The following is a 56,327-nucleotide window of genomic DNA, read 5'->3' as shown; positions in this document are numbered from 1 at the left end:
CCCAGGATCAGGTTGCCGAGCTGCAGGAGCTTGCGAATGTTATGGGAGCGGATATTAAGACGCACACGTACGATGGGGATACGCCGCCCGCCGTGCGCCAGGCGATCCGCAACGCCGGACATATCGTAGTGACGAATCCGGATATGCTCCATTCCGCAATACTTCCTCACCATACCAAATGGGTGAAGCTGTTTGAAAATATCCGATTTATCGTGATTGACGAAGTTCACTCCTACCGGGGAGTATTCGGCAGCCATGTCGCCAATGTCATCCGGAGATTGAAGCGAATCTGCCGTTTTTATGGCTCCAATCCGCAGTTTATCTGCGCTTCCGCAACGGTCGATAACCCGAAGGAGCATGCGGAACGCCTGATTGGCGAACCAGTGGCGCTGGTGGATGACAATGGGGCGCCATCGGGAGAAAAGCACTTTGTGTTTTATAACCCGCCCGTCGTCAACGAGCAGCTGGGCATCCGCAAGAGCAGCGTGCTGGAGACGCGAAAGCTTGCCGGCCTGCTGCTGAAGCAGGGTATTCAGACGATTGTGTTTGCGCGCAGCCGCGTGCGGGTGGAGATCCTTCTTACATATCTGCAGGAGCTTGTCGCCCACGAGTTGGGCGCCAAATCGATACGCGGCTACCGCGGCGGCTATTTGCCCAAGCTGAGGCGCGAGATCGAGCGGGGGCTGCGCAGCGGGGAAATCCGCGGTGTTGTGAGCACGAACGCGCTCGAGCTCGGCATCGATATCGGGCAGCTTCAGGCGTGCGTATTAAACGGATATCCGGGAACGATTGCCAGCACATGGCAGCAGTCGGGCCGCGCCGGCCGCAGACAGGAGAGCTCGATTACGTTTCTTGTGGCGAGCAGCAATCCGCTGGATCAATACATGATCCAAAACCCCCAGTATTTCTTTGAACGCCCGCCGGAGCAGGCGCGGATCAGTCCGGACAACCTTATCATCCTGGTGGATCATGTGAAGTGCGCCGCATATGAGCTTCCCTTCGAGGAGAATGAGAAGTTCGGGGACGAATCGCTTAAGGACATTTTGGAGTTTTTGACGGAGGAGCGGATACTGCACCGGGTAAAGAACCGTTGGCATTGGATGGAGCAGTCGTTTCCGGCGCACGATATCAGCTTGCGCTCCGCCGCGCAGGAAAATTTTATTATCATCGATATGACCAACGGTGCGCGTGTTCTCGGCGAGGTAGACAGGTTCAGCGCGCCAACGCTGATCCATGAAGAAGCGATCTATATTCACGAGGGCGTGCAGTTTCAAGTGGAGAAGCTGGATTATGAAGAGAAGAAAGCGTATGTCCGCGAAGTGAACGTCGATTACTTTACGGACGCCAATCTGGCGGTTCAGTTGAAGGTGCTGCACGTTCATCGGGAAGCGGCCGAGAGGGGACTGCTGAGGCAGTATGGAGAAGTGACGGTAAACGCAAAAGCGACGATTTTCAAAAAAATCAAGCTGGGGACTCATGAAAACATTGGATCTGGACCGATTCATCTGCCTGAGGAAGAACTGCACACCAGCTCCTACTGGTTCACATTTGATGAAGAAGCGGCTTCCGGGATGACGGCGAACGATATGCAGTTTGCGCTTCTCGGGCTGTCCAACGTCCTGGTGCATATCGCTCCGCTGTATTTGATGTGCGACCCGCAGGATATCCGCGTCGTCCCGCAGGTAAAAGCCGTGCATAACAAGCAGCCGACGATCTTCTTCTATGATCGGTATCCGGGCGGTGTAGGTCTCAGTGAACGGCTCTACGAAGTGCATGGTAAGCTGCTTGCCGAAGCGCAGCGGCTTATTTCTTCATGCGGCTGCCTTAGCGGCTGCCCGGCTTGTGTCGGTCCGATCGAGGAAGTGGGGATGACCGGGAAGCAGTTGTCGCTTGGCTTGCTGCGTCGACTGGAGGGAGCGGGATGAGCTCGCTCAGGGAAAGGCTGTTGCGGCATAAGCGGCCTGAGGAGACGGCCGTGCCGGTCACTCCAAGCGAAAATCCTTCTACGGACGAGTGGAGTGCGGTTGGCGCGGTCATGGAACAAAGCGAATGGGGCGATTTCGTGCTGCGCCGGAATACCTATGAGGCCGAATACCGGCACGGCGGGAGCCGGCTGGGAGATTTGGCAAACAGCGGGGATGAGCTTTGGCGTTTGCTGGCTGCCAAAGAACCGGGGACCGGTTCTGCCGAAACGTCGGGCATGCCGCACGAACGCCTTCTTTTCATGGATACGGAAACGACCGGTCTGGGCCATGGCGCCGGCAATGTCCCTTTCATGATCGGGATCGGGTTCTATGAAGGGGACCGTTTCACGGTCGAGCAAATGCTGATCCGGCATCCCGGGGAAGAAGCGGCCATGCTTGGTTACCTTCAAAACAAGCTGAAAAGCCGTCCGGTGCTTATTTCTTATAACGGCAAATCGTTTGACTGGCCCATCGTCAAGAACCGGTACATTATGAACCGGATGCCGCTGCAGGCGGAGCCCGCAGGGCATATCGATTTTTTGTATCCGTCCCGAAGCTTATGGAAGCATACGCTGCCGTCCTGCCGATTAGGCCATATCGAGGAGGAGCGGCTGGGCGTGTACCGGGACAACGATGTCCCGGGATCGCTGGCGCCGGCGCTTTATTTTCAATATTTGGCAGAGCGGGACCCTGAGATTTTAAAGGGCGTATTTGTTCACAACGAGCTGGACGTTCTATCGTTGGCCGGGTTGGCCGTGCATTTTGCCGCCTTGCTGAGCGGAAAGCTGGATTGGATGCATGCCCGTGAATTCGGCAGGGAAGAGTGGTTCCGGCTCGGGCTGTGGCTGGATAAAATCGGGATGAGGGCGCAGGCCGACGAGGCTTTGAGCGCGTTAGCGGAGGAACTTCTATCAGACATTGCCCAAAGAGAAACAGGCGAAGTGGATGCTTGCCTGCTGCCTCTGGCTCAATTTTTCAAGCGGCGGCGTATGCTGTCTGAGGCATGCCTGCTTTGGAAGCATTATATCGCCTGCAAGGGCGGAAGCCGAACCGCATCCTTGGAGCCTTATATAGAGCTGTCTATGTATTACGAACATAAAGCCAAGGAGTGGAAGCCGGCTTTGGAGTACGCTCAGCTGGCACTCGATCTCGTATGGCGCCAAGGCGCGCTAAAGCGCAGCGGAAACCGGACGGGAGCCGTGAGACGGGAAGCTGGGTCGAAGGAGGCGGGGAACGAAGCGGCAGAACTGGAAAAAAGGATTGAACGGCTGAAAAGAAAGTCGGCTTCATCCACCACTTCCGTTTGGTCTCCTTCCGTGACGAAGCCATCAAGAAAACGGCAGCCCGCCCCCGGATTCGAGCAGTTGTCGATGCCTCTTTAAGGTATAATTTCCCTTCCTCTTGGAAATCTAGTGAAAGATCGAAAAGTTGAGGAAGGTGAAGTCGTTGCCGGAGCTGCCTGAAATGGAAAATTACCGCATCCTGCTGAACGGACGAATCGCAGGACGGACGATTACCGGCACGGAGATTGGACGCGAAAAGTCGATCAACGTATCTCCGCTGCGGTTTGAACGCGAACTGACAGGCCAAGCGGTCCGGACGGTGGATCGCAGAGCCAAGCATCTGCTGTTTCCTTTGACCTCAGGCAAAGTCCTGGTGCTCCATTTGATGCTGGGGGGCATGATATTTTATGGCACGATGGAAGAAGCGCCTGAGCGAACCGTTCAGGTGCGGATCGATTTTGGAGACCGGCATTTGTTTTGCATAGGACTCCGCCTGGGATATTTGCATCTTTATGAGGCCGAGGAAGCTTCCGCCCTTATGGAAAAGCTCGGGCCGGAACCGCTCGATCCCGGCTTTACCGCGGAGAGGTTTGAAGAACGGCTGCGAGTGAAGAGAGGCACACTCAAAAGCAATCTGGCGGATCAAAGCTTGTTGGCGGGTATCGGAAACTGCTACAGTGATGAAATTTGCTTTCATGCCGGACTGCTGCCTTCAAGACGTCCGTTCGATTTAACCTCTCTGGAGTTTGGCCGGCTGTACCGGTCCATGAGAGAAGTGCTGATCGAGGCGACGCATTATGGCGGGTATATGGAAATGCCGCTTTTTACGGGAGATACGTTATCTGGAGGCTTCGACAGCCGATGCCGCGTATATGACCGTGAGGGGGAGCCGTGCGTACGCTGCGGACGTCCTATCGTGAGGCAGGATGTCTCCTCTAAGAAATCCTTTTGCTGCCTGGGCTGCCAGCGGTAAGGGGGAGAGGACATGAGGTTCGGCTGCCATATCAGTATTCGGAAGGGTTACCTGGAAGCGGCCAGGACGGCGGTCCTGTTGGGCGCGCAGTCATTTCAATATTTCCCCAAAAACCCGCGCAGCCTGATGGTGAAGGCATACAATCGCAGTGACGCGGAGAGCTGCGAGCGGTACTGCCGCGAGCATGGCATTCTCACCATCGCTCATACGCCCTATCCAACCAACCTTGCAGTAGACGAGGGCGAGCTGCGGCAGGCGACGATCGCTTCTCTTCGCAACGATCTCGAAATTGCGGATGCATGCGGTTCGGTAGGCGTCGTTGTTCATTTTGGCAAATACAAAGGCAAGGACCCGTTACAAGGCTATAAAAATATTATAGAATGTATTAATGAGGTGCTTGCGGGATATCCGGGTCGCGCCTTGCTGCTGATCGAGAATCAAGCGGGGGAAGGTTCGTTGATGGGGACAACCCTGGAAGAGCTTGTACAGATTCGGGGATTATGCCGGAGGCCCGAGCTGATCGGTTTTTGCTTCGATACGTGCCATGCCTTTGCCTCCAAATTGTTCCCGGCGCTCCCGGCGGGTTGGCCGGAGTGGGAACGACATGCCGAGGCCGTTGGCTATTTGCCGCATCTTCGCGCCATCCATCTGAACGATTCCGTATATGCGCGCGGCGCATGCAAAGACAGGCATGCCATGATCGGCAAAGGCCAAATGGGTGAAGCGCTTTTTCTTCCGCTGCTGCGTTCCCAACGCCTCAAGAGCATGAATCTTCCGGTTGTCCTGGAAACGCCTTTGATGCGAGGGACGACGCATGCCGGGGAAATCCGTTATGTCAAGGAGCTGAGCGAAGGGTGATTCATGTTTATTTGGACGATTATCGGACTTGTCCGAAGGGATTCCTGCATGCACGCAGTGCGGAAGAATGCCTTCTTCTGTTGCAGGAATGCGAGGTGGATGTGCTTTCGTTCGATTACGACCTTGGATGGGGCAAGCCTAACGGGATGGATGTCGTCAGAGGCATCGTTGCTTCAAACCGTTACCCGAAACGCATTTATTTACACACATCCAGCGATTCGGGAAGGCAACATATGTTTCAAGCTTTATATGCGAGCAAGCCCGAGCATGTCCTTGTGGTGAATGGCCCCATGCCGCATGCGCTGCTTGAGGAGATTGCCCAAAACGTCAAAGAATAGGTTGTGGTCACTGGTGTCACAGGTCTTATCGTTACAGCAAATTCATTTTATCCGGGAAGACAGGCATATTTTATCGGGAGTTCAGCTGGAGATCCAAGCCGGAGAGCATTGGGTCATTCTCGGAAGGAACGGTTCGGGAAAAACGACGCTGCTGGAGATGATGAACGGATATGAATTTCCGAGCAGAGGCAAAGTACAGGTTCTCGGAAATACATATGGACAATGCGACGTGCGCGAGGTACGGAAACAAATCGGGTACATCAGCCAATCGCTTTATGAAAAGCTGAACCCTGCAGATTCCGTTTGGGAGGTGGTCGCCACCGGAGAATTCGGATTCCTGCGGTTCTATGAGGAAATACCTGTGCAGGCCAAAGAAAAGGCGCTCCACATGCTGAGTGACGTCAAGTTGCGCCACCTTGCGGATCAACCGCTGGGTACGCTTTCGCAGGGAGAGCGCAAAAAAGTGATGCTAGCCAGATCGCTGATGACACGGCCATCGATCCTCATTATGGATGAGCCTTGTTCCGGGCTTGATCTTTTTGAGCGTGAAAGGCTGCTGGAAAACATCAATGAGCTTGGTGAGCAGCAGATGACGGTCATTTACGTGACGCACCATATTGAGGAAATTGTTCCGATGTTCACTCATGTGGCGCTGATTGAGCAAGGGCAGCTGATTGCTTCCGGCTTAAAGCGAGAGGTGCTTACGGAAGACAATTTATATAAGGCGTTTCAGGTTCCGATCCGCATCGATTGGTCCGGGGACCGGCCCTGGATTCGGGTACTATGATGAACGCAGGCGTTTTTATCGGAACTGCCAACAGGGGATTTGCTCAGCAGGCGCAGGAAGAGCTGCGTCGGCTGCTGGGATCGGTAAAGTCCGAATGGATCGTTCCCGGGGAAGTCTTTCTGTTCGCAGCCGAAACGGATAGGGAAGAAGCGATTCGCAGGATCACGGGCAATGAACCGGTTTTTTTAAGGCATATGCAGCCTGTTGACGCACGAACGTCATGGAACGGTTCCATGGACTCGCTCATGGGCTTTGTTGTCGAACGGCTGTCTGCATCTCCTCCGTACACCGGCAGTAAGATTGCGGTGCAGGTCCGCAAAACGGAGGATGCCGCACCGGACATTTCCTCTTCCGTTGTCAAGACCGCAGTGGATGAGAGGCTTTCATCTGATTATACCGCGGAGCCCGTGGTCAAAGGAGCGGACTTCATTTTGTCGCTCTTTTTGACAAAAGATACCGTTTATTACGGCATGTCGCGTCCGGAAGAGAACTTATCGGATTGGTCCGGCGGAGCCGTTCGCTTCCGCAGGGAAGATGGGCAGGTATCCCGGGCCAAATTCAAGCTGCTGGAAGCGGAGCAGGCGTTTGGCCTTGATTTTACGCAGTACCGGTCCGCGCTTGATATCGGGGCGGCGCCGGGCGGGTGGACTTCCTTGCTGCTGGAGCGGGGGCTGAAGGTGACGGCGGTAGATCCGGCCAAGCTGGATGCCGGGCTTTTGAGTCATCCGAACCTTACGTATCATGCCAAAAAAGCGGATGAAGTGGTGTTTGCGGCAGACGCCTTCGATCTGCTGGTTTGCGATATGAGCTGGAGTCACCGGCAGATGGCCAAGCTGGTCCGCGGGTTGCTTTACGCTTTGAAGACGGGCGGAACGGCCATTATTACCGTGAAGCTGATGAACAAAAAAGCATTTCAATCGATCCGCGAGGTCATTCAAGATCTGTCTCCCGAGCTGGAGCTGCAAAAAGCGAAGCAGCTTTTTCATAACCGCGAAGAGCTTACCTTGTTTTTGGTGAAAACCCGCTGATGGTTCGCGGGATATTAGATTGATGATATATCAAATTCATTATTTAAGCGGAAGCACCGCTGTTTCAAGGTTCGAGGGAACCTTGGCGGCGTGTGCTTTTTTGAATTTCAGCTTAGCAGCCGACGGTCGGGGAGGGAATTGGGAGACGTGAGGATGAGCCCATTTCATAAACATGGCCAATAGCGATATTTTATCTCAATTTCCTCTTGCATTTTCCAAATATTAGGGATATAATACGATTAATTTCATGATATCAAGCGGAAGCACCGCTGTTTCAAGGTTGATGGGAACCTTGGCGGCGTGTGCTTTTTTTGTTGCCTTTTTTCGGCGCTAAACAGGAAAGGGAGTGATGCTGCTTGGCAAAAATGCTGCTGGTGCTGCTCGATGACGACGCGTATTTTGCCGATATGCTGTCGGCCTATATTCGTTCCTCGGAATATGCGGAACGCTTCAGCCTACGCGTATTTACCGCTGCGGAAGAGGGCTTTCGCTTTGTGGAAGAAACCAGAGAGCCGTTTATTATGATGGTCCATGAATCCTGGATGCCTTTGCCGGATTCGGCTTATCGCGTCAAAACGGGATGCATCGTCCTGATCAGCGATTCAATGAGAGCGGGCGGGCTGCTTGAATATCCGGTGCTGTTTAAATTTCAGCCGCTGAATCATCTGCTGTCGGGGGTTGCCGTTCATTATAACGAATATCGCAAGGACGCTCCGCTGCGCGGCAGAAGGGGCGCAAGGACCTTAGCGGTATACTCCGCTGTCGGCGGGAGCGGGAAGACCGTTACGGCTGTCCATCTGGCCCGTCAACTCGCCTTCCATGGGGAGAAGGTATTGTGCTTACCGCTGGAACGGCTTCCGTCCAAAGCCTGGTTTGCGGAAGATCGCGACGGGGAGTCGGAGACTTTCTCGCAGATGCTATATTATGCCAAAACGAATCCGGACATCCTCGCAGCCAAAATGGAGCAGTTAAAGCGCAGGCATCCGGAGTTGAAGTTCGACTATGTACCGCCATCATCACACCCTAAAGAAATGGTAGAGATGGAAAGCGCCGATCTGCAGCGCATTCTGCAAGGGGCGGCGGCATCGGGTATATACGACTGGATCATTTTGGATTTGGATTCCTTCCCCAGTCCAGTCACGCTCAAGGGCTTGCAAGAAGCGGATCATATTTTTTGGCTGGTGCTTGACGACTGCATTCATTTGCAAAAGACGGCGGAGCTTTTTGCAAGCTGGAAGGGGGAGGAGATTCATAAGGATATGCTCTCGATAGATAAAATCGCCTTCTGGCTCAATAAAAGTACCGGACATGCGCTCAATGATTTTTCAAAGTACGGAATAACCCTTCAGGGAGAGCTTCCTTATGTGCCGGAGTGGAAAGCGGTGGCTCATGTAGAGCGGATGGTTTCAGCCGCCTTCACAGCTTCTATGGTCCAGGAATTATTGCGCGAGAAAGGAGAAGCCGGGCCGGATGAACGCAGCGGAAAGGAAACAGAAATTACTCAAAAAAATTCAAGAGAGCATGGATTACGGAAACACATTATCGGATGAGCAGTTGGTTGAAACGATCGAACAGCATGTGTTTGCGGATTCAAAAGAATCGTTTCTGACCGCTGGGCAGAAACGGCAGGTCGTTTCGGAGCTGTTTTACTCTTTTCGGGGCTTGGATGTACTGCAGCCGCTGGTGGATGACAGAACCATATCGGAAATTATGGTCAATTCCCATGATCAAATCTTTATTGAAAAAGACGGGCAAGTGATCGCGACGGATATCCGTTTCGACAGCCGTGAGAAGCTGGAGGATACCATTCAGGCGATCGTCGGCCGGGTGAACCGGTTAGTGAACGAATCGAGCCCGATGGTAGATGCCCGGCTGCGGGACGGCTCCCGGGTCAATATTGTGCTTCCGCCGATTGCGCTTCAGGGCCCGGCCATGACGATCCGCAAATTTCCGGAGCGTCCGATGACGATCCGGGATTTAACCGCACGACAAGCGGTATCCCAGGAAGCTGCCGAGGACTTGATCCGGCTCGTGAAGGCTAAATATAACCTGTTTATCGGCGGCGGGACCGGGTCGGGAAAGACCACATTTTTGAATGCGCTGGCGCAGTTTATCCCGGCGGACGAACGGATCATCACCATTGAGGATTCGGCGGAGCTGCAGATTCTCGGTATACCGAATTTGGTCAGACTGGAAACGCGCAACGCCAATACGGACGGAAAAGGAGAGATTACCATCCGCGATTTGATCCGTACATCGCTGCGGATGAGGCCCAATCGCATCATTGTCGGAGAGGTGCGGGGAGCGGAGGCGCTGGATATGCTGCAGGCGATGAACACCGGTCATGATGGGAGCTTGTCTACCGGTCACGCCAACTCGGTCAAGGACATGCTCAGCAGGCTGGAGACGATGGTGCTTAGCGGGGCGAGCTTGCCCGTGGGCGTGGTACGAAAGCAAATCTCCTCGGCGATTGATGTGATGGTGCATTTGCAGAGGCTGCGGGACCGTTCCCGGCGGGTGACCGAAATCAGTGAAGTGGTGGGAATGGATGATGGGGAGGTGATGCTGAATCCATTGTACCTGTTCGAGGAAACAGGAGAAACGCCGGAGGGGATGGTGCTGGGTGAACTCAAGCCGACGGGAAATCCGCTGATGCGAACATGGAAGCTTCGGATGGCAGGCTTGGGTTAAAAAAAGATGAGCTTCAGAAAAGGAGAATCGATGGCCATGTTCAAGGCAACGCCAGGGCGTTCAAAGCTTCAAGTGCCGATTCCTTTTGTTCGGGGGCATCGGCCCCCGGCGAATTCAACACTTCAAGATTATGACGAATACGTTATGAGTCCAGGTCAGATAACGATCGCCGCCTTATGGGGGGCTGCGGTGATGGCAGCCATTGCTTACATTTTCTATAAGCATCCGGTCGCAGCCGCATTATTCGGAGCTGTCGGTCTGGGCTATCCGTCGATTCGCCGAAAGCAGTTGATCGTCAAAAGAAAAGCGCAGTTAAAGCTGCAGTTCAAACAAATGCTGGCGGCGCTCGCATCGGCATTAAGCGCAGGCCGGTCGGTGGAATCGGCATTGATGGAAGCGTTAAGCGACTTAAGGCTGCTTTATCCCGATTCCAAAGCCATGATCATCCAAGAGCTGGAGATCATGCAAAGGCGCATGGAAAACGGGGAAACGGTTGAAAGCTGCTTAACAGGGTTCAGCGGACGGGCCCATATTGAGGAAATCGACAGGTTTGCGGAAGTGTTCGTCACTTGTAAAAGAACCGGAGGAAGCTTGGTTCAAGTCGTTCGCCGCACATCCGTATTGATTCAGGAAAAGCTGGATATCGAACAGGATATTCAAGTCATGCTGGCACAAAAAAAATTCGAATCCAAAGTACTCTCCGTTGCTCCGGTGGCTATTATCGCAACGCTGGCCTGGACGACTCCGGATTATATGGAGCCGCTTTACCAGGGTGGAGGATTACTGATCATGAGCTGTGCGCTCGCGGTGCTTTTTGGCTGTTATGTGCTGGCGCAAAAAATAATGGACATAAAGGTGTGAGTTGAGGTGTGGATAGCTGTCCTGTTTGTGCTGGAGCTGACCGCTGCTTTCGCTGCGTTATATATGGCACGTCCGCAGTACAGTTCGTGGGTGTATGAGCATCGGGGGACGAAACCGTTGGATGCGCTCAGCCGAATCTTGCCCGCAGGTCTTTGGGTCATGGACCGGACAAGACTGGCAGACCGGTTAACCGAGCCGCTCGGGCAAGTGCATTTGATCATGATTCAATTGCACGGAGCCAAAAAGGCATTGATCGAAACCAAACGGTTTGCAGCTCAGGCCATCGTGTATTCCTATGGTGCGCTGTGCTTGAGTACACTCCTGGGATGGGCGGCAGGCGGCCAAGCCGAAATGCTTCTGTACGGTTTGCTGTTGGCCGCTTTTATTCCATTTGTAATGTACAAGCAAATTTCAAATCAATGTCAGAAGCGAAAGCGGCAGATGCTGATCGAACTGCCCGAGGTGCTCAACCGTATCTTGCTGCTGGTCAGTGCCGGTGAAACGGTGCCTCAAGCCTTAATCCGTTCGGTGGAAGGCAAGGAACACAGGGGAAGTCCACTGCTGACGGAACTTGCGGCGGCCGTCCAAGCTTTGAAAATGAACGGTTCTTTTTCCAAGGTGATGGAAGAGTTCAGCAAACGCTGCGCCATGCAGGAAACCTCCCTGTTTACGACTGCGCTGCTTATGAATCACAAGAGGGGCGGCGATGAACTTGTGATGTCGCTTCAAGAGCTGTCCATCACTTTATGGGATAAGCGGAAAGCGCTGGCCCGTACGCTGGGAGAGGAGGGTTCGTCGAAACTGGTATTTCCGATGGTGTTGATTTTCTTTGTCGTCATGGTCATTGTGGCGGCTCCGGCCATGCTGATGATGAACTGATAAATAACAAAACGTGTATAGACGAGAAGAGGAGGGTGAAGGATGAACAATTGGCCGATAGGTTGGAAACCATTGTGGGAAGAGGAGGACGGTCTCGGCACACTGGAAATTTTGTTGATTGTCGCCGTATTGATTATCATTGCGATTGCGTTTCGGAAGTGGATTATTGAATGGATCGATGGTTTATTTAAATCAGCAAACCAAGAAATTATCGATAACCAAAACAATTATGAATCGGATAAAGTCAGAATCAATCCTCCTGCTTCACAAAATTAGGTGCTCTGATGATGAAACGAATCCATCGCTTTCTCAGGGACCCGGCAGGTCAAATCATGTTGGAGGCGTCGCTTGCGCTGCCGGCCGTTTTCCTGGCCACGGTGCTGCTCTTATTTCTGGCGCTCTTTAGCTATCACCAGGCTTCGCTGCAGTATACGACAGCCATGGCATCCGAACGTGCGGCCTATATTTGGGATAACAGCAAAAAGGATCCGCTCACAGGCGCGGTGAAGGCGGGAGACAACGACGGTTTGTATTGGCGGCTTACGAACGATAACGTTTCTCATATGTTCAGTTTTTTGCTGCCGATGCCGTCGGCATCCGTCAAACTTCCTCTGACTCCAAACAACGCTTCCGCAGATAGCGGACCACAAGCGAAACTGGTAAGAGCAGCGAGTACCATTGCAGCTGATGAAGCTCAGGGAGAGCTGGGGTACGAAAATTTTGGCGTGCTGCGTTTTGTCCGGGCGGCGCTTCATAAGCCAATGCACCTTCCGGACTTTGCGCAAAGGCTGTGGGGCAGGGCTAACGTCAGCGGAGCCTCTAAATCCTATGTGGTCGATCCGGCGGAGACGATCCGCCTAACCGATCTGACACGAACGTTTATTGGAGAAATTCAAGGCAGAATCAAGCCTAAAGATGCGCTCGCGGCGATGGTTGAACCTAAAACCTCCGTTAAGGAAAAGCCCCTGATCGATAATGAAAAGAAGGCAGCTCAATATTTGCGTCTGCTCGTCAGCGGCACAGAAAAGGAGATAGAGGTTAATCCGGGAACCATGCGAAAGATTGACGCGTTGGATGCCGGAGGGGTGGCCCATCAAGCCTACTATACCTTTAATGAAAAAAATTTACGCGAGGTTCAAATGGTCAAAGATGCCGAGCTGCTCAAGAAAGGGACGGAAGTGAAGGGGGTCGTCTGGCATTTTTTTAAGCCATCCAAACAAGACAAGGTAAAATTATCGCCTGGCTTGCTGCGTGAACTGGAGCGAAACGGGATCGTCGTGGTCATTCATGAATAAAACGAATCGGGAGGTGGGTGAACTGAGAAGCCGGAACCGACTTTGGAAGGAGCAGAGCGGTGCCGTCTCGATCTATTTGATTGCGGTCCTTGTTCCCATATTTTTATTGTGCGGGCTGTTGATCGATGTGATGAGGTGGAAAAGCGCGGATAAAGAAGCGGAGAATGCGGTAAAGGCCGGAGTCCGCTCTACGCTCTCCGCATATTCCAAATCGCTGCAGACTTACGGGCTTTATTCGCTTCATTCCGGAGGCGATGGGGCAAACCGGATCTTTGAACGGACCGTTGCCGGCAATGTGTCCGAGGCAGCAGAGCCGGATCGCTTTCGGTTTATCGATCAGCGGTATGAAGCGGGTTCCGCCCGGATCACACCCATGTATGCTCTCTCCAACCACGGCATATTTAAACAGCAAATACTGGAGGAGATGAAATACCGGGCTCCGATGATATATGGGCTGGAGCTGGCCGACAAGTTCAAGAAAACCGGGGTGGCCGCCGGATTGGGCCAAGCCTCCCGATTCGGTGAGCATGCCGCTAGGGTGGAGAAGCTGTTGGAGGAACGGGACCTGCGTCTGGACGAGGCTTGGGAGGCCTTTCTCGATATCCGTCAAAAGGCGACGGAGATGCATCCGTTCTATCAAACGCACTTGCGTGATTTGAACGAACTCAGCGGGCGTATCGGAATTCATACGATCGAGAATGTCCGGTCTACGCTCCAAAACGCCAAAGCCCAGGTGGAGACCATTCAAGAGCAGATCCGAAGCTTGAATGCATCGATCGCTGCAATGGTCTCGGCCGGAGCTGTGACTGCCGAGGCTTTAGCCCAGCTGAATCAAGCCCGTGTGAATCTTGAGCGGCAATTGGATGAGGCCGTGCAAAAGGTCATGGAGTACGAACAGCTTCTGCAAGATCTTATCCGATATGCAGAAGTACTCGCTATGCTGAAACTGAAATCCACGGCAGATATGAAAGCATTAAGCTCATTGCATGAAGCTTACGGCCAAGCGATGAGTCTGGCCAAGAAGGCAAACGACGAGCTCAACGCCGAAATCTCCCGGCTTGCTTCTTCTCAAGCGGAGGACAGCGGTGCATTGGAAGCCGAAAAGGTCTTTGGACACGTGCATCTTGTCGACCGGCAGGATTTGGACGAACAGGAAGCCGGCGTTAGCGCCTCGGTCTCCAAATTTTACGGAGTTCATGCCCAAATCCAGGACGGGTTGATGTTCACGCAGCAAAAATATGCCGCCACCATGTCTTCTCTGGATGGTTTCCGTCAGAAGGCGGATGAAGTATTTTCCAGATACAATCCGGGGCATGAGGAGCGTCAACGGATAAGCGGCGCAAACCGGACGGCCAAGCGGGAACAGCGGTCAAAAACACAAGCTGTGCTGGATCAGATTCAGCGAGGCCTTGGAAGCTGCAGTCTGATCAGCGGAACGGATCCATATGAAGGATATTACAAGGAGCTGCAAGGAAATCCGGCCGAGCGCGAAAGATCGGGGTATGTTCAATCCTATTTGGAATGGAATCAAGCCGCGAACGCGGCCGCACCGGTTCCCGACGTCAATCTGCGAACACCCGATGAAGCCGGTTTGTCGGCTTTAAGGCTTGTCACTGAGCTTGAGCAGGCCCTTATGGAGATCAGGGATGACTTTTATATCAACGAATTTGCGGTAAGCAAATTCAGTTATCGTACATTAGGGCTTGAAAAAGATGCCTTCGGTCAAGTCAAAGCCTCCAAAGAGCTTTCGGCTCCTCAACAGCATCCGCTCACAAACCAGGAGGTGGAATACTTGCTTTATGGGGCGGGGTCATGCGCCGGTAATTATTCCATGGCATACGCGGAGATGTTTGCGTTCCGGCTGGCGGTTGGCGTACTGGAATCGCTTCTCGAACCGCAGAGCAAAGTATTAACCGCGGGCTCGCCGCTGCTGGTTTTGCTCGCAGCCATTGCAGAAGGAGCGCAGCAGGCGCAGCAGGACATGGCTAGGCTGATCCAGGGCGAACAGCTTCCCGTTTCCAGCAAACTCGGGAACCTTTTGACGATGGGATATAAAGATTATTTGCGTGTGTTTCTGCTTCTGCACAGCCGGGAAGAGACGCTGTTATCCCGTATGCAGGGACTTTTGCAGTTGAATACGGGCCTCGATTTGCGGGAAGCTTCGACCTATGTCACGGGCACGGCTTCGACCTCGTTTCAGCTTTGGTTTCTTCCGCGGGTAATGAAAGCGATAGGGAAATCGGAGTTTTCCGGCTGCGTCATCGAAGGGAACAGGTGCCGAATCACCAAGACGGCGGATTATACATATTAGGGGGGCGGAAGAGCTTGCGTATTATGAAAGAGCAGCAGGGAAGCATTGTGCTGGAAGCGGCGTTGACGCTGCCTTTCTTTATCGCCTTTGTTACGCTGCTCACTGCTTTCATACGGCTGTCTCTTACGGAGATGGCATTGCAGTCGGCCGTTTCGGAATCGGCTAAGGTCGTTGCTGCGAATATGTATCCAGTAGAACAATTGTACAGAGAAGCGAAATCCCGGTGGTCAAACAGCCGTGCGAGCGTATGGCTCGGCCATGCTGCGGCCCAGGCGGATGCGGCAAGACAGAAGGTGTTGGATGCCGAACAATTTGTGGAGCAATACGGGCGATGGATTCCGGAGCCGCTTGTCCGCTTGGCTCAATGGGAGAAAGAGCGGAGGGAGCAGCTTGAGGCATTAGGGGGCTCTGCTGCGGCGGAAGCCAAGCAGGAGCTCGAGCGTCGGCTGGCGGAAGCGGCAACGCCTATCATTGCATCATTGGCCGCGACGGACCGGCTGGAGAGGGAGAAGCTGCTGGTTACGAGGCTTTCGTTTCCCGATTTCGATCACCATGAGGAGGTCTATGTCACCATTGAGGCACAGTATGAATACACGTTTGCCGTTCCGTTTTTCAAGAAAACGATCATGCTGCGAAAAAAAGCGCTGGAGCGTGCATGGGTGGGAGGGGAATCATGATGGCGCTGTGGCTTTCGGGCTTGTTGCTTTCCATTGCTTTTGTAACGGACATTACGAAGCATAAAATTCCGAATTGGCTTACGGTTTCCGGAACCGGGGCGGGGGTGGTTTGCCATGCCGCTGCCGACGGTTGGAACGGTTTGTGGTTCGCTGGTCTTGGATTTCTATGCGGCTTTGTTCCGATGCTGGCCTTATATGCGATACGTGCAGTAGCTGCCGGTGATGTAAAGCTGTTTGCCGCATTGGGATCGCTTGTTGGCGCGACCCTTGTATTGTATGCTATGGCAGCTTCCCTTCTGGCGGCCGGATGTATCGCCGTAGTAATTTTGTTATGGCGCAGCGACGGAGTTCAAAGGCTGAAAGATACGGCTGTGTCACTGCTCCGCATCGTCATTTTCCGCGATCTGCACCCGTCTGAATGGGCAGGGGATCCGGGAAGCCGTCTGCGCTTTCCTTTTATGTGGGCTGTAGCGCCGGGGGCGGCGTACACCCTTATTTTAGGCTGAGAGGAGGACAACGGAGTGGATCAGCAGCTTTATGGTCTGCAAGTGAATTACGTAAGCGAGCATGGGCATTATATGGTTCTCACTTTTCCTCATGGAGAGCAGGAAGAGCTATCCTCCTTTCAGGTCAATATGCTCTCGGCCAACCGGATTCCCAGACTGCTTGAGCTGCAGGTAGAAGCGAAGGATGGCCAAATACGGCTTCACTACAACATCACTGGCAAGAGAATGCTTGCCTATTGGCTCCGCATGGAGCAGTTGACGCTTCGCAGTTATTATAGTTTGCTGCTAAGGATCGTTGAAATCCTCGATGACAGTAAAGTTTATATGCTGCAGCCCGGACGATATGTGCTTAAGGAAGAGTACATCTACTGCGGCAGCGGATTGCAGGACCTGTATTTGACTTACGTGCCCAAAAACAATTTGACAGGCAAACATCCGGTGTCCTCGGATATTCAGCAGTTGGCTTCCCGTTGGATCCACCGCGTTACCGAGCTTCATGGCAACGGCTTTCAGGAACTGATGCGCTATTTGCAGGAGGATTCCTTCAACTTGCCCGAGCTGAAGCAGCTGCTGCACAACCAGTTGAACCTTCTTGAGGAAACTCCCGCAGCAGTTCCGTCCGGGATTCCATCGTCCTTGGAGCTGCCGGAGAAACCGTCTGCCGTTGATCGAAAAATAATGGAAAAGCCGCAGGAGCGCCGAGAATTCGATGATATGCAGCACGCGCAGGCCGTTTCGCCAATCTTGTCGACAGATGAGGTATACGAAGCCCGAGGCAGGGAAGAGAACCGGCACAAGAAGAAGCAGCTCTGGATCGTACTCTTGACTGTGCTGATGTGGGGATTGATTTGGAAGCTTTATGCCGATCAGCCCCAAGAACTTATGCTGTATGTCTGTGCCGGACTGACTGTGCTGTTCGGTGCGGCCGCCCTTGTCTTCCTGCGCCGGATTCGTCATGCTGCAGGCACCGAAGCTGAGGATGAGCCGTCTGTAGAAGATTGGGCTCCTGATTACGGGGATGCCGGAGGCGACGGCGGATTTTTCTCGAGAATCGGCCTTGCGGAACCGGTGCAGCGGAAGGAGCCGTTAAAAGAGGAGATCCAACCGGTGGAACCGTTTCCTTCCTTAACCCCTGCGCCTGATCTGGCGATGCGAACGATGCTGCTCAGTCCTCCCGACGCCACCGTATTCCTTGGAAGGCCTGCCCGAAAGGAAAAGCGCGCTGCGCCTTTCCTGGAATTCTTCAGGGATGGCGTTCGGCAGCAGGCTTGCATTCAAAAGCCCGGCTTCGTTATAGGACGCGCTGCTGATGAAGCGGATTTGATCCATGCCGAAGAGGGGGTGTCCCGTCTTCATGCGGAAATCTTACAGGATCAGGAAGGATATGGAATTCGCGACCTGGGTTCGCTCAACGGTACGACCCTGAATGGGGAAGCTCTGGTACCATACCAGGTGCAGCCTTTGAAAGAAGGTGATATAGTAAAGATCGTAACGACCGAATTTACGTTTAAAATGGGGTCTTGACGGGTGAAAAAAACGATTGCCGTGCATTGGCGGTACGGAGCGGCCACGCACTCCGGGTGGTTTCGCACATGGAATGAAGACCGCTCGCTGCTCCGGATGGGGACGAGCCGGGAAGGAAAGCCTTATGCCGCCGCAGCCATTGCCGACGGGATGGGAGGGACGGCCGACGGCGGTTGGGCCAGCGAGCTTGCCGTACAAAGGGTAAAAGCATGGCTCGACAATCGCTTGCCCCAGCTTGTTTCGGCAGACGCTTTAACGGCGTTGGCGCAGGAGGGCGAAGCGCTTTTTCGTTCTATAAACAGGGAAATTCGTGATGCGGCGATCCAAAGAAACGATGCGCTCGGCACAACGCTCACGCTGCTCCTTCTTGTTGAACCTGTATATACCATTGTCCATGTGGGAGACTGCCGGATTTACCGCTTAAAGCCGAACGGCCAATGCGGCCGGTTGACCCGTGACCATTCATGGGCTGCCGAGCAGGTGCGCAGGGGACGGATGTCCGCGAAGCGCGCCCGCACGCATCCGAAGCGCCATGTCCTGCTGCAGTCGCTTGGCATGCGTAAGGATCCCGATATTTACATACGTTCCGGCTTGTATTCGGCTCATACGTTGTTTCTCGTAACAAGCGACGGATTTCATAATCTTTATTCCGATCCATCCGTTGCTTCCATGCTTCGCAAGCTGCGGCAAAGTGGAATGGACGCTCAGGAGATGTGCGATGAGCTGCTCTCCAGGGCTTTGAGTAAGAAATCGGAGGACAACATCAGTCTGCTGCTGCTGGAGCCGTCAGGAACGGCGCCTGTTTCTGTCAGGAGACGTGTGAACGTCCATTTTCAGCTAAGCATTCTTTTCCTGAAAAGAATGCTTGGCGTATTTTCTGTTATTCTCCGCAATTGGAAGTCAGGATTTCAGTAGATTACGGGACACTTTCAATGTTATAATGAATTCTTGATAAAGAAATTTTCTTTTATAGGCAGTAAAATCCAATGGCTGACGAATTGCGCCGCTAACTTCGGAAAAATTCTGCAAATGGCAGATTATCCATATACAGCAGCATATCGACGCTATGAGATGCAGCAAAAAAAGATATGGGATATAAAGGGGAGAGAATGAGATGATAACCCATGTAGTGATGTTTAAGCTGAAAGACCGGAGCCCGGAGTCCGTAAAGGCGACTTACGATGTGCTCAAAAATATGGAGGGGAAAATTCCGGTGCTTCGCCATATTGAAGTGGGTACCGACGTGCTTCATCTGGAACGTTCCTATGACATCGTGCTGATTACGAAGTTCGATTCGCTTGAAGACCTGCAGGTGTACGACAATCACCCGGTCCATCTTGAGGTGAAAGCGCACATGAAGCAAGTGCTCGACGGAACCAGCATTTGCGTCGATTTCGAGAGCTGATTCCGGTATGAGCAGCGGTTACCAAAGCTGAGGCTTCATCACCATCAGCCACAACATCAGGAAAAGAACGAATAAATAGATGTACAGCGCCCGTCCCAGCTTTCGGACCAGGGCGATGCGGTCATGAACCGGTTCGCGCAGCTTGCGGATGGTTGGAGAAAAGGCGCGCGCCAGGAAGAACAGCGAGGCGAACAGTACGATAAACGTGCCTGCGATCCATGACGTGGTCCAAGGCCAGTCGCCCAGCCACATAAGGAGCAGCCCGGAACCGACGAGGACATGTCCGGCATGCTTGGTCAGGCGAACGGTGAATTGGAACGAATCCAGATAGGAATCCGTCACGGCTCCCTCGGAGCTTTTCAGCTTCCGGAGCATAGGAATAAGCACGATGTAAGGTCCGATCGACACCATCGCGCTAAGGGAATGAATGAATACAAGCCAAGGATACATGAAATAAGGCCTCCATCGTTAGGGAGTACAAAAACAGTGTAGCAGGCGCCTGTTGACGGGCGGGGTGCGGAGAGACCGCACCTTGGGTTGCCGTCGAAAAGGCGGCTACACTGTTTTTGCATATCATACCGCGCGGAACTCGTGAACCCACACCTTCATGTGAGGCAGCCAAGGCATTCCGGCATGCATGGACAATATGTAATTTTTGTATGCTTCCACATTAGGGTATCCTTCGGTTTGAACGGCTTCGTCCGTTAACTCGCCCAAGGACTGCTGGTATACTTTCGTGATTTCGAATTTACGGCCTTTCAGCTCCATGATCTCGCCGACATCGGCGTAGCGTCCGTTTCGGCGAGTCGCCGTTTTTTCGCCGCTTAGCACCTTTTCTACGTCGTTTTCCTTGGTCACCAGTTGGTCGATGCTGCAAGTTTTGGGCGGCAATGCTGTTTCTGACATGTAAAATTAAACCTCCTTCATTGTGTCCAAACGTAGCTTACACGAAAATGAAAATAGAAGCAAGAAAGGGGCGAAGACCTTGAAATGGAACGTCAATCAAGACTATGTGCTTCAGGTGCTGGACATGCTGCTCAAAACGCCGAGTCCAAGCGGCTTCTGCGGGGAGATCATGGACAAGCTTGCCCGGGAAGCCGATAAACTTGGGTATGCGATGGACTTTACCCCCAAAGGCTGCGGCATTATCGAGGTGCAGGGACGCCGTGAGGACCCGGTCATCGGCCTGTCCGGGCACGTCGATACGCTCGGTGCCATGGTGCGATCGATCAAAGGGAACGGCGCTCTGCGTTTGACCTTGATCGGAGGATACATGATGGGGGCCATTGAGAATGAATACTGCCGGGTGCATACCCGTGACGGAAGGACCTACGATGGTACGATCCTGACCCATAAGCCGTCGGTTCACGTCTTTTCGGATGCCCGTGACCTGAAACGGGAAGAAGCCGTCATGGAAGTGCGTCTGGATGAACCTGTAAGCAGTGCGGACGAGGTAAAGGCGCTCGGCATCGCCCCCGGTGACTTTATTTCATTTGATCCGAGAACGCAGTTTAAAACCAACGGATTTATTAAATCGAGGCATCTCGACGATAAAGCGGGGGTGGCTGCGCTGTTCGGGCTGCTTGAGCTCATCAGGCGGGAGTCGGTCGTACCTGCACGCAAGCTGAAGATATTGATCAGCACCTATGAGGAAGTCGGACACGGGGCGGCCTGGATTCCGCAGGATATCGAAGAAATGATTGCCGTCGATATGGGGGCCATCGGCGACGACCTGACCTGTACGGAGTTCGATGTGTCGATCTGCGCCAAGGATTCCTCCGGTCCATACGATTACGCGATGACCACCAGACTGATCGAGTTGGCAAAACGCGATGGACTGAAGCATGCCGTAGACATCTATCCGCATTACGGATCGGACGCTTCCGCAGCGCTTCGAGCTGGCGGCAACATTCGGGCGGCGCTGATCGGACCGGGGGTGCACGCCTCCCACGCGATGGAACGGACGCACGTCGAAGCGATCGTACAGACAACGGCCCTGCTCGCCGCATACGTGACGGAGCCCGCAGAACCGTATTCTATTGCGAAGGAGCGAGGAGCCTCGTGAACATATTGACGGTTGAACATTTATCCAAAAGCTATGGTGAAAAAGTACTTTTTGACGATATGACATTCCAGATCAATGAAAAGGAGCGGATCGGTCTTGTCGGCGTGAACGGCACCGGCAAGTCAACGCTGCTCAAGGTGATGGCCGGACTGGAACCATTGGAGCAGGGCAAGCTGATTCATGCCAATCATTTCCATGTCGAGTATCTGCCGCAAAATCCTTCATTCGATCCGGATTCTACGGTGCTCGAACAAGTGTTTTTCGGTGACACTCCGATCATGCAGGCGCTCCGGGAATATGAACGGGCGCTTGCCGAGCTGCAGCTGGCTCCGGAGGATGAAAAGCGGCAGGCCAAGCTGTTTGCCGCGCAGCAGCGAATGGATGCCACAGGAGCATGGGATGCGTCTACAACGGCGAAGACCGTGCTGACCAAGCTCGGTATCCGCGACTTCGGCCAAAAGGTCGGTACGCTTTCCGGAGGACAGCGCAAGCGCGTGGCAATGGCGCGAGTGCTCATCCAACCGGCGGATTTACTTATTCTGGATGAGCCCACCAACCATATCGACCACGAAACGGTGGAATGGCTGGAGGATTTCCTGGCAAAATGGAAGGGAGCATTGCTGCTGGTTACGCATGACAGATATTTTCTGGATCGCGTGACGAACCGGATCTTTGAGCTCGACCGGGGCAAGCTTTACAGCTATGAAGGCAATTATGCATCGTTCCTGGAGAAGAAAGCGGACCGGCTTGAGCGGGAAGCGGCGGAAGAGGATAAGCGTCAAAATCTGCTGCGCCGCGAGTTGGCCTGGCTGCGCCGGGGAGCGAAGGCCAGAACGACGAAGCAAAAGGCGCGTGTGGATCGCGTTATCGAGCTGCGCGACCGCAAAACGGACGGACCGGCGGCGAACCTGGATATTTCGCTCGGCGCAAGCCGTCTCGGCAAAAAAATAATGGAGCTGGAGAACGTCACCAAATCAATCGGAAGCCGGACATTAATCAGGGATTTCAGCTATATCGTGCTTCCGGAAGACCGTATCGGCATTATCGGACCGAATGGCAGCGGGAAGTCGACGTTCTTGAATATGCTGGCCGGGCGTCTGAAACCTGATGAGGGCGCCATCGTCACAGGGACGACGGTGAAGCTGGCGTATTATACGCAGGAGAGCGTGGAAATGGATGAGAAGCAGCGCGCCATCGACTACATCAAGGAGGCGGCGGAGGTCGTACGCACGGCAAGCGGCGACACGGTGACCGCAGCGCAGATGCTTGAGCGCTTCCTGTTTACCCCTGCTCAGCAATGGACGCCGATCGGGAAGCTGTCGGGCGGAGAAAAGCGCAGGCTCTACCTGCTTCGCACATTGATGGGAGAGCCGAACGTGCTGCTGCTGGACGAACCGACCAATGATCTCGATATTCAGACGCTTACGATTCTTGAGGAGTACCTGGAGGATTTTCCCGGTGTTGTCATCACCGTATCCCATGACCGGTATTTTCTGGACCGGACGGCCGATCACTTGTTTGTGTTCGAAGGGGAAGGACGGGTTACCAGGTTTTACGGAAACTACACGGAGTACATGGAGTCCGTCCGGCTGACGAAGCAAGCTGAAGCGGAGAAACGGGAATCGAAGCCGGCCGAGGCTTCTGAAGCTGCCGCCAATGATAAGCGCGAGCCGAACCGTCCCCGGAAGCTTTCTTACAAGGAACAGAAAGAATGGGACGAAATCGAAGGCATTATCGCCGGGCTGGAGGAGCGTTTGGCGTACGTTAGACAGGAAATTGAAAAGGCCGGGAGCGATTACGGCAAGGTGCAGGAGCTGTACCGCGAGGAGCAGGAGCTTACCGTCAAGCTGGAGCAGACCATGGACCGCTGGGCGGAGCTGTCCGAGCTTGTAGAAACGATTGCACGGAACAAATAGACCGAAGCGTAAAAAAACTTACACGTATTGGGAACCGTATGCAACTTGTGCTATAATATAAATTTGGAAGCTGTCATCTTTTTTAAGGGATACTTCAGTCTATTTGGAAAGTAGGTTTTTTATCATATGATTACCGTTACGAACGTCACCTTGAGATACGGAAAACGAGCTTTATTCGAGGATGTCAACATCAAATTTACACCGGGAAACTGCTATGGCTTAATCGGCGCTAACGGTGCCGGTAAATCGACCTTTTTAAAAATTTTGTCCGGCGAGCTGGAGCCGAATAAAGGCGAAGTAAGCATTACTCCGGGCGAACGGCTGGCCGTGCTGAAGCAGAACCATTTTGAATATGAAGAAGTGGAAGTGCTCAAAACCGTCATTATGGGCCATGCGCGGTTGTTTCAGATTATGGAGGAAAAGGACGCTTTGTACGCCAAGCCCGATTTTTCCGAGGAGGACGGGATGCGCGCCGCGGAGCTGGAAGGCGAGTTTCAGGATCTGGACGGCTGGCAAGCGGAATCCGATGCGGCCGAGCTTTTGATCGGGCTCGGTATTCCCAAAGATCTGCATGATCTGAAAATGAAAGAGCTGGACGGCAATCAGAAAGTACGTGTTTTGCTGGCTCAAGCCCTGTTCGGAAATCCGAACATCCTGCTGCTTGACGAGCCGACGAACCATTTGGATATCGAATCCATCAATTGGCTGGAGAATTTCCTGGCCAAATTCGAAGGGACGGTCATTGTTGTATCCCATGATCGCCATTTTTTGAATCAGGTATGTACGCATATTGCCGACATCGATTTCGGTAAAATCCAGCTTTATGTCGGTAACTACGATTTCTGGTACGAATCGAGTCAGCTTGCCTTGAAGCTTGTCAGAGAGCAGAACAAGAAGACGGAAGAGAAGCGCAAGGAGCTGGAGGAGTTCATTCGTCGTTTTAGCGCAAACGCGTCCAAATCGAAGCAGGCGACCTCCCGTAAGAAAATGCTTGAGAAGCTGCAGCTCGAGGATATTAAACCGTCCACAAGGAAGTACCCGTTCATCAAATTCACGCCGGAGCGTGAAGCGGGCAAGCAACTGCTTACCGTTGATCGGATCAATAAAACGATCGACGGGCAGCAGGTGTTGAACAATATCAGCTTTACGGTCAATAAAGGCGATAAGATCGCTTTCGTTGGACCGAACGGCATTGCCAAGACCACGCTCTTCCAAATTCTGATGGGCGAAATTGAAGCGGATTCGGGCGAATTCAGCTGGGGCATAACGACTTCACAAGCGTATTTCCCGAAAGACAACTCCGCTTATTTCGATACGGACTTGAACCTGGTCGATTGGCTGCGCCAATACTCCAAGGAGCAGGATGAATCGTACATCCGCGGGTTCCTTGGACGCATGCTGTTCTCCGGCGAAGAAGCATTGAAGAAGGCGAGCGTGCTGTCCGGGGGCGAGAAGGTGCGCTGCATGCTTTCCAAAATGATGATGAGCGGCGGCAATGTGCTGATTCTGGATGAGCCGACAAACCACTTGGATCTGGAATCTATCACGGCGCTCAACAACGGATTAATCGACTTCGACGGAACGATTCTTTTCGTTTCTCATGACCATCAATTCGTGCAAACCATTGCCAACCGGATTATCGAAATTACTCCGAACGGTTTGATCGACAAGAGCATCACATATGATGAATACTTGGAGAATGAAGAGATCAAGAAGCAGCGTGAAGCGCTGTACGCATAACGGAAACAGGAAAAAGGATGAGCTGCCGCCGATCAAGCGGTGCTCATCCTTCTTTCCCATACGGCTGCGGAGCGCAAGACTAGCTCCCGCCGGTACGGCGCCTTTGGTTGTTTGGCTTTTTATTGTTCTGGCTGCGCATGACCGCATCGCTGCCTGCCCGCTGCTGGGCGTTTGCCCTGGCTTCGTGCTGCCCTTGTTTTTTCTGCGCGAGCTTGTTTTTAATGGCATCAGCCAAGCTGATCTTGCGCGGCTCGTTTATGTTCGTGGAGTCTGACATCTTTCACACCTGCCCTTGTCATATATAGCTACATTCTAATAGATTAGTACACAAGGAAGCAACATGTAAAAAAGATGGGGGAGCAGACGATGCTGCCGGAATGGACCGAGAAGCAACTGTTGAAACGATCGGGCGGTAAAGCGGCGAAGCAGGATATTCGCTTTATCTATTTTTATACGCCACTGTGCGGGACTTGCAAGGTAGGCATGCGCATGCTTGAAGTCATCGCGGCCATGCACCCGGACATTCCTGTCGGCCTCTGCAATATCAACTATGCCCCGGGACTGGCTCACGGTTGGCAAATTGAGAGTGTCCCTTGTCTCGTCCGGATCGAGGACGGAAATCCCGCCGCGCTTCTGTACCGCCTGGGAAGCGTACAAGAGCTTCGCCTGTGGATGCTGGACGAGAGCGGCAAAGTAACCGATCGGTCTTGAAGATTTGAAGATCAATCCAACCTATCATCCTTCAAAAGGAGACGATCCTAAAATATGGAATCATTCGCTTATGAACCGGGCACGCGGGTCAGAGCTTCCTACAAAACCGGCGAATATATCGGTGAAGTGGTGGAGCAGACCTCCAACGCCAAAGCTGCGGTGAAAATTTTAGCTGTAGTCAAACATCCGACACAGGGCGATTTGCACACGAATATGGACCCCGACGTGGCGTTCTTTCATCAGAGGCGTGCGCTTGCATATCAGGAAATCGCGCTGATGCCGTTAAATACGGTTCGGCCTTATAGCGGCCCGGTGCCGGATTACAAAGAGTCACTGCACAGTGCCCTGCAGCGGCAGGAGGAAGAACTGCGGCGGATGATTCGCTGGGCCGAGCGCTGCCTCCATGAATTGGAGCTTTTGAAAGGAGAATATAATTAGGACGGAAGTGTGTCAGCTATGCTGTTTGTAGTCATCGGACTATGGTCGATCGGCCTGCTCCTGATCGTAACCGACCCGAAGCGGCAGACGACACGGTGGATCAGCAGCATCGCATTTACCGGAGGGTCCGGCGGAATGGCCGCCGTCATCGGGGATCAGCTTATACCTTATTTGGCCGGCCGCGGCTGGATGACGGAACTGCTGGCGGAGTTGCTTCCCATCGTGGAGACGGCTTGTTCGCGTATTTGTTACTACGGTTTGCCCTACACGTTCCTGATGTTTGCCGTCGTTTATTATCCGGGTTACTCGTTGTGGACCAAAAGACGCTATATCCCCTGGCTGCTTCTTGTTCCGGTTCTGCTCTCTTTGGCTTTCGAGCCGAAGCCGAACGAGCCTATTCCTTATAGTTACGTGACCCTATGGGCAGCTCCGTATATTTTAACTGGCATTGGGCTGCTTGTGGCAGCCACGCTGAAGGAACGCAATTCATTTCTACGGCGCAGCCGGATGATGACGACGGCGGCAGCGGCGCCTGCATTGTTTTTTGCGCTGTTTACGCTTTATTTGCTGCCGCATTTCTTTGAAACGTACGAATGGTGGCGTTACAATGCCTGGGTCATTGCGTTTACTTTAGCCGTCATCATCGTCTCCAGCTTCCGTTACGGATTTATGGGACTTCAGATCTCTATCCAAAACCAAAAGCTCGATTATACGCTTCGTGCGATCACCTCGGGAACATCCATTCTGAACCATGCGATCAAAAATGATGTGGGCAAAATCAGGCTGTTTGGCGATAAGATCAAATCGGAAGCCGTGTCCGGGCAGGCGGATTCTTCTCGGATCATTCAGGATGTTGAAGTCATTTTACAGGCATCGCAGCATATTTATGACATGATATATCGCATACATGGACAGACCCAAGAAGTAGAGCTTAAGCTTGAGGAAGTTCGTCCGGCGGAACTCATGCGGCAGTGCCTGCGCATGCTGTCGCCGGAGCTTGCGGGCATTGAAGTGATTGAACAATATACGTATAACGGCACCATGTCGGCTGACCGGGTGCTGCTTGCAGAGGTTTGGACGAACGTGCTGACCAATGCGATGGAAGCGATGCCCGGCGGCGGACGGTTAACGGTCAGATTGACGGAAACAAAGCGAAAAATCGTCGCGGAAATCAAGGATACCGGACCAGGCATGGAAAAACATCAGCTAAAACGGGTGTTCGATCCGTTTTACTCTACCAAAAAAGGGAAAAACATGAACTTCGGATTAGGTCTGTCATACTGTTATAATATAGTTCAAAAGCACAAAGGAACGATTAGCATTCACAGCAAACCGGGTCAAGGAACCAGTGTGTTCATGCAGTTTCCGAAACGGAAACCGCTTGCGGCGGAAAGGGAGTTGGGTTAAATGGAGCAGAGCGGGATTCGCGTCGTGATCGTAGAGGACGATCCTGACTGGCTGCGCGGGCTGCAAAGCTACCTGCAAAAGGAACCGGATATCAGGCTGGTCGGTCACGCTTCTTCCGGGAAAGCGGCGGTGGAGCTGCTGGAGAAGACGGAAGCGGACGTTGTTTTAATGGACATTATGATGTCTGATAGCCCGGAAGGGATTTGGGCTGCTGCGGAAATCGTCAAGTGCAGCGGCGCGCGCGTCATTATGCTTTCTTCCATGGAGGATAAGGAATTGATTTTCGACGCGTTCAAAGCCGGGGCCGTGGATTACATGGTCAAATCCAATTTCACCGAAATCCCGCAGGCCATTCGCAGCGCTTATGCCAACCGAAGCGCTATTCACCCCAGCGTAGCCGCACAAATGCGCGAAGAATTCCGGCGCCTCAAGCAGTTGGAGAAGGAGATGCGGGCCAAAGAACTGAAAAATTTGCTTACACCGACTGAAATTCAGGTGCTCGATTTGATCGATAAAGGGCACACCCAGACGCAAATCGCCGACAAATTTGTGATCTCCATACGAACCGTTAAGGTTCATGTCGGCAATATTCTTAAAAAGCTCGGGGGCAAAAGCAGTAAAGAAGCGGCGCAAAAGGCCAAGGATATGGGCATTTTGTAGCCCGTCTCAAGGAAGCGGCTGACGAGGGGAAAAGAGCCCGGAGGAAGCCGTTTTTTTCAATTACCTTTTCCGCCCGGTATATGATATAGTAGGTACAGTTTGGATGCAACAACACGGCAAACGGAGGAAAACGCAAGTGATGAGTACAAATGATAAAATTCAAATCGGCATCATCGGTGCCGGAGGAATCGGAAATGTCCATCTTCAAGAATTCGGTAAAGTTTCCGAAGCGCAGATCGTCGCGGTCACGGACGCTTACCAGCCTATGGCGATCGAACGGGCCAAGCAATACAACATTCCGAAAATTTATAATACATATCAGGAACTGCTGCAGGATTCCAGCATCGATGCGGTAATTATCGCCGTACCGAATGAGTCTCATGCTCCGATAGCTATCGATGCCCTGCAAGCCGGCAAACATGTGCTGCTGGAGAAGCCTATGGCGATTAACGCCGCTTCGGCTAAAGAAATCATGAAGACGTACCTCAAGTCCGGGAAAGTGCTGATGATGTCCCATCAAATGCGTTGGGATTCGTTAAATATGCAGGTGAAAGAGCAAATTGACAAGGGCGCATTGGGAAACATCTACAATGTCAAAGCGGGCTGGATGCGCCGCAAAGGCATTCCAGGCTGGGGCACATGGTTTACCCGGATGCACAAAGCAGGCGGCGGACCGCTGATCGATTTGGGCGTTCATATGCTGGATCTGTCGCTCCATTTCATGGGCAGTCCGAAGCCGGTCTCCGTGTTCGGTACGACTTATGCGGAGTTTGGACCGAAGAAGAGAGGCATCGGCACCTGGGGCAAGCCGGACTGGGACGGCTTCTATGATGTGGAGGACTTGGCTACGGCCTTGATCAAGCTGGACAACGGCAGCACGCTGACACTGGACGTAAGCTGGGCGGCGCACACGACTTTCCAGGATAACGGCCCGTACATTTATTTAATGGGTTCGGAAGGCGGAGCCTCACTGCGCGGCGGCAAGGGCGTACTGCATAGCGAGCTCTTTGACCGTACCGCCGATGTCGAACTGACGGCGCCGCAGGATGACGAAGGTCCAAGAGTCAGGATGAGCCGTCATTTTATTGAATCCATCCGCAATAACCGCGAGCCGATCGCCTCAGCGATGTCGGGGTTAACGAACAGCCTGGTGCTGGAAGCCATCTATGAATCGTCGCGCACGGGCAATGTCATTACTTTGGACTGGAATCTGGATTAATGACTCATGAGTGAACTGATGGAGCTTCATTTACAACTATTCAGCCTGATCGGTACGATTGCGTTTGCCATTTCTGGCGCGGTAGTAGCCATGGAAGAGGAGTACGACATGCTTGGCGTATTCGTTTTGGCTTTTGTGACGGCTTTTGGCGGCGGCGTCGTCCGCAATGTGCTGATCGGAATTCCGGTTACGACGTTATGGAACCAGGGCTTCTTTTTAAAAATCGCGTTATTTGCCGCATTTCTCGTTTTTATCGTGCCTGTAAGCTGGATCCGGCGATGGAAAACCTGGGAGTCGCTTTTCGATGCCATCGGCTTGGCTGCGTTTTCCATTCAGGGCGCTTTGTATGCGACGCAGATGAATGTGCCTCTCAGCGCCGTCATTGTGGCTGCGATGCTGACCGGAATCGGAGGGGGCATCATTCGCGATGTGCTGGCCGGCCGGAAGCCGCTGGTGCTGCGCGATGAGATCTATGCCGTATGGGGCATGCTTGCCGGTCTTGTCATTGGTATGGGATGGTTTCAAGGCTCCTGGCCTTTGTTATTTTTGTTCGCGCTCATTGTCACCTTACGCATGCTTTCGGTGACTTTCAAATGGCGGCTGCCCCGGCGCTCGCTGCGGCTTTCGCCGGAACGATGGGATGATAAGATTTCATAAAGCGTAAAGGAGCTTGGATTCAATATGACATTGGGCGGATCTTGGACGGAGTGGAAACGTGTGCCTTCCCAAGTGCTTGGAGAGCGCTTGAAGACCGTTCGTTCCTTAAAAGAGCTTGAACATGAAATGTATGAAATTGCAAAAGATATAGAAACCGGAGAGCATTATTTGCACTATGCTTATCTGCACCGGAATTTCAAAGCCGTCGGGCCGGATTCGGGGCAGGAAGAAGTTTTTCATCAATTGATGCCTCTCACCAGCGATGATGTGCTCGGTCTGTTGTTTGGAGAGCAGCCGTACGATTATCCCAACCATTGGGATAAACCTTTTTTGAGGAATGGACCGGAGGGCGATTATGTTTGGTTTGATCCCTCTTATGCCGCGGAAGAAGAGGAGCATGAGGCGCTGGGACTGGAGATCGCGCAGCAGCTCGCCAAATTCAAGGCGGAGGGGGATCTTTCCGAGGACAGCGTGCGGAAGCTTCTGGACAAGCTGAATAAGGATGACGGAGAAAAAAAGGAATAATGCGCATATTTTCCGGACAGTGATTCATCCTAAGCGTGAGTCGATCAAGACAAGCAACAGGAGGGACGATCGAAGGATGAACATAAGCATAAACCGGAAGCGCCCGTTATTCCTTTTCTCCGCGGCAGTCTGTTTGCTGCTTCTCGGCGCGTGTGCAGGAAACAAGCCCGAGGCCAGCCGTCCTGGAGGAGGCATGGAGGATTACCGCCAGCAGGCGCTCTTCGACCGGGATTCGCGAAACAACGAGGACCCGTCCCTCGGTGTAAAGCAGCGCTGGGTGGATGAGCAGCAGAATCGTAAGGGTACGGAGTACAGCGGACGTGAGCAGCTCGATATGACCAACCCTCATTTGACGAATACGGCCGGTTTCGACCCGCAGTTGGCGGAGAGGGTGAAAAGCTTGCCCGGAATTCAGGAAGCGCAGGTGCTGCTTACCGAAGTGAACGGTTATGTAGCGGTCGTCATGGAAGGCCATAATCCGGATTCAGAAGCTTCGCCCGACATGATGAAATACCGGATTACACCTGCAGGCGGCGTAGGCATATTTGCTTCAGAGCGAGGTCCGAACCAGTATTCCTGGACGGAGAACGGCGGCTTATCGACAAGCTTGTCGGATGAAATCCGAAAGCTGGTGCTGCAGCATGCCCCGACAAATATTGATCAGGTATACGTGTCGGCCAATCCGAATTTCGTGCAGCGGATCCGCCTATACGCCAAGGAGGAGCAAGAGCGCGGCACGTTTACGGATTATATGAACGAGTTTAATACGATGGTTCAATATGTATTTCCAGACGATACGAATACAAGGAAATGACAAAAAACTCCTGTGTCGGGTAATCCAACCGGTACCAGGAGTTTTTAATATCCGAATGGCGATATGTGATTGGCATACATAAAAAACTTTTAATATCAACAGGATGGAAACGGGGTCACTTGACCCACGTTTCTCCCCACTTCTGCACGGCATCCATTACCGGCTCCAACGCTTTTCCCTTTTCCGTCAGCTGATATTCGATTCTTACCGGTGTCTCCGGATAAACATTTCGGCTGATCAGGCCGGCCGCCTCCAGCTCCTTGAACCGCTCTGCAAGCATCCGGTCGCTCATGCCGGGGATCATCTCGGAGATATCCTTGAAACGGCATGGTCCTTCGAGCAGAGCGCGGATAATCAGACCGCTCCAGCGCTTACCGAGTATTTCGAAAGCAGCTTCGAATTTAGGGCAAAGCTGCTGCCTGGCACATACAGGTTGCGAGTTTTCTGTCATCGTCTTCACCTCTTCTTGGTTCTATTTTAACATAATTAACTTGACAATTGTAAGGTTGTTAAAATATAATCTTAAGCTTTTATGTGCCGGCTTTCTAAAATTTTCTTGAAAAATCATTTCAAGTACAGTATAACTGCGTTAGGCATTAAAATGATAAGATTTTGGGAGGAACGTTTACATGTATGGTGCACCGCTATCTGGACAAGCCAAAAAAATGCTGCTGCTCGGTTCGGGCGAGCTGGGGAAAGAGGTAGTGATCGAAGCGCAGCGGCTTGGTGTAGAAACGATTGCCGTGGACCGGTATGCCAATGCTCCGGCGATGCAGGCGGCTCATCGGTCTTATGTTATAAACATGCTGGACGGCGAAGAGCTGCGGCGGGTCATCGAGCAGGAGAAGCCGGATCTGATCGTTCCAGAGATCGAGGCGATCGCGACCCCGACGCTGGTGGATTTGGAGCGGGAAGGATACAAGGTTGTGCCAACGGCAACGGCGGCCAGACTCACGATGGACCGCGAAGGAATCCGCAGACTTGCAGCGGAACAGCTTGGCCTGCCTACGGCCAAATTTGCCTTTGCCGACAGTTTGGAACAGCTGCGAGCCGCAGTCGCTCAAATTGGCACTCCATGCGTCATTAAACCGATCATGAGCTCCTCGGGGAAAGGACAAAGCATTTGCCGCACTCCGGATGATGTAGAAGCCTCATGGAATGCCGCGATGGAAGGGGGACGCGCCAAAAAAACGCGTGTCATCGTGGAGGAATTTATCCATTTTGATTCGGAGATTACCCTGCTCACGGTTCGTTCGGTGTCCGGTACGACGTACTGTGCGCCTATAGGGCACATTCAAAAGGACGGCGATTACATCGAATCCTGGCAGCCGCATGCCATGAGCGAAGCGCAGATCCGGGAAGCGCAGCATATAGCAAAATCGATTACCGATGCGCTGGGCGGGGCAGGGATTTATGGTGTCGAGCTGTTCCTGGCTCCGGATCGTGTCTATTTCAGTGAAGTTAGTCCGCGTCCTCACGATACAGGGATGGTTACCATGGTAACGCAGGATTTGTCTGAGTTTGCGCTGCACGTCCGGGCGATTCTCGGTTTTCCTGTTCCGACGATTCGTCTTCTGACGCCAGGAGCCTCCTATACTTTGAAGGCGGATAGGGAGACGGAAACATTCCGGATCGGAGGGCTTGAGGAAGCCCTGGCGGTTCCGAATTCGCAAGTGCGGATATTTGGGAAACCGGAGACAAAGAAAGGCCGCCGTATGGCCGTGGCGCTCAGTTCGGCCGATACCGTTGAACAGGCGCGGAAGCAGGCTAAGGAGTCGGCATCGAGCCTGAGGATCGAATACCAGTGAAGGGCCTTTTCATGTGAATGACAGGGCAGGTCGCTTGACGGAGAGTGTTAAAAAACGATATGATTCATATTGCAAACGGATTGCCGCTTTAATACATAAAGGAAAGAGGTGCTGAAGATGGCATATAATCCTCAAGTCGTTGATGCCAAAATCGTCAGTCACAATTCGAAGAACGGGTTATTCGAAATCGTAGCTCAACTCAAGGACCGGACGGTTTGCCGTCTTATTTACGAACAAGACGTTTCCGGAGGCGCGAAGGTTACTCATATTAACCGTCTGCTCAAAGAGCCTTGCCCGATTTGCCGTAAAGATTATTTGTGCAACTGCATGGGACGTTTTAAAGAGGATATTTCCTCGCAAGCGTTGAATTTGACAGGCATGCCATAAGTACTTCATGCCGTCCGCAGACCGTTTGCGGCAGCACCCGTACAAACCATTACCGGACTATATAAACCCATGAGCGCATAGGCTTATGGGTTTTAGTTGTCTGAGCCGCCTTGCGCATCAACGAGAAAGGCGGCTTTTCTCGTTGAGACGTCGGCAAAGAGCTTTTTCTTTTAAGAGCAATTATGGTAAAATAAAGGGATAAACAAATCAGGAAGGATGGGGTTCGATGCGAATCGGCGTCGTCTCGGACACACACATGTTCAGAAGGTCCCAATCACTGCCTCAAGATTTGGTAGAAGGTCTTCGGGGAGTGGACATGATCCTTCATACGGGCGACTGGATTGATGAAGAGGTGGTTGATCTCTTCGCCGACCTGGCTCCGATAGACGGCGTTGCCGGTAACAATGACGGACCCGCAATCGTCCGCAGATTCGGCCGCCGAAAGGTGCTGGAGCTGGCGGGTTACCGGATTGGCTTGATTCACGGCGATGGAGGTCGTTCAACCCCGGATACGGCTTTTCAAGCTTTTTGGGATTCGGATGGTAAGGGGACCGTTGATATTATTCTGTTCGGACATTCGCATACGCCCTATTTGGAAAGAAAAGACGGAATACTACTGTTCAATCCCGGTTCGCCAACCGATAAACGCCGGCAGCCCCGTTATTCCTTTGGCATTCTTCGCCTTGGCGCGGATGTGGAAGCCGAACATCATTATTACGATCATAAATAAAGAAATGAAAGGAAGCGGAACACATGGCACATTGGAAAGAGATTACGACGAACGAGGAATGGAACACCATTTTTGAAGGTACCACTTCGAAGCCGGTTGTGGTGCTGAAGCATAGCACGGCTTGTCCGGTCAGCGCCAACGCTTTGGAGGAATTTGAAGGCTATCTGAGCAAAAACCCGAATACCGATGTCGATTACATCCTTGTCAAAGTGATTGAATCCCGTCCGGTATCCAATCAAATCGCTGAGGATACGGGGATCAAGCATGCGTCTCCGCAAATTTTATATATCAAAAATAAAGAAACGGTCTGGAACACCTCCCATTGGTCTATCACCAAGCAGCATATGAGTGCCGTTCTGAATTAATGCGCACCGAAACAAGCAAAGGAGAGGGATCGAATGAGTGTGAAGCCGTTTTCGTTTTTTTCAGGCGCGTTGTACTCGAGAAAAGTTTGTCATGTCTACCTTCCTGCAAGCTACGAGCAGTCCGAGGAAACGCGGTATCCCGTTATTTATTTGCTTCATGGGCTGAATGGCGATGAAACCAGCTGGATCGTCAAGGGTAATGCGGAAGCTACGCTTGATGATATGATCTCCTCCGGAGCGCTCCGGGAAAGCATCGTAGTGATGATTAGCGACGGTGGATACGGGCACGGAACGTTCTATGTAAACTGGTATGACGGCAGCGGACGGTTCGAGGATTATGTACTGTACGACGTGATTCCCGCCATCGACCGGGAGTTTCGGACCATCGCTGACCGTACGCAAAGAGCGGTGTGCGGATTATCCATGGGCGGTTACGGCGCTTTCGTGCTCGCGCTGCGAAATCCGGACGTATTCGGTGCGGCAGCCAGCATATCCGGGGCGCTCATGTCTGCGAATTTGATGACCGAGCAAATGCTTCGTTCCGAGGTTGTCCGGATGACCGGTCCGGTGCATGGGTCCTACGTAAAGGAGCTTGACCTGCACGTGCTTGCATCGCGGCGCGTCCGGGAGAAAAATCGGCCGGCGCTGCATTTTAACTGCGGCTTTTCCGATTACTTATATCCTTTGAACTCCGCTTACAAGGCGCTGCTGGATCAGCTTGGATATGAGCATGAGTATATGGAGTTTGAGGGAGATCACAATTGGGACTATTTCGGAGGGCATTTGCCCGAAGCGCTGAGCTTCATCGAACGAAGCTTTCCTTCAACCCAAACCTGACCCTCAAACAGAAAGCCCGCTGCCTGGAACTCTGGCTGGTTCCCAGGCAAGCGGGCCTTTTTTTGTTTTTTTGAGCGAGGTGTGATTCCCGGACCGGGTAGGCCCCTTCGGGTTCTTCTTGATCCAGGGGATGAGATCCATCGGAGAACCGGCGGGATACCGCCCTGAGAAACTAACGCTTTTTTGGCGGGGAGGGCTTCGGATAAACGGTGCATAAACTCCAAGAACTGTTGTCTTTCAGCTTCGCTGAACTGCTCGAACGGTTCGGATAAGGTTTGCGCCCACAATGTTTCGGTTTGGCGAATCACACGTTTGCCTTCCTCCGTCAGCTTCACCCATCTCACACGGGCATCCGGCTCGCTGCTTTCCCGGTAGGCCAAACCCGCTTTTTCGAGACGGTCCACCATTTGCGACATCGTACTGGAGCGAACGTCCAGATGACCGGCCAACTGCCCGATCGTTTAGGCTCCGTTCCGGTAAAGATTTCGCATCAGCAGCCATTGTACACGGGTCAGGGAGGTTTCCTGCTGATCGAACGTTTGGGAGCGTAAATGGCGGTTTATGGTTTGCAAATACATGACAAAATGCTCGAGCGCTTCTTTGGATTCCATCTTTTCACCTTATCTGTATGATATGGCGAAACGAAATCATGCAGCAAGAACGATTCGTCTTGACTTTTCTTTGTTCGAGCTTACATTTTGATATATAATGAGTCTCATAGCAAATTTTACGATTGAGCGGAGGAAAAGCATGAAAGTGGCCATTGCAGGGGGAACAGGCTTTATAGGAAAACACCTGACCCAATATTTTTTAGATAAAAAGACAACCGTCTTACTCATCTCCAGGCAAAAGCACAAATCCGAGCATCCGCTAATCCGCAATATCACATGGGAAGAACTGGAAAAAAACGTAAAACCTCTCGAAGGGGTCGATGCGATCGTCAATTTGGCGGGTGAAACCATTAACCAACGGTGGACGCCAAAGGCCAAGGAGCGCATCCTGCAATCGCGGTTGGATTCCGTCGAGCGGGTACGAAGCATCATCGAACGTATGGAAAACAAACCGGTGCTGATCAATGCCTCGGCCGTAGGGATCTATGGCAGCTCGGAAAATGCCAGCTTTACGGAAGAAAGCGATCTTAACGTAAATGATTTCCTGTCCAATGTTGCGGATAAATGGGAAGCCGCGGCGGAGTTGATTCCGGATATTCGCGTTGTTCTTCTGCGGATCGGAGTGGTGCTCGCCAAGGACGGAGGGGCATTTCCGAAAATGAGCCTCCCTTTCAAGTTCGGCTTAGGCGGCCGTATCGGCAGCGGCAAGCAGCTGCTGTCCTGGATTCATATTCGTGATCTCGTCCGACTGATCGAATTCTGTATTGAAAAGGAAGACATCGAAGGACCGGTGAATGCCACGGCGCCGCAGCCTGTTACCAATGACGAGTTCGGAAGACAGCTGGCCAAATTCATGAATAAGCCGTATGGATTTCCGCTTCCTTCCTTCGTGTTGAAGCTCATGTTTGGAGAAATGTCGATGCTGCTGCTGGAAGGACAAAGGGTTATTCCGGATGTGGCGATTAACCAAGGGTTTCAATTTCATTTCCCGGTGCTTGAGATGGCGTTAAAGGATCTGTTGGATCCAGAGATCAAGGCGGTGAAGTAAAGGATTATGATTGCTTATGGGGGTACAGAGCTGAAAGAGCTGCGATTTGAGCGGATGGAAGCCCGCATCGAACCGAGAGATGAGCAATGGATCGATGTCGAGGTGCGCTTCCGGTTGGCCGACGGAGCAGTGCCGCCGGAAGGAATTGAAGAGCTCAGCGCATTGCTCGTTTGTACGCATGACGGCGAGATCTTTGATATCGTGCCGCAGGACGAAGGGCGGGATTGCGAGTTTCGCTTCACGGAATCGGAGAAGCAGCAGCTTAGGTCGTTCTATGAGCGGGAGGTAAGGCATCGGATCGGTTAAGCGGATCGGGGATGAAAACGTTTGGACCAAGTAAAAAGGGTTGTCATTGAGCTGACAACCCTTTTTTTCATCCTGCATTGGAGAGAAATTTGTGCTCCGCCGCTATTCCTGTTTTTTCTGCAGTGCGGCCCTGAACGCTTCTTCGAGGCTGGAGGTCAGCTCCACATTGTCACTATACTGCTTGGCTAACTGCGCTTGCTGGCGCTTCGCCGCGCGCCCGCCTTTGCTGCCCGATTCGCCAAGCATCTCTATAACGTTGCATGGACGGCACTGGGCATATTTGCCCGCTTTCCCCATATGAATTTCCATCTTTTTGCGGCATTGAGGGCAGCGTTTATTGGATAACGGCACCTCGGCTGCGCGCTTGTAAGAGCATTCCCGGCTGCTGCAAACCAGCATCTTTCCGCGTTTGCCCTTGATCTCCTGGAGCGGGTTGCCGCAATCAGGACAGCGGGAGCTCGTCAAATTGTGAGGCTTGTATTCCGCTGCGCTTGCTTTAACCTGATTCACGATGGCTTGCGTTTGTTTACGGATGCTTTCCATGAAGGCATCGGCGTCGCCTTTTCCTTTGGATATCCGCTCCAGTTCCTGCTCCCATGCGGCAGTAAGCTCATGGGAGCGAAGCTCGGGCACGACAAGCTCGATCAATTGAACGCCTTTGCCGGTAGGCTGCAGCGTGTTCATCCGCCGTTCGATCGTATCGGTCTGCAGAAGCTTCTCTATAATGTCCGCCCGTGTGGCCGGTGTCCCGAGGTTGTGCTTCTCCATGTGCGACAGCAAAGCTGCTTCCGTATAACGGCTTGGCGGTTTGGTCGTCTGCTTCTGTAAGCTCAGCCGGATCTCTTTCAGTTCCAGGCCTTCTTGAAGCGGTGGAAGCGATTGGCGGGAAGAAGTGTCATCCTCCGCAGCATCTTCCACTTCATCGTCAGCAGCCATTGAATCGGCTTCATACAGCGTTTTCCAGCCCGCTTCACGTGTAATCCGGCCCTTGGCATGAAAGCTTTCACCGCCGATATCAACGGTAACGGACGTTTCGTCATACCGGAAGGCAGGGTAAAACAGCGCGATAAACCGGCGTACGATCATGTCATAAAGCTTTCGCTCATCTGCGGTCAAGCTTTGCAGCTGCGGGCGCTCATCGGTAGGGATGATCGCATGGTGGTCGGATACTTTGCTGTCGTCTACTATGCGCTTCGTTACCGGCAGCGGCTTGTTCCCCAGCGGTTTGACCCAGGCAGCGTAAGGCGGTAGCTGCAGCGCCTTAAGCCGATCCGGCAGCGTGGATACCATATCCGATGAAAGGTACCGGGAATCGGTTCTCGGGTAGGTGACCAGCTTGTGCTGCTCGTACAACCGCTGAAGCACATTCGATGTCTGCTTGGCCGTAAATCCGAATCTCTTGTTCGCATCACGCTGCAGTTCCGTCAAATCGTAAGCGAGCGGATGGGGCTCGGTTTTCTCCGTTACCTTCAACCGGGATATTTTGGCGGAACGAACGGTGTTCAGACGATTCAGCAGCGCGTCGGCCGCCGATTTGTCGAACAGGCGCCCGTCCGGCTGCGATTGGCTTCGCCACACGGCTTGGAATGAGCCGAACTGTGCGCGCAGCATCCAATAATCTTTGGCCTGGAACGCTTTAATCTGCCGTTCGCGATCCATCAGAGCCGCCAGCGTAGGCGTTTGCACCCGTCCGGCGGCCAGCTGTGCGTTATGCTTGCAGGTTAATGCGCGCGTAATATTGAGTCCGATCAGCCAATCGGCTTCCGCGCGGCATACCGCAGAACGGTAGAGCGGATCGTAGGAGGGACCCGGCTTGAGCGAAGCGAATCCTTCGCGGATAGCCTTATCCGTCTGCGACGAGATCCAGAGCCGCTTGAACGGTTTTCTCCAGCGGATCATCTCCATGATCCATCGGGCCACCAATTCGCCCTCGCGTCCTGCGTCTGTAGCAATGATCAGCTCTTTCAGATCGCTGCGGCCGGCCAATTGGGCGATGGCTTTGAATTGAGGCGCCGTCTCCCGAATGACCTTCAGCTTCATGCGCTTCGGAAGCAGCGGAAGATCTTCAAGGTTCCAGCTTTTGTACTTTGGGTCGTATTCCTCCGGCTCGGCAAGCGTGACCAAATGTCCCAATGCCCAAGTGACTACATAGGAGGGACCTTCTATATAGTGCTTATGCTTCTGTGTACAGCCGAGCACACGGGCGATTTCTTTGGCCACGCTTGGCTTCTCCGCAAGAACTAATGATTTCATAAATGCTCCTTTCCGTTATCCGCTCACAAAAAACTGCCTTCCTCGAATCCTCAGTATACAACAGTTGTTCCCTCCGATAAAGCCTGCGGAATTTCGTCGGATCATGTCAAACTGTTCATGAACCATGGATGAAATAGCTGACGCTTGGATTTTCGGCCAGTTGTGGCGGTACTCCCTGGAAATGAGAGTTCACTTGAAAGACACATCGTAGTTTTCTGCCGCTGATGATGGTATAATGATCGAACAAACGCCACCATCTGGAAGTGAGTGAATCCGGCTGCATGAATGTGAAGGAACTATTCGGAAATATGGACATTCATTTGTTCGACCAGCTGCTCAAAGGCCGGATCGTCCCGGGCATGCGCATTCTTGATGCGGGCTGCGGAGAGGGACGCAATCTGGTCTATTTCCTGCAGGAAGACTATGACGTATTCGCCGTGGACCGGTCGGAGCAGGCGATTCGCAAGGTTCGCGAGCTGGCCCTGGAACTGAATAACGAGCTGCCGCCGGATCAGTTTCGTGTGGAATCGGTAGAGAAGCTGAGTTTCGCCAACGGTACGTTTGATGTCGTGATTTCCTGTGCCGTGCTGCATTTTGCGGAAGACGAACGTCACTTCCAGCGGATGGTCTCGGAGATGTGGCGTGTGCTCAAACCGGGCGGTTTATTTTTTGCGCGTCTGGCCTCCACGATCGGAATGGAGAATCAGGTCCGTCCGCTCGGTGGGAATCGCTTTGAGCTGCCCGACGGCAGCGAAAGGTATCTGGTAGACGCCGGAGCGCTTCACCGCATGGCGGAGAAATTGCACGGCCAGTTCGTGGATCCGATCAAGACCGTACAGGTGGAAGGGCAGCGATCCATGACCGTCTGGTGCATGAAAAAACCGCACATATTGTTTTTCGACCCGATTCAGGATATCCTTGAAGGAACAACAGAAGAGGAGCCCGGTTCAGACGGGTCCATAATGGACATAACGGAAAGGAGAACAACATGAAATTAAGAGTATCGGCAGTTCAATATCACCTGCATACCATTAACAGCTTTGAGGAGTTTGCCTCCCAAGTGACTCATTATGTCAAAACCGCAGAGGAATTCGAATCGGATTTCGTATTGTTCCCCGAGCTGTTCACAACGCAATTGATGTCGATCGGCAAAGACGGAAGCAAAAAGGCGCTTTCGATCGAAGAGCTGCCTTCATATACGGAGAAGTACATGGAATTGTTCAAGTCTTTAGCGGCGGAAACCGGGATGCATATCATCGGGGGAACGCATATCATCGAAGAGCAGGGCAAGCTGTTCAATACGGCGTTTCTATTTTATCCCGATGGCAAGGTAGGGGAGCAGCGGAAACTGCATATTACCCCTACAGAAGTGAAAGAATGGAATATGCAGGCCGGAGACGGAATTCACGTTTTTGATACCGATAAAGGCCGCATCGCGATGCTGATTTGCTATGATATGGAGTTCCCGGAAATTGTCCGGATGGCCAAAGCGCGCGGAGCGGACGTTCTGTTCTGTCCTTCCTGCACGGATGACCGGCACGGCTTTCACCGGGTGCGGTATACTTGTCATGCGCGTACGATTGAGAATCAGGTGTACGTTGTCACAACGGGTACTGTCGGGTCGCTGCCGACGGTTGATTTTATGCGCGGCAATTACGGACAGGCGGCGATCATTACGCCTAACGACGTTCCTTTTCCGCCGGGCGGCATCATGACGGCTGGTGAAATCAATGCCGATATGGTCATTACCGGAGATCTCGATCTGACATTATTGTACGAGGTTCGGGAGAAAGGTTCCGTCACGACGTGGAGAGACCGCCGGACGGACTTGTATACGGATTGGAGTTAAAGGCTAGGGAGGAGCGGTAAGATGGCTTTTTACCGTAAGGAACTTTACGTGTTTGAACAGGATCGTTCCGTCAAGGCAACGATCCGCTCCTATACGGAGAATGATTTTGAAGGCTTGATCCGGATTCAACAGGAAAGCTTCCCGCCGCCTTTTCCTTCGGAGCTGTGGTGGAACGAAGAACAGTTGAGCAACCACGTGAGGTTATTTCCCGAGGGTGCGCTTTGTGTGGAAATCGAGGGGGAATTGGCCGCTTCGATAACCGGGCTGCGGGTGAATTTCGATCCCGCTCACGCGGACCATACATGGGAGGAAATGACGGACGGCGGTTATATCCGCAATCATGATCCCAATGGAAACACATTGTATATCGTCGATATTTCGGCCCGGCCTGCATACAGGAAGCTGGGACTTGGCAAATGGTTGATGATGTCGATGTACGAGGTTGTCGTGCAGCTCAAGCTGGTACGGCTGCTTGGCGGCGGCCGTCTTCCCGGCTATCACAAGTATGCGGATTCGATGCCGGCAGAGGTGTATGTGCGCCATGTGCTTGACGGGAAGCTGAAGGACCCGGTGATGACATTTCTGCTGCGCTGCGGCCGTACGCCGGTCAAGCTGGTGGAAAACTATCTGGAAGACGAAGAGTCCCATAATTATGCGATGCTGATGGAATGGCGGAATCCGTTTATACAGCAGAGCGGATAATGAGGTTTAGAGCTCCCCAAATTGGTTACAATGATCAATTGTACAAGTAACCGTTAGGAGGGAGCTTTTTTGAATTTTAAAGCGTATATTGCTGCAGCGGCCATAGCATTGCTATTGATGCTGGTCGGCTGTCAAGCAGATCCTCGTGCATGGTTCGGCGCAGGCGGCGAACCAAAGGATCAACAACACGAAATGAATGACAGCGAGGCGGTCATGGCTCAAGAAACCAAGGATGAGGTCCATGTGCAGCTGATCGGTCTTGAAGGCAAACCGATTGGCCAAGCCAGGCTTACTCAGGTGAGCGAAGGGGTTCGTATTGAGCTGGAATCGGAGCATTTGACACCGGGCCAGCACGGCTTTCACGTTCATGAGAACGGCAAATGCGAGGCGCCGGATTTCAAATCGGCAGGAGGTCATTTCAACCCGCAAGGACACCAGCACGGTATGGGAAACGCTCAAGGCTCGCATGCCGGTGATCTTCCGAATCTGGAAGCGAATCCGGAAGGCAAGGTGAAATTCGAATATGTCGCAAAGCAGCTGACGCTGGTGCCGGATCAGCCGAACTCGCTGCTGAAATCCGGAGGGACTTCCTTGATCATTCATGAAAAGGCGGACGACAATAGGACTGAACCGGCTGGAAATGCAGGCGCCCGGATTGCTTGCGGCGTTATCCGATAGCGCCGGCAGAACAATCGGGGGCAATGACGAAGGCGGAGCGGGATCCGGACTAAGGTACGGGAAATCTTGGAGTAAACGGGTATACGGATTGAAAGGGGCTGCTCATAAAGCAGTCTTTTTTCGTGTGGATTAGACAAAAAACTGCTGCGGCAGGCTTTTTTATTGGATCTTCCCTCATCAGCGGAGTGTTGTAAAATTAAACTATTTCATTCATTTAATAGTATTTATTATTGATTTAGTAGTATAATCCGAATAGAAAGGCTCTCTTTCTTTCAATCGTTGAGTTTAAAATGGCACAAACCGGTGCGGGTGCATCGCTTGTGTGATGTCAATTTTCCCCATCGATTTGTAAGCGCGTTCATCAAACCCATTTATTTAAGCAGGTTATTTTTAACGGAGGGATCAATATGCAGATCAAAAAGACAATTGAAAAGGTACCCGGCGGACTGATGGTTGTCCCGCTGCTGTTCGGCGCTTTGTTAAATACCATTGATCAAATGCACATTCCATGGATTATGAATGCGCTTAAAGCACTGGGGGTGGCCCCCAATGCTAAAGGATACTACGAGTTTATGAGAATCGGGGGATTTTCGGAAGCGCTGTTCACGACTGGAGCTTTGACGCTTATTGCTTTGTTCTTATTTTGCGCAGGCAGCCAGATGAATCTGAAAGTGGGCGGGAGATCTCTTAAAAAAGGAATCATTCTAACGCTAACGAAGTACGCGGTCGGAGTCGCTGTCGGTTTTGCATTAGGCTCCATGTTTGATCCGATGTCCGGATTGCTGGGGCTTTCAACGGTAGCGATTATCGGGGCCATGACTAATGGAAACGGGGGCATGTATGTCGCTTTGACCGGGCAATACGGGAATCGTTCAGATGTCGGTGCGGTATCTGTTCTTTCCCTTAACGACGGTCCGTTCTTCACTTTGATGGCCCTGGGGTTAATGGGGGCGAACTTCCCTGTGATCGCTTTTATTGCGGTTTTGCTGCCGATTGCGATCGGTATGATTCTCGGTAATCTCGATCCGGACATCAGGGAATTCTTGAAGCCGGGTGAAACCCTCCCTGTTCCGTTTTTTGCTTTTGCGTTAGGGGCAGGAATGAATTTAGCGAACTTCTTTAATCCGGAAGTTGTTGGCGCGGGGCTGCTTTTGGGAATAATGACAACCGTGTTAACAGGTGCAGGAATGGTTCTGGCGTTGAAATTATTCCGGGAGAAAAGCACTATCTCCGGTTGGGCAGAAGCAAGTACGGCCGGTAATGCTGCAGGAACACCAGCCGCAATCGCAGCCGCAGCAGCCGTATCCGCATCCACGGGGGCGATGGCTCCGGAAATGGCTAAAGCCTATGCCGACCTTGTTCCCATTGCTACGGCTCAAATTTCAATAGCAACGCTGTCTACGGCTTTAATGTGTCCGCTTGCGGTCATTTTGTGGGATAAATATCAAAAAAGCAGGGGAATCGACGGACGTCTCGACGATATTTAATAGGCAGATCTACAGAGTCCCTTGGCGAACCAAGGGTTTCTTTATTCCATCCATCCCTGTTAAAATGAAATAGACAGATGTTCGAAAGCGAGGACGACTTGATGAAGACAACTCTTTTGTATGGGACGGAAGGCTTAACGATTGAGGTACCGGATCATTCGGTGATTGTAGAGCCTAAGCATTTAGATGGATTGAAGGATGAAAAGAAGGCCGTTCAGGACGCATTGAGGCATCCGATCGGAACACCTCCCCTTCGGGAAATGGTGAAAGAAACCGATACGGTAGCGATTGTCATCAGCGACATCACAAGACCTACACCGAATCACAAGCTGGTTCCGTGGCTGATAGAGGAGCTATCGCATGTCCCTCACCGAAATTTTGTCATTATTAACGGGACAGGTACGCATAGGGATCAGACGAGAGAAGAGTTTGTACAGATGTTAGGCGAGTGGGTCGTAGAAAATATCCGCATTGTGAACAATCGCTGTCATGATAAAGATGCCTTAGTGAATGTAGGAAGAAGCCAATTCGGGTGCGATGTATACCTGAACAAGGATTATGTAGATGCCGATTTTCGCATCGTGACGGGTTTTATCGAGCCCCACTTTTTCGCCGGTTTTTCGGGCGGGCCGAAAGGGATCATGCCGGGGATTGCCGGGATTGAAACGATTCAAACCTTTCACAATGCCCGAATGATCGGTGACCCGTTAGCCACATGGGGGAATATGAAGAATAACCCGCTGCAGGATATGACCAGAGAAGTGAACCGGTTGTGCAAGCCTCATTTTATGCTCAATGTTACCCTGAACGGAAAGAAAGAGATAACCAATGTCTTTGCTGGAGAACTTTTCGAGGCCCATGATCAGGGATGCGCTTTCGCTAAAGAACATGCGATGATTCGTTGTCATGAGCGATTTGATGTGGTCATCACTTCGAATTCGGGATATCCTCTGGATCAGAACTTATACCAGGCTGTCAAAGGGATGAGCGCGGCTCATAAAATCGTTAAAAAGGGCGGTACGATCATCTCTGCCGCCGAATGCCGGGACGGATTGCCAAACCACGGAAATTATGCGGCTATCCTGCAAATGCGTAAAACGCCGCAAGAAATTTTAGAGATGATTAACGATGACAGCTTCCAAATGTTCGACCAGTGGCAAGTCCAAAAACAGGCTGTAATCCAGGTATGGGCCGATGTATATGTGTATTCCACGCTGCCGGATGAAGATGTTCGAAAAGCGATGTTTAAACCGACCGCTGATATTGAGCAAACGCTTGAAGAGCTGAAGCAAAAATACGGGCCAAACATGACGGTGGCTGTCCTGCCTTTAGGTCCATTGACGATCCCTTATGTGGAGGAAGGATGAAAACTCTTCTCGTAACGGGGTACCGTGCGCATGAGCTCGGCATCTTCGACCAGAAGCATAAAGGGATCGTATTTATTAAAAAAGCGATTGAGGCCAGGATTGTCCCTCTTGTGGAAGAGGGATTGGAGTGGGTGCTTACTCCGGGGCAGTACGGCGTAGATTTGTGGGCATGCGAAGTCATCATCGGACTGAAAAAAAGGTATCCGCATTTAAAGCTTTCCATCGTATCGGCGTATCTTCATCCCGAGGAGAAGTGGAAAGAGGATAAACAAAATTACTACCGTGACATTCTAAAAGACGTTGATTACTATGGCGCGGTAAGTAAGCAGCCTTATCATGGCGTATGGCAGTTAAAGGCCAGAGACGACCTGCTGCTCAGAAAATCGGACGGTATTCTTCTTTTCTATGATGAAGACGCCGGAGAGGCAAGCCCGAAATACTTCAAACAAAAAGCGCTTAGAAAGCAGGAAGAAGAGGGGTATCGTTATTTGAGCATCACCGCCGAAGATGTTCAAAGTATCGCGGATGAAGAACAGCGGAGCCTGCTCGATACCTATTAAAGCCGGAATGGACGGCTGGTCATGTCCGATTCCTCCTTTTGCCGGGAATAAGGGGATCGGCTTGCTTAGGGACAAATTTTAACAGATGGGTCATACTCCTGTCATAATTTTTGTGTACAATGAGCAGCATATGACACTTAAAGGAGGCATCGACTGATGACAACCCTGCAGCAAGCGCATCCGCCGCGTCATTTTTCCATACAAGAGATTTTGAAGGTACCCGGACTGGATATTTATCAGCAGATGGTCTGTGTGGTATTAAGCACTTATGTCAATATGGCCGCCACGGGCATTCCTTCGGTTGAAGAGATTGCCGCTCAAGGGCGAATGAGCACCAAGGAGGCGACCACCGCTCTGCAGCAGTTAGCTGAGCAGAAGGTGCTGCCGCATAAAGTATTCCGGGACATCGTAGGGGATTTTGGCGACAATCGGTTGTCATGGGCGGCAAAAGGCTTGCTGCTCTACCTCCAGGATCACCCGCGGGCAACCCTGCAGGAGCTAATGGACATCTCCGCGAATGATAAAGAAGCGATCCGTCAAGAATTGGAGAACCTGAGACGGTACGGTTATATTGACGAAGAGAACGAGGCTTTGATAGCCGATTTAAAAGAGGCGATCTAACGGTAATCCATTCGCATACACGTAAAAACAATCAAGACGTCTGGCCACAGGCGTCTTATTTTGTTGCCGCGGGGAGAAAAAGGGTGAATTTTCGAAAAGAGGCATGATGTGGTATGATAGAGGCTATAACACTCCGGGAGAAAGTGAATGGTTAAAAAACTGGGCTTAGCGGTTCTCTATCTGGGGATTGCTTATCTGATTTATATTTACGGGGAAGTCATTCTAGCATGGTTTCAGCATTCTACGAATATCGCATTGATAATGCTCATCGCCACTATCATGGCTTTATTTCCCGTTATTCCGTATCCCATAGTCGGAGGAGTGATCGGTGCTGCTTTTGGCCCTGTTCTTGGAGGGGTCGTAACGTGGATAGGCTCTGTTTCCGCTTCTATTCTGATGTTCTTGTTTATCCGCTACGGATATCAGGAATGGGGGGAAAGGGTGCTGCATCGCCATAACAGCCTGGGCAAAATCACAGTGCTTTTTGAAAAAAATGCGTTTGTGACGATCCTGTTTACCCGGTTGATTCCTTTTATACCCTCGATCATTGTAAATGCCTATTCGGCTTTAAGCCGTGTATCGTTTGCCGCTTATGCTACAGCTTCGTCATTAGGCAAAATACCGTCCATGCTGTTATTTGCATGGATTGGAGACAGCTTGATGACGGAGCCCGAAAATATCGTAGTCACGATTGCGGTGTATAGTATTTTTCTTGCGGTTACTTTATCTGTCCATCAACGATGGAGAAAGAACAGGGCGCCGGAGATGCCTGATCAGGAAATGACATAGCTTCAAGAGCAGCAGTCCCAGAGAAAAAAACTGGGCTGCATTCAAAATTTTTGATACGATATGAACTGGACATGGCTGTTGATGTTCCATACATAACGCAAAACGAACTTAGGAGTGGCACTATGGAGAATGAAATTCAATTGGCTGTAGAAAAAATCGAGCAGCTTAATATTCGTAATCAAAGAGCGATGATGGAATTAATCAAACGAAGCTTGAAGATGAATGATGATGAGTTTAATAAAGAACTGCTGCTGGCCTACGCCCATCAAAATCCTGTTCATATTCTGGAAGTGGCGGTAGCTCTCCAATATGAAGAGATCATTAAAGCTCTGCCGGAAAAATTCAATTAACCAGACATGATCGATGATATGGACTACAAGAATGGATTAAGGATACTCCAAGCCGCCCGGCGGCAGTCGGATATCCTTATTTATTTTTCCGCGGAAGTGTCTTATCTTATATCTCATAGTGCTTGCTAAACAGTGATCACATTCTATAAACCGATGGGGAGAACTTGAATATGCACAATCTGCAGGGTGACAGCAAAGAAAGATTAAGGGAGGTAGATATTGTGCGCGGATTTGCCGTATTGGGCATCTGCGTGGTCAATATACCGGAGATGCTCGGCAATGGGGTCGCTTTTGAATCGGAGTATACCGGCTCCAATGCCTTATTCCGGCTCCTCTACGATATGTTTATCCAGACCAAGTTTTATACGCTATTTGCTTTTTTATTCGGGTTGAGCTTTTATTTGTTCATGCGCAGTGCAGAGCGGCGGGGCTTCGCTGCCAAGAAAATGATGACCAGGAGACTGCTGCTCCTTCTTATCGTCGGTATTGTCCATGGGGTCTTGATATGGTTCGGGGATGTGCTGCATGTCTACGCCATACTGGGGTTCATCCTTCTGCTTTTCTATAGAAGGAAGGAGAAGACCGTTCTGATCTGGAGCCTGAGTCTGCTTGTTCTCTCCGGGCTCATCACTGTCGCAACCACCTTGCTCGCCATTTTATTTGTTCCGGATGAGCTGAGCAAACCTATTTTTCAGACCGTTCCGGACCTGGCACAGCGCATCGGCTTTTTGCTTACCTACAGCACGTTGAATATATTCCTGAAAGGCCCTGAGATCGCAGGCTTGTTCCTGCTGGGTCTATATGCCGGCAAGAAGGGCTGGTTCGAGGGCAATGGGCTTTCGGCGGACAGGCTGAAATGGATGCAGTGGATCTCGCTCTCCTTATCGATCCTCTTCTTTATTCCGATGGTATATTACTATGTTTCAGGATCCATTTATAATCCGAACTATGTTTACCATTATACGTTCTTGTCCGGCAAATCCATGGCCGTATTTTATTTTTGTACGCTGATGCGTCTGATTCGTCATCCCGGCGAACAAAGATTCAAAGGGTTGGGCGCGGTCGGCCGAATGGCTTTCACGAATTACCTGACGCAGTCCGTTATAACGATGCTTATTCTTTATGTGTTTTTGAGGCAGGACAGTTCATGGCCTCTGTGGATTTGTTTTATTTACTCCGTACTTCTATTTTGGCTTCAAGCCTGGTGGAGCCGGGCCTGGCTTCGCCGCTACCGCATGGGGCCGCTGGAATGGGCATGGCGTGCAGGTACCTATGGGTATTTCCCGTCCCTTCGGGAGAAGCCGGCGGAGTTGAAGCAGGCCGAATAATTGTTTTATATCGGTTTTATAAGCGAATCAGAGGCGGCTCCTATGCTCATCGGGCCCAGGGACTGCCTTTGATTCTAAGATATCGTGTCAACAGCCTAATCGTACTTGGCATCTTCTATTCTGGTTTTATGGTCGACAATGAGTTCGGCTTCGGTCTCAAAATTTAAATGCAGCGGTGCGGGAAGCAGGTCGAGAATCTCCTGGATCATGGGCAGCTCCAAAAATTCCTCCAGCGTTTGCGGCTGTGGATCCAATTCATAAGTCCAGTCGCTTAAGGCATCGATAAAAAGATAAAAAGAAGATTCAAATTCATTGGCGGTTTCCTCGGCATCCTCATGCCTCGACCCCGACATGGCGTTCCAGTTTCTTAAAGTAACGTCTAACGCCTGTTTCACTTTTGCGTCCATCCCATACCTCCTGAAAAGACATAACCGTTCATCATTCTACATTATATAATACATAGCTCGTGTTACCAGTTTTTAATTATTCCAAGGAGCGGGTCCTTATGAAAGAGGACATCAATAAGGCGCTTCGACCGGACTTTGAGCCGGGGTTTATCCCTTCGGGGATGAGCCTCCCGATCCAACGCTTGGCAGCGGAGCCAGGCCGCTTCCTGCAGCGACACGGGCGACCCCTTCTTCGCAAACTCCGTAAGGCAGCCAAGGGCATGATGCGCATATGCGCGGGATGTCCCCGGGCATCATGCGCTTTTCCAGAAGCTGAAGGATATCCTGCCACGCGATCTCTACGCCCGGCGCTAATCCGAGCCGCTCTAACACCGTGTCATCCCGATCATGCACACTGGTCGTCTCACAGTGATTGGGATTGTCATCCGGATAGCAGCTGCAGAGATCGTCGCTGCCGCGCACGATTGTGACCATCGTTGCCGGTTCTGTTCGAAGCTTCTCGTAGATTTTCGTCATATTGCTTGTGAATTCTGGAGAATATCCCATTCCCCGAAATCCCAGCAAGCAAAGTAAATGATGGCCGCGTAATCGAAGAACCATTCGTCATCCTCCTTTTAACCTGACAAACGTATCCCTATGAGTATGAAGAAAAAGATCGTGCTGATGAGCACAGCCATCTTGTCCCATCGTCCTTCCGCTTTAACCGCCGGCACATGCTGTGGAGATCCGGTCATATATCCTTTCATCTCCATGGCCAGAATGAGTTCTTCTACGGCTTGAAATAACGAGATCAGCAGCGGAATAACGAACACCGGGATCTCTCTCATACCGATCGGTCCACGTCTGGAGGCCCGTTTGCCGCGCGCTTTGGCGATCATGGCAAACCGCTCCGTTTCTTCAATGATAAGAGGGATGAAGCGCAGCACAAGAGAAGCGGCCAATGCCAGCATTTCGGTGGGCGCCTTGATTCGTTTCAGCGGGCGCAGCGCGATCTCGAGCCCTTGCTTCATATGGGAAGTGCTGGTGGACAGCGTGAAAACAAGGCCGATTAAAGTAATTTCAAAAAAGGTGAACAATCTGCGCAAGGTTTCCCGGGCGGATTCAACGGAAAAACCGAGCCTGTCCGTCCAAGGAATTCCTTGTCCAAAACTGATCTGGATGCCTGAGGTCAAAACCGCTATGGCCATGAACCACAGTAGAGGCTTGGACATTCGCTTCAGCTTCCGGCGATCCTCCGGAAGGAGCAGCGACAGGCATAAGGCGGCGAACAGCAGGGCAACCCATAAGCCTTTCCACTGCTGCTGAAGTATGATCCCCACTGAGATCAGCATATAGATCATCCACTTTAACTTGGCATCCATGCTGTATATAAAGCTTTTGACCGGCCGGTCCGCTGCCTGGCTCCGAGGTTGGGCAGGCTGATAACCTGTCGGCGGGGTATTCTGTGTCGAACGCACCTGCGGCTGCTGCGGCATGCCGCATATCTCACGGGCAAGTGTGCCCGCTACTTGCTGCGGCGTTAAGGCACCGGACGGAATGGGAAGCCCTGCCTCGCGCAGCGATTCGGCAACCTTCATCGCGTCGGTAAGGCCGATACCGGTTTGAACCAGCAGCTGCGGGTTCGTATACAGCTCCTTGGGCGTCAGGTCTGCGACTACTTGTCCGTGCTCCATCAGGAGAACCCGGTCAGCGATCGGCAAAAATGCGTCCAAATCGTGAGTAGCGAGCACGATGCCCCTTCGCCGCTTCCACTGAGCAAGCTCCTCCTTCAGCCGGGCCAGCGAGCTTCCGTCCAAGCCTGCCGACGGCTCGTCCAGCAGCAGCCATGGGGTTTCGGGCGCCATGATGGTAGCGAGAGCCACCCGCCGTTTTTGTCCTCCGCTAAGAATAAAAGGGGAGAGGGACAGATATGAAGTGGGGAGCCGTTGTCCTTCCATGGCGGCGGCGGTGCGGCGAAGCTTTTCCGGCTTCGGGAGACGGTAAGCTCTTAAAGAGTAATCAAACTCGCCTTGAACGGTACGGGCGAACAGCTGATGCTCGGGAAACTGAAAAGCCAGGACGCTGCGAAGCAAAAGCTGACGATCAATCCGTCCTTGCTTCCATAAAGGGAGATCATCATAAAATACGTTGCCTTCGATGTTTTCCGTCAAGCCGGCCAGCGAGCGCAGCAAAGTCGATTTACCTGAACCCGCCTTGCCGATGACAAGCGTCATCGTCCGGTCTTGAACGGTACAATGAATGTTATTCAAAATAGTGCCGGTCCGCCCGTGATCCGTAAATACCGTAAGTCCGCTTACTTTTATCGGCATAAGCTCACCACGGCCTGACTTAATTGCTGGGGGAATAAGGGCCTGACAGGCAGCTCATGCCCGAGCCTGTGCAAAGCGCGGGCAACTTGCACAACATAAGGCGGCTCGAAGCCGAACCGCTCGCATGGGCTCGGTTCATCGGATAGGCCTTTCCCGTAAAAAAACTGTTCACATGTTCCATCAAAAGCGATGCGCCCCTGATCGAGCAGCAGCACCCTCTGCACAAAGCAAAGCTCCTCCATGCGATGGGTGACCCAAACGATCGTATGCCCTGACCTTTGGAGCTTGGCGGTTGCCTCCAGCACGGCCTCGCGGGAGTTGGGGTCCAGCATCGAGGTAGCCTCATCAAAAAGAATGACGTCTGCGCCGGCGGCCAGACAGCAGGCCATGTTCAAAAGCTGCTTTTGTCCGCCTGAGAGGGATTTGACCGGAGCGTCGGGCGGTAACGATAAACCGACCTCGTTCAGCAGACGGAGCATGTTCGATTCCCGTTCGGCAAGGGTGCGATCTTGGGTATCCCGCATACTTAAATGCATTTCTTCATCAATGGTTTCACCCAGGATTTGTGTTTCCGGATTTTGCAGCACCATATGTACCGAATGACCTTGCGCGACGATCAGCCGCCCTTCCGATATGGGGCTCAATCCGGCCATTACTTTGGAAAGCGTGCTTTTACCGCTTCCGTTGTTTCCAATGACGGCTGTCCATGAGCCTTTAGCCAGCTCCAGGGAAATCTGGTCCAGGGCCGGCCGTTCTGAAGCGCCGCCGAGATAATCGACGGTCACTCGCTCCAGTTGAATCACAGGTTGAGAAATTGCAGTCATCGGTCTATCCATTCCTTTATCAGCATGCTATAATGCGTATTGCATATTGTTAACCTAACCTATGTTGATGGGGTTGACAATCAAATTATCTAATACTTTATCATAATGAAGGGAAGTAACACAATTGGCAAAAACGTTAACTTTAAGAGGCGTTGCTTTCAGCGCCTTATTCGCAGCTCTAGTCGTTGTTTTCGGTTATGTCAGCATTCCGCTCGGGTTTACCCCGGTGCCGATCACGCTGCAAACATTGGCGGTTATGCTGGCCGGAGGATTACTTGGTGCACGCTACGGCTTTTTCAGCATGATGATCGTCGTTGTCCTGACCGCGCTCGGGTTTCCTTTGCTTCAAGGCAAAGGAGGCCTGCCGGCAATTCTCGGACCTACAGGAGGCTACGTGATCATGTGGCCGTTCGCTGCGCTTCTTATTGGGCTTTTGGTCAGTAAAGTACGCAGCAGCGGGTGGCCCGGATATGTGCTCGTCTTTCTGATTATGGAAGGCTTCGGCTCTTTGCTCTTGTATGTGACAGGGGTTCCATGGCTTGCCCATGCCGCAGGGTTTTCCATGAATAAAGCGATAGCGTTAGGATTTTATCCTTATCTTATCGGCGATGTAATTAAAGCCCTTGCCGCAACCGCAATCACCGTTTCCCTGCGGCAGGTATTCCCTCAGGCCCGCTTGACCGGCCATGGCCATGGTGCTGTCCGTCAAAGCCTGCCGAAATAAACACAAAGCTGCCCTTCTTGGGCAGCTTTTCCCGATTACGGAGAACCTGGCTGCAGGAATCGGAATGCTTGTTTCGTCAAATCAAAGCCTCTTACTGAAAAGACGGCTTGTTATCCTTAGCAGGTATCCTGTTGGATAACAAGCCGACCACGTAAACGCCAAAAGCGCTAAAAGCGGTTAAGATCAAGGAAAATAAGGTCTCTCTTCCTCCGATGATAAAAAGGCTCAACGGATATACTGAAGCATCGATGAAAAAAATGGATTTGCTAAGCGAGAACCCGTAACGCAGATTGAGCATCTTGCCAAGCAAAGATCCGCCTCCCAAGCTGGCGTTCAGCTTCGCGAGAATGCCCAGGGAAATTCCCATCCAAAAGCCGCCGACGATACTGCCGATCCAGATATTCTGGATTCCAAAAGGGATGATAAAATCCTGCAATAATCCGACGGCCAGGGAAAACACGATCATGCTTGCCACCGATTTGTAAAATAAATCACGGTATTTAAAAAAGGCGTAAATGAAAAGCGGTAAATTGAAAAGCAGTAGGCTTAAACCGATATTTGTATGAAAAATATAGTAGGATAATTGGCTTAAACCGGTGATTCCACCGTTCATAATGTAGTTAGGAACGGCAAAAAGCAGATTTCCTATGGCAAAAATGAGGATTGCCACGATTAATAGTACATTGCGCATAAATACACCATCCGGGATATGAAATAGGTTTTATGTGCTATTGTAGCATATTATGGTTCACATTTGTTGAAAAAGCTTAGCCGGAACACCGTTCCCCGGTCCGACTAAGCTTTTTTGCTGTTGAAGATCGAGCGAATGATCCGTGACGTTCTTTTTCCGCCAGGTATCCTTATCAGCAGCACGGAACGATGAGGCCGGCTTTTATGCGGTCTATCCATGAACTGTCCAAGCGTCATTGATTCTTTACTCATGTGATCACCCCGTAAATGGTTATTTAAAAGCATATGCCGGAGTGGCTTTGTCCTATGTATAAAAAATTCGGTAATTGAAGCGGTTCAAGAATTGCGCAGCCGGATCCGGCATATGGATATGGTAAGGTTCAGGCGGAGTCTTTCCGGCTGGCCCGCGTACGTTTAACCATTTTAAGCGAGAAGGGGTACACAGGATGAAAAAAATGATCACACTTGGTTTGGCTGCGGTTCTGGCTTTTACAATAGCCGCATGCAGTTCCTCCACGCAAACATCGGGCACGAATGGAGGAGCCTCGAATCATCCCGCCGATCACAAGCAGGCTAACGGCAATGCAAATGCCAATCCAACGGGGACGGCGGCTGCCTGGTCTCCCGCCAAATCGATTGAGGTTGTCGTGCCTGCCGGAGCAGGCGGAGGGTGGGATACGACCGCGCGTATGGCGGCGAAGGTGCTGGAGGAACAAAACATCATCGGGCAAAGCATGGGCGCTGTCAACAAGGCCGGCGGCGGCGGTGCGGTGGCCTGGGCCGGCGTGCATGCGAAAAAAGGAGATAATCATACGTTATTTGTTACATCCCCGCCGATTATTTTCGTGCATCTGAACGGTCAATCGCAATTTAGTTTTCGCGATTTCACTCCGATTGCCAACCTGATTACCGATTACGGTTCATTTGTCGCCAGAGCGGACGCCAAGTGGAACAATTTAAACGAATTGTTTGACGATATGAAGAAGGACCCCGCTAAAATTACCGTTGTCGGCGCATCGGCACCCGGCAGTATGGACCATATGCAGTTCATTAAGGTAGCGAAAGCAGCCGGTGTGGATATTAGAAAAATCAAGTATGTTTCGATACAAGACGGGGGTGCACTGCCTGCTCTCTTGAATGGAAGCGTTGACATTTACTCTACCGGCATTGCGGAATCGGTGGAGCAGGTACGGGCAGGAAAAGTAAAAGTGCTTGGAATTACATCGGAGAAAAGGCTTTCGGGTGATGGCATATCCGAATTTAAAACAGCGAAGGAGCAGGGAATCGATGCGACATTCGAAAATTGGCGCGGTTTTTTCGGTCCTCCCGGAATGGACCCCAATGCACTCGCATACTATGAAGCGAAATTCAAGGAATTAAACACGAACTCCGCCTGGGTGGAAATACGCCAGAAATACGGCTGGAACGAACTGTTCTTAACCGGCGAAGAGTATAAAGCATACCTGGAGAAGGAAGAAGCAGCACTTAAACAACTGCTGGATGAGCTTGGCCTGATAAAAAAATAAATTGGTGGAAGTCAATGTTCGGGTTACCTACCCTTACATTGACTTCGTTTTAAAAAGGGATGGTGAATGATTGTTGTTCAAGACAGCCAATCAAAAAATCGCTTCCGTTTTGCTGATCGTGTCCATTGTCTTTCTTTATTACAGCTTTAAATTGCCTAAATTCCCCTATGTCAACGTAGATTCTGGTAGTGTCAAGAAGTTTGTGTAACGTAGTAGATATATCCAGAAGTGGTTGCGTG

63 protein-coding genes (1 of these 63 running past the window's edge) are annotated in these 56,327 nt (G+C 51.9%); 50 read left to right on the top strand and 13 right to left on the bottom strand.

The window, feature by feature from the left end:
* From NR121_RS19955 to NR121_RS19865, 19 genes are all read left to right on the top strand, one after another.
* Positions 1-1,925 carry the 3' portion of a DEAD/DEAH box helicase gene (locus tag NR121_RS19955; protein ID WP_074726879.1) on the top strand. 361 nt of this gene lie to the left of the window's left edge, so only the last 1,925 of its 2,286 coding nucleotides appear in the window; its start codon lies beyond the left edge, outside the window; the stop codon is at positions 1,923-1,925.
* Positions 1,922-3,346 (top strand): ribonuclease H-like domain-containing protein, encoded by a 1,425-nt coding sequence (locus NR121_RS19950; RefSeq protein WP_137669713.1) that lies wholly within the window; start codon positions 1,922-1,924, stop codon positions 3,344-3,346. The genes NR121_RS19955 and NR121_RS19950 overlap by 4 nt, the downstream gene beginning before the upstream one ends.
* A gap of 64 nt (positions 3,347-3,410) precedes the next feature.
* Positions 3,411-4,220, top strand: coding sequence for an Fpg/Nei family DNA glycosylase (locus NR121_RS19945; protein WP_256831832.1), 810 nt, complete (start codon positions 3,411-3,413; stop codon positions 4,218-4,220).
* A gap of 12 nt (positions 4,221-4,232) precedes the next feature.
* Positions 4,233-5,078 (top strand): deoxyribonuclease IV, encoded by an 846-nt coding sequence (locus tag NR121_RS19940; protein WP_054818226.1) that lies wholly within the window; start codon positions 4,233-4,235, stop codon positions 5,076-5,078.
* The gene (locus NR121_RS19935; protein ID WP_054818227.1) at positions 5,075-5,416 is read left to right on the top strand and encodes a cyclic-phosphate processing receiver domain-containing protein; all 342 of its coding nucleotides are present in this window, start codon (positions 5,075-5,077) and stop codon (positions 5,414-5,416) included. The genes NR121_RS19940 and NR121_RS19935 overlap by 4 nt, the downstream gene beginning before the upstream one ends.
* A 13-nt stretch (positions 5,417-5,429) precedes the next feature.
* Entirely contained in the window at positions 5,430-6,203 is a 774-nt protein-coding gene (locus NR121_RS19930) for an ABC transporter ATP-binding protein (protein WP_062410938.1), read from the top strand.
* Entirely contained in the window at positions 6,200-7,231 is a 1,032-nt protein-coding gene (locus NR121_RS19925) for an SAM-dependent methyltransferase (RefSeq protein WP_062408724.1), read from the top strand. Before NR121_RS19930 ends, NR121_RS19925 begins: the two co-directional genes overlap by 4 nt.
* A gap of 356 nt (positions 7,232-7,587) precedes the next feature.
* Complete coding sequence (locus NR121_RS19920; protein WP_256831831.1) at positions 7,588-8,781, top strand: P-loop NTPase family protein; 1,194 nt, start codon at positions 7,588-7,590, stop codon at positions 8,779-8,781.
* Positions 8,702-9,922: a TadA family conjugal transfer-associated ATPase gene (locus NR121_RS19915; RefSeq protein WP_054818230.1), complete on the top strand. Its 1,221-nt coding sequence runs from the start codon at positions 8,702-8,704 to the stop codon at positions 9,920-9,922. Before NR121_RS19920 ends, NR121_RS19915 begins: the two co-directional genes overlap by 80 nt.
* A gap of 6 nt (positions 9,923-9,928) precedes the next feature.
* Complete coding sequence (locus NR121_RS19910) at positions 9,929-10,783, top strand: type II secretion system F family protein (RefSeq protein ID WP_256831830.1); 855 nt, start codon at positions 9,929-9,931, stop codon at positions 10,781-10,783.
* Between the two features lie 6 nt (positions 10,784-10,789).
* Positions 10,790-11,662, top strand: coding sequence for a type II secretion system F family protein (locus NR121_RS19905; RefSeq protein WP_256831829.1), 873 nt, complete (start codon positions 10,790-10,792; stop codon positions 11,660-11,662).
* Positions 11,663-11,704: 42 nt separating this feature from the next.
* Positions 11,705-11,938, top strand: a complete 234-nt coding sequence (locus NR121_RS19900; RefSeq protein WP_054818232.1) for a Flp1 family type IVb pilin — start codon at positions 11,705-11,707, stop codon at positions 11,936-11,938.
* Positions 11,939-11,946: 8 nt separating this feature from the next.
* Positions 11,947-12,957: a TadE/TadG family type IV pilus assembly protein gene (locus NR121_RS19895; RefSeq protein ID WP_074726885.1), complete on the top strand. Its 1,011-nt coding sequence runs from the start codon at positions 11,947-11,949 to the stop codon at positions 12,955-12,957.
* A complete protein-coding gene (locus NR121_RS19890) occupies positions 12,950-15,268 on the top strand; it encodes a hypothetical protein (protein WP_254777498.1) in 2,319 nt (772 codons plus the stop codon). The genes NR121_RS19895 and NR121_RS19890 overlap by 8 nt, the downstream gene beginning before the upstream one ends.
* A 23-nt stretch (positions 15,269-15,291) precedes the next feature.
* Positions 15,292-15,945 carry a TadE/TadG family type IV pilus assembly protein gene (locus NR121_RS19885; RefSeq protein WP_074726948.1) on the top strand — a complete coding sequence of 218 codons (654 nt, stop codon included), beginning with the start codon at positions 15,292-15,294 and terminating at the stop codon, positions 15,943-15,945.
* Positions 15,942-16,451: an A24 family peptidase gene (locus NR121_RS19880; RefSeq protein WP_235594297.1), complete on the top strand. Its 510-nt coding sequence runs from the start codon at positions 15,942-15,944 to the stop codon at positions 16,449-16,451. Before NR121_RS19885 ends, NR121_RS19880 begins: the two co-directional genes overlap by 4 nt.
* Positions 16,452-16,466: 15 nt before the next feature.
* Complete coding sequence (locus NR121_RS19875; protein ID WP_054818236.1) at positions 16,467-17,975, top strand: DUF6382 domain-containing protein; 1,509 nt, start codon at positions 16,467-16,469, stop codon at positions 17,973-17,975.
* 3 nt (positions 17,976-17,978) lie between these two features.
* Entirely contained in the window at positions 17,979-18,890 is a 912-nt protein-coding gene (locus tag NR121_RS19870) for a PP2C family protein-serine/threonine phosphatase (protein WP_074726886.1), read from the top strand.
* A 199-nt stretch (positions 18,891-19,089) separates the two neighbouring features.
* A complete protein-coding gene (locus NR121_RS19865; RefSeq protein ID WP_054818238.1) occupies positions 19,090-19,380 on the top strand; it encodes a Dabb family protein in 291 nt (96 codons plus the stop codon).
* Positions 19,381-19,398: 18 nt separating this feature from the next.
* Here NR121_RS19865 and NR121_RS19860 read toward each other — a convergent pair whose 3' ends face one another.
* Together NR121_RS19860 and NR121_RS19855 are read right to left on the bottom strand one after the other, a co-directional pair.
* Positions 19,399-19,830, bottom strand: coding sequence for a DUF2269 family protein (locus NR121_RS19860; RefSeq protein ID WP_054818239.1), 432 nt, complete (start codon positions 19,828-19,830; stop codon positions 19,399-19,401).
* Between the two features lie 123 nt (positions 19,831-19,953).
* Positions 19,954-20,286, bottom strand: coding sequence for an ASCH domain-containing protein (locus NR121_RS19855; RefSeq protein ID WP_062408716.1), 333 nt, complete (start codon positions 20,284-20,286; stop codon positions 19,954-19,956).
* Between the two features lie 124 nt (positions 20,287-20,410).
* On the opposite strand from NR121_RS19855, the gene NR121_RS19850 reads away from it, so the two are divergent.
* The 3 genes from NR121_RS19850 to NR121_RS19840 all read left to right on the top strand — a co-directional run bounded on the left by NR121_RS19850 (position 20,411) and on the right by NR121_RS19840 (position 25,101).
* Positions 20,411-21,445, top strand: coding sequence for a M42 family metallopeptidase (locus NR121_RS19850; protein ID WP_062410934.1), 1,035 nt, complete (start codon positions 20,411-20,413; stop codon positions 21,443-21,445).
* Positions 21,442-23,361 (top strand): ABC-F family ATP-binding cassette domain-containing protein, encoded by a 1,920-nt coding sequence (locus NR121_RS19845; RefSeq protein WP_074726887.1) that lies wholly within the window; start codon positions 21,442-21,444, stop codon positions 23,359-23,361. The genes NR121_RS19850 and NR121_RS19845 overlap by 4 nt, the downstream gene beginning before the upstream one ends.
* A gap of 126 nt (positions 23,362-23,487) precedes the next feature.
* Positions 23,488-25,101 carry an ABC-F family ATP-binding cassette domain-containing protein gene (locus NR121_RS19840; protein ID WP_062408714.1) on the top strand — a complete coding sequence of 538 codons (1,614 nt, stop codon included), beginning with the start codon at positions 23,488-23,490 and terminating at the stop codon, positions 25,099-25,101.
* A gap of 79 nt (positions 25,102-25,180) precedes the next feature.
* Here NR121_RS19840 and NR121_RS19835 read toward each other — a convergent pair whose 3' ends face one another.
* The gene (locus NR121_RS19835) at positions 25,181-25,378 is read right to left on the bottom strand and encodes a hypothetical protein (RefSeq protein ID WP_074726888.1); all 198 of its coding nucleotides are present in this window, start codon (positions 25,376-25,378) and stop codon (positions 25,181-25,183) included.
* Between the two features lie 89 nt (positions 25,379-25,467).
* Here NR121_RS19835 and NR121_RS19830 point away from each other — a divergent pair, with 89 nt between their 5' ends.
* The 8 genes from NR121_RS19830 to NR121_RS19795 all read left to right on the top strand — a co-directional run bounded on the left by NR121_RS19830 (position 25,468) and on the right by NR121_RS19795 (position 31,532).
* Positions 25,468-25,812 carry a thioredoxin family protein gene (locus NR121_RS19830; protein WP_254611212.1) on the top strand — a complete coding sequence of 115 codons (345 nt, stop codon included), beginning with the start codon at positions 25,468-25,470 and terminating at the stop codon, positions 25,810-25,812.
* A gap of 54 nt (positions 25,813-25,866) precedes the next feature.
* A complete protein-coding gene (kapB, locus tag NR121_RS19825; protein WP_074726889.1) occupies positions 25,867-26,250 on the top strand; it encodes a kinase-associated lipoprotein KapB in 384 nt (127 codons plus the stop codon).
* Positions 26,251-26,268: 18 nt separating this feature from the next.
* On the top strand, positions 26,269-27,657 hold the full coding sequence (locus NR121_RS19820) for a sensor histidine kinase (protein WP_074726890.1): 1,389 nt from the start codon (positions 26,269-26,271) through the stop codon (positions 27,655-27,657).
* Positions 27,658-28,317: a response regulator gene (locus NR121_RS19815; protein WP_062408710.1), complete on the top strand. Its 660-nt coding sequence runs from the start codon at positions 27,658-27,660 to the stop codon at positions 28,315-28,317.
* A 139-nt stretch (positions 28,318-28,456) separates the two neighbouring features.
* Positions 28,457-29,536: a Gfo/Idh/MocA family protein gene (locus tag NR121_RS19810; protein WP_054818243.1), complete on the top strand. Its 1,080-nt coding sequence runs from the start codon at positions 28,457-28,459 to the stop codon at positions 29,534-29,536.
* Positions 29,537-29,542: 6 nt separating this feature from the next.
* Positions 29,543-30,193, top strand: a complete 651-nt coding sequence (locus tag NR121_RS19805) for a trimeric intracellular cation channel family protein (protein ID WP_062408708.1) — start codon at positions 29,543-29,545, stop codon at positions 30,191-30,193.
* Positions 30,194-30,217: 24 nt separating this feature from the next.
* Positions 30,218-30,718: a hypothetical protein gene (locus NR121_RS19800; RefSeq protein WP_062408707.1), complete on the top strand. Its 501-nt coding sequence runs from the start codon at positions 30,218-30,220 to the stop codon at positions 30,716-30,718.
* A 76-nt stretch (positions 30,719-30,794) separates the two neighbouring features.
* Positions 30,795-31,532, top strand: a complete 738-nt coding sequence (locus tag NR121_RS19795; RefSeq protein WP_054818246.1) for a YhcN/YlaJ family sporulation lipoprotein — start codon at positions 30,795-30,797, stop codon at positions 31,530-31,532.
* A gap of 115 nt (positions 31,533-31,647) precedes the next feature.
* On the opposite strand, the gene NR121_RS19790 is transcribed toward NR121_RS19795, so the two are convergent.
* Complete coding sequence (locus NR121_RS19790; RefSeq protein ID WP_054818247.1) at positions 31,648-31,983, bottom strand: winged helix-turn-helix transcriptional regulator; 336 nt, start codon at positions 31,981-31,983, stop codon at positions 31,648-31,650.
* A 178-nt stretch (positions 31,984-32,161) separates the two neighbouring features.
* Between NR121_RS19790 and purT the strand changes: the two genes are divergently transcribed.
* The 5 genes from purT to NR121_RS19765 all read left to right on the top strand — a co-directional run bounded on the left by purT (position 32,162) and on the right by NR121_RS19765 (position 35,659).
* On the top strand, positions 32,162-33,340 hold the full coding sequence (gene purT, locus NR121_RS19785; protein WP_074726891.1) for a formate-dependent phosphoribosylglycinamide formyltransferase: 1,179 nt from the start codon (positions 32,162-32,164) through the stop codon (positions 33,338-33,340).
* Positions 33,341-33,457: 117 nt separating this feature from the next.
* A complete protein-coding gene (locus NR121_RS19780; protein WP_054818248.1) occupies positions 33,458-33,727 on the top strand; it encodes a hypothetical protein in 270 nt (89 codons plus the stop codon).
* Between the two features lie 226 nt (positions 33,728-33,953).
* A complete protein-coding gene (locus NR121_RS19775; RefSeq protein ID WP_062408705.1) occupies positions 33,954-34,457 on the top strand; it encodes a metallophosphoesterase family protein in 504 nt (167 codons plus the stop codon).
* 23 nt (positions 34,458-34,480) lie between these two features.
* Positions 34,481-34,822: a bacillithiol system redox-active protein YtxJ gene (gene ytxJ, locus NR121_RS19770; protein WP_074726892.1), complete on the top strand. Its 342-nt coding sequence runs from the start codon at positions 34,481-34,483 to the stop codon at positions 34,820-34,822.
* Positions 34,823-34,855: 33 nt separating this feature from the next.
* Positions 34,856-35,659: an alpha/beta hydrolase gene (locus NR121_RS19765; RefSeq protein WP_054818249.1), complete on the top strand. Its 804-nt coding sequence runs from the start codon at positions 34,856-34,858 to the stop codon at positions 35,657-35,659.
* On the opposite strand, the gene NR121_RS19760 is transcribed toward NR121_RS19765, so the two are convergent.
* Both NR121_RS19760 and NR121_RS19755 read right to left on the bottom strand, forming a co-directional pair.
* Entirely contained in the window at positions 35,590-36,108 is a 519-nt protein-coding gene (locus NR121_RS19760) for a MarR family winged helix-turn-helix transcriptional regulator (protein ID WP_074726893.1), read from the bottom strand. The genes NR121_RS19765 and NR121_RS19760 overlap by 70 nt on opposite strands.
* A gap of 12 nt (positions 36,109-36,120) precedes the next feature.
* Positions 36,121-36,270 (bottom strand): hypothetical protein, encoded by a 150-nt coding sequence (locus tag NR121_RS19755; RefSeq protein ID WP_249929437.1) that lies wholly within the window; start codon positions 36,268-36,270, stop codon positions 36,121-36,123.
* Positions 36,271-36,409: 139 nt separating this feature from the next.
* On the opposite strand from NR121_RS19755, the gene NR121_RS19750 reads away from it, so the two are divergent.
* On the top strand, positions 36,410-37,318 hold the full coding sequence (locus NR121_RS19750) for a TIGR01777 family oxidoreductase (RefSeq protein WP_074726894.1): 909 nt from the start codon (positions 36,410-36,412) through the stop codon (positions 37,316-37,318).
* Between the two features lie 6 nt (positions 37,319-37,324).
* Entirely contained in the window at positions 37,325-37,624 is a 300-nt protein-coding gene (locus NR121_RS19745) for a hypothetical protein (protein ID WP_054818251.1), read from the top strand.
* A 102-nt stretch (positions 37,625-37,726) separates the two neighbouring features.
* Here NR121_RS19745 and NR121_RS19740 read toward each other — a convergent pair whose 3' ends face one another.
* A complete protein-coding gene (locus NR121_RS19740; protein WP_062408701.1) occupies positions 37,727-39,877 on the bottom strand; it encodes a DNA topoisomerase III in 2,151 nt (716 codons plus the stop codon).
* A gap of 281 nt (positions 39,878-40,158) precedes the next feature.
* Here NR121_RS19740 and NR121_RS19735 point away from each other — a divergent pair, with 281 nt between their 5' ends.
* The 11 genes from NR121_RS19735 (at position 40,159) to NR121_RS19685 (ending at position 49,608) form a co-directional block, all read left to right on the top strand.
* Positions 40,159-40,869: a class I SAM-dependent methyltransferase gene (locus NR121_RS19735; RefSeq protein WP_074726895.1), complete on the top strand. Its 711-nt coding sequence runs from the start codon at positions 40,159-40,161 to the stop codon at positions 40,867-40,869.
* Complete coding sequence (locus NR121_RS19730; protein WP_062408699.1) at positions 40,866-41,726, top strand: carbon-nitrogen hydrolase family protein; 861 nt, start codon at positions 40,866-40,868, stop codon at positions 41,724-41,726. The genes NR121_RS19735 and NR121_RS19730 overlap by 4 nt, the downstream gene beginning before the upstream one ends.
* A 21-nt stretch (positions 41,727-41,747) precedes the next feature.
* Entirely contained in the window at positions 41,748-42,428 is a 681-nt protein-coding gene (locus tag NR121_RS19725) for a GNAT family N-acetyltransferase (RefSeq protein ID WP_054818252.1), read from the top strand.
* 69 nt (positions 42,429-42,497) lie between these two features.
* On the top strand, positions 42,498-43,106 hold the full coding sequence (locus tag NR121_RS19720; protein WP_254611211.1) for a superoxide dismutase family protein: 609 nt from the start codon (positions 42,498-42,500) through the stop codon (positions 43,104-43,106).
* Between the two features lie 407 nt (positions 43,107-43,513).
* On the top strand, positions 43,514-44,593 hold the full coding sequence (locus NR121_RS19715; protein WP_062408697.1) for a 2-keto-3-deoxygluconate permease: 1,080 nt from the start codon (positions 43,514-43,516) through the stop codon (positions 44,591-44,593).
* Between the two features lie 101 nt (positions 44,594-44,694).
* A complete protein-coding gene (gene larA / locus NR121_RS19710; protein ID WP_054818262.1) occupies positions 44,695-45,960 on the top strand; it encodes a nickel-dependent lactate racemase in 1,266 nt (421 codons plus the stop codon).
* Positions 45,957-46,520, top strand: a complete 564-nt coding sequence (locus tag NR121_RS19705; protein WP_074726896.1) for an SLOG family protein — start codon at positions 45,957-45,959, stop codon at positions 46,518-46,520. Before larA ends, NR121_RS19705 begins: the two co-directional genes overlap by 4 nt.
* Positions 46,521-46,676: 156 nt before the next feature.
* Complete coding sequence (locus NR121_RS19700; protein WP_054818254.1) at positions 46,677-47,141, top strand: hypothetical protein; 465 nt, start codon at positions 46,677-46,679, stop codon at positions 47,139-47,141.
* Between the two features lie 147 nt (positions 47,142-47,288).
* Positions 47,289-47,930 (top strand): TVP38/TMEM64 family protein, encoded by a 642-nt coding sequence (locus tag NR121_RS19695; RefSeq protein WP_062408694.1) that lies wholly within the window; start codon positions 47,289-47,291, stop codon positions 47,928-47,930.
* Positions 47,931-48,052: 122 nt separating this feature from the next.
* A complete protein-coding gene (locus tag NR121_RS19690; RefSeq protein WP_062408693.1) occupies positions 48,053-48,280 on the top strand; it encodes a hypothetical protein in 228 nt (75 codons plus the stop codon).
* 170 nt (positions 48,281-48,450) lie between these two features.
* Entirely contained in the window at positions 48,451-49,608 is a 1,158-nt protein-coding gene (locus NR121_RS19685; RefSeq protein ID WP_256831828.1) for a DUF418 domain-containing protein, read from the top strand.
* A gap of 95 nt (positions 49,609-49,703) precedes the next feature.
* Here the strand turns inward: NR121_RS19685 and NR121_RS19680 are convergent, their stop codons facing one another.
* The 4 genes from NR121_RS19680 to NR121_RS19665 all read right to left on the bottom strand — a co-directional run bounded on the left by NR121_RS19680 (position 49,704) and on the right by NR121_RS19665 (position 53,148).
* Positions 49,704-50,015, bottom strand: a complete 312-nt coding sequence (locus NR121_RS19680; RefSeq protein WP_074726898.1) for a hypothetical protein — start codon at positions 50,013-50,015, stop codon at positions 49,704-49,706.
* Between the two features lie 147 nt (positions 50,016-50,162).
* A complete protein-coding gene (locus NR121_RS19675) occupies positions 50,163-50,615 on the bottom strand; it encodes a DUF1284 domain-containing protein (protein ID WP_054819412.1) in 453 nt (150 codons plus the stop codon).
* 14 nt (positions 50,616-50,629) lie between these two features.
* Positions 50,630-52,324 (bottom strand): ATP-binding cassette domain-containing protein, encoded by a 1,695-nt coding sequence (locus tag NR121_RS19670; RefSeq protein ID WP_256831826.1) that lies wholly within the window; start codon positions 52,322-52,324, stop codon positions 50,630-50,632.
* Positions 52,315-53,148 carry an energy-coupling factor ABC transporter ATP-binding protein gene (locus tag NR121_RS19665; protein ID WP_062408688.1) on the bottom strand — a complete coding sequence of 278 codons (834 nt, stop codon included), beginning with the start codon at positions 53,146-53,148 and terminating at the stop codon, positions 52,315-52,317. Before NR121_RS19665 ends, NR121_RS19670 begins: the two co-directional genes overlap by 10 nt.
* Positions 53,149-53,272: 124 nt before the next feature.
* On the opposite strand from NR121_RS19665, the gene NR121_RS19660 reads away from it, so the two are divergent.
* A complete protein-coding gene (locus tag NR121_RS19660; RefSeq protein WP_054819416.1) occupies positions 53,273-53,872 on the top strand; it encodes a biotin transporter BioY in 600 nt (199 codons plus the stop codon).
* A 91-nt stretch (positions 53,873-53,963) separates the two neighbouring features.
* Here the strand turns inward: NR121_RS19660 and NR121_RS19655 are convergent, their stop codons facing one another.
* Positions 53,964-54,563: a YitT family protein gene (locus NR121_RS19655; protein WP_062408686.1), complete on the bottom strand. Its 600-nt coding sequence runs from the start codon at positions 54,561-54,563 to the stop codon at positions 53,964-53,966.
* A gap of 445 nt (positions 54,564-55,008) precedes the next feature.
* Between NR121_RS19655 and NR121_RS19650 the strand changes: the two genes are divergently transcribed.
* Positions 55,009-56,088 carry a Bug family tripartite tricarboxylate transporter substrate binding protein gene (locus NR121_RS19650; protein WP_074726901.1) on the top strand — a complete coding sequence of 360 codons (1,080 nt, stop codon included), beginning with the start codon at positions 55,009-55,011 and terminating at the stop codon, positions 56,086-56,088.
* Positions 56,089-56,137: 49 nt separating this feature from the next.
* Here NR121_RS19650 and NR121_RS19645 read toward each other — a convergent pair.
* Positions 56,138-56,327: hypothetical protein (locus tag NR121_RS19645; protein ID WP_256831824.1), on the bottom strand; the 190-nt coding region annotated here is incomplete at its 5' end.

Source organism: Paenibacillus sp. Pae15, from assembly GCF_024519685.1.
Lineage (GTDB): Bacteria > Bacillota > Bacilli > Paenibacillales > NBRC-103111 > Paenibacillus_G > Paenibacillus_G naphthalenovorans.
This window is presented reverse-complemented; position numbering and strand designations above follow the sequence as displayed.

Excerpts from the sequence above, each read along its gene's own strand:
- NR121_RS19910 (WP_256831830.1), top strand. The coding sequence starts at position 9,929 with ATGAGCTTCAGAAAAGGAGAATCGATGGCCATGTTCAAGGCAACGCCA.
- NR121_RS19885 (WP_074726948.1), top strand. The coding sequence starts at position 15,292 with ATGAAAGAGCAGCAGGGAAGCATTGTGCTGGAAGCGGCGTTGACGCTG.
- NR121_RS19805 (WP_062408708.1), top strand. The coding sequence starts at position 29,543 with ATGAGTGAACTGATGGAGCTTCATTTACAACTATTCAGCCTGATCGGT.
- ytxJ (WP_074726892.1), top strand. The coding sequence starts at position 34,481 with ATGGCACATTGGAAAGAGATTACGACGAACGAGGAATGGAACACCATT.
- NR121_RS19790 (WP_054818247.1), bottom strand. The coding sequence starts at position 31,983 with ATGACAGAAAACTCGCAACCTGTATGTGCCAGGCAGCAGCTTTGCCCT.
- NR121_RS19880 (WP_235594297.1), top strand. The coding sequence starts at position 15,942 with ATGATGGCGCTGTGGCTTTCGGGCTTGTTGCTTTCCATTGCTTTTGTA.
- NR121_RS19655 (WP_062408686.1), bottom strand. The coding sequence starts at position 54,563 with ATGCGCAATGTACTATTAATCGTGGCAATCCTCATTTTTGCCATAGGA.
- NR121_RS19925 (WP_062408724.1), top strand. The coding sequence starts at position 6,200 with ATGATGAACGCAGGCGTTTTTATCGGAACTGCCAACAGGGGATTTGCT.
- NR121_RS19950 (WP_137669713.1), top strand. The coding sequence starts at position 1,922 with ATGAGCTCGCTCAGGGAAAGGCTGTTGCGGCATAAGCGGCCTGAGGAG.
- NR121_RS19730 (WP_062408699.1), top strand. The coding sequence starts at position 40,866 with ATGAAATTAAGAGTATCGGCAGTTCAATATCACCTGCATACCATTAAC.
- NR121_RS19750 (WP_074726894.1), top strand. The coding sequence starts at position 36,410 with ATGAAAGTGGCCATTGCAGGGGGAACAGGCTTTATAGGAAAACACCTG.
- NR121_RS19850 (WP_062410934.1), top strand. The coding sequence starts at position 20,411 with ATGCTGCTCAAAACGCCGAGTCCAAGCGGCTTCTGCGGGGAGATCATG.
- NR121_RS19775 (WP_062408705.1), top strand. The coding sequence starts at position 33,954 with ATGCGAATCGGCGTCGTCTCGGACACACACATGTTCAGAAGGTCCCAA.
- NR121_RS19835 (WP_074726888.1), bottom strand. The coding sequence starts at position 25,378 with ATGTCAGACTCCACGAACATAAACGAGCCGCGCAAGATCAGCTTGGCT.
- NR121_RS19810 (WP_054818243.1), top strand. The coding sequence starts at position 28,457 with ATGAGTACAAATGATAAAATTCAAATCGGCATCATCGGTGCCGGAGGA.
- NR121_RS19650 (WP_074726901.1), top strand. The coding sequence starts at position 55,009 with ATGAAAAAAATGATCACACTTGGTTTGGCTGCGGTTCTGGCTTTTACA.
- NR121_RS19680 (WP_074726898.1), bottom strand. The coding sequence starts at position 50,015 with ATGGACGCAAAAGTGAAACAGGCGTTAGACGTTACTTTAAGAAACTGG.
- NR121_RS19755 (WP_249929437.1), bottom strand. The coding sequence starts at position 36,270 with ATGGAATCCAAAGAAGCGCTCGAGCATTTTGTCATGTATTTGCAAACC.
- NR121_RS19690 (WP_062408693.1), top strand. The coding sequence starts at position 48,053 with ATGGAGAATGAAATTCAATTGGCTGTAGAAAAAATCGAGCAGCTTAAT.
- NR121_RS19685 (WP_256831828.1), top strand. The coding sequence starts at position 48,451 with ATGCACAATCTGCAGGGTGACAGCAAAGAAAGATTAAGGGAGGTAGAT.
- NR121_RS19915 (WP_054818230.1), top strand. The coding sequence starts at position 8,702 with ATGAACGCAGCGGAAAGGAAACAGAAATTACTCAAAAAAATTCAAGAG.
- NR121_RS19860 (WP_054818239.1), bottom strand. The coding sequence starts at position 19,830 with ATGTATCCTTGGCTTGTATTCATTCATTCCCTTAGCGCGATGGTGTCG.
- NR121_RS19890 (WP_254777498.1), top strand. The coding sequence starts at position 12,950 with ATGAATAAAACGAATCGGGAGGTGGGTGAACTGAGAAGCCGGAACCGA.
- NR121_RS19780 (WP_054818248.1), top strand. The coding sequence starts at position 33,458 with ATGGCATATAATCCTCAAGTCGTTGATGCCAAAATCGTCAGTCACAAT.
- NR121_RS19865 (WP_054818238.1), top strand. The coding sequence starts at position 19,090 with ATGATAACCCATGTAGTGATGTTTAAGCTGAAAGACCGGAGCCCGGAG.
- NR121_RS19700 (WP_054818254.1), top strand. The coding sequence starts at position 46,677 with ATGACAACCCTGCAGCAAGCGCATCCGCCGCGTCATTTTTCCATACAA.
- NR121_RS19705 (WP_074726896.1), top strand. The coding sequence starts at position 45,957 with ATGAAAACTCTTCTCGTAACGGGGTACCGTGCGCATGAGCTCGGCATC.
- larA (WP_054818262.1), top strand. The coding sequence starts at position 44,695 with ATGAAGACAACTCTTTTGTATGGGACGGAAGGCTTAACGATTGAGGTA.
- NR121_RS19855 (WP_062408716.1), bottom strand. The coding sequence starts at position 20,286 with ATGTCAGAAACAGCATTGCCGCCCAAAACTTGCAGCATCGACCAACTG.
- NR121_RS19735 (WP_074726895.1), top strand. The coding sequence starts at position 40,159 with ATGAATGTGAAGGAACTATTCGGAAATATGGACATTCATTTGTTCGAC.
- NR121_RS19740 (WP_062408701.1), bottom strand. The coding sequence starts at position 39,877 with ATGAAATCATTAGTTCTTGCGGAGAAGCCAAGCGTGGCCAAAGAAATC.
- NR121_RS19795 (WP_054818246.1), top strand. The coding sequence starts at position 30,795 with ATGAACATAAGCATAAACCGGAAGCGCCCGTTATTCCTTTTCTCCGCG.
- NR121_RS19840 (WP_062408714.1), top strand. The coding sequence starts at position 23,488 with ATGATTACCGTTACGAACGTCACCTTGAGATACGGAAAACGAGCTTTA.
- NR121_RS19695 (WP_062408694.1), top strand. The coding sequence starts at position 47,289 with ATGGTTAAAAAACTGGGCTTAGCGGTTCTCTATCTGGGGATTGCTTAT.
- NR121_RS19895 (WP_074726885.1), top strand. The coding sequence starts at position 11,947 with ATGATGAAACGAATCCATCGCTTTCTCAGGGACCCGGCAGGTCAAATC.
- NR121_RS19765 (WP_054818249.1), top strand. The coding sequence starts at position 34,856 with ATGAGTGTGAAGCCGTTTTCGTTTTTTTCAGGCGCGTTGTACTCGAGA.
- NR121_RS19940 (WP_054818226.1), top strand. The coding sequence starts at position 4,233 with ATGAGGTTCGGCTGCCATATCAGTATTCGGAAGGGTTACCTGGAAGCG.
- NR121_RS19820 (WP_074726890.1), top strand. The coding sequence starts at position 26,269 with ATGCTGTTTGTAGTCATCGGACTATGGTCGATCGGCCTGCTCCTGATC.
- NR121_RS19675 (WP_054819412.1), bottom strand. The coding sequence starts at position 50,615 with ATGGTTCTTCGATTACGCGGCCATCATTTACTTTGCTTGCTGGGATTT.
- NR121_RS19725 (WP_054818252.1), top strand. The coding sequence starts at position 41,748 with ATGGCTTTTTACCGTAAGGAACTTTACGTGTTTGAACAGGATCGTTCC.
- NR121_RS19800 (WP_062408707.1), top strand. The coding sequence starts at position 30,218 with ATGACATTGGGCGGATCTTGGACGGAGTGGAAACGTGTGCCTTCCCAA.
- kapB (WP_074726889.1), top strand. The coding sequence starts at position 25,867 with ATGGAATCATTCGCTTATGAACCGGGCACGCGGGTCAGAGCTTCCTAC.
- NR121_RS19665 (WP_062408688.1), bottom strand. The coding sequence starts at position 53,148 with ATGACTGCAATTTCTCAACCTGTGATTCAACTGGAGCGAGTGACCGTC.
- NR121_RS19670 (WP_256831826.1), bottom strand. The coding sequence starts at position 52,324 with ATGCCGATAAAAGTAAGCGGACTTACGGTATTTACGGATCACGGGCGG.
- NR121_RS19900 (WP_054818232.1), top strand. The coding sequence starts at position 11,705 with ATGAACAATTGGCCGATAGGTTGGAAACCATTGTGGGAAGAGGAGGAC.
- NR121_RS19715 (WP_062408697.1), top strand. The coding sequence starts at position 43,514 with ATGCAGATCAAAAAGACAATTGAAAAGGTACCCGGCGGACTGATGGTT.
- NR121_RS19815 (WP_062408710.1), top strand. The coding sequence starts at position 27,658 with ATGGAGCAGAGCGGGATTCGCGTCGTGATCGTAGAGGACGATCCTGAC.
- NR121_RS19830 (WP_254611212.1), top strand. The coding sequence starts at position 25,468 with ATGCTGCCGGAATGGACCGAGAAGCAACTGTTGAAACGATCGGGCGGT.
- NR121_RS19745 (WP_054818251.1), top strand. The coding sequence starts at position 37,325 with ATGATTGCTTATGGGGGTACAGAGCTGAAAGAGCTGCGATTTGAGCGG.
- purT (WP_074726891.1), top strand. The coding sequence starts at position 32,162 with ATGTATGGTGCACCGCTATCTGGACAAGCCAAAAAAATGCTGCTGCTC.